Origin of the sequence: Microbacterium shimangi (genome assembly GCF_043556445.1) — a bacterium.
Classification (GTDB): Bacteria; Actinomycetota; Actinomycetes; order Actinomycetales; family Microbacteriaceae; genus Microbacterium.
In genome coordinates this window covers 740306-797656 of the sequence record NZ_JBIGII010000004.1, presented here as the reverse complement: position 1 = coordinate 797656, position 57351 = coordinate 740306, and the positions used below count along the sequence as shown (strand labels likewise).

At 68.9% G+C, this 57351-nt stretch carries 52 protein-coding genes, 1 tRNA gene and 1 pseudogene (2 of these 54 only partly in view); 6 read left to right on the top strand and 48 right to left on the bottom strand.

Annotated features, from left to right (window positions below):
* The 4 genes from ACFXQA_RS10750 to ACFXQA_RS10735 all read right to left on the bottom strand — a co-directional run.
* Positions 1-263, bottom strand: the 5' portion of a protein-coding gene (locus ACFXQA_RS10750) for a hypothetical protein (RefSeq protein ID WP_394519819.1). The gene continues 223 nt to the left of window position 1, outside the view; the window shows 263 of its 486 coding nt (coding positions 1-263); its start codon is at positions 261-263; the stop codon falls past the left edge of the window.
* A complete protein-coding gene (locus tag ACFXQA_RS10745) occupies positions 260-1435 on the bottom strand; it encodes a serine/threonine-protein kinase (RefSeq protein ID WP_394519818.1) in 1176 nt (391 codons plus the stop codon). The genes ACFXQA_RS10750 and ACFXQA_RS10745 overlap by 4 nt, the downstream gene beginning before the upstream one ends.
* A gap of 68 nt (positions 1436-1503) precedes the next feature.
* A complete protein-coding gene (locus ACFXQA_RS10740; RefSeq protein WP_394519817.1) occupies positions 1504-2205 on the bottom strand; it encodes a potassium channel family protein in 702 nt (233 codons plus the stop codon).
* Positions 2198-3580, bottom strand: coding sequence for a TrkH family potassium uptake protein (locus ACFXQA_RS10735; protein WP_394519815.1), 1383 nt, complete (start codon positions 3578-3580; stop codon positions 2198-2200). Before ACFXQA_RS10735 ends, ACFXQA_RS10740 begins: the two co-directional genes overlap by 8 nt.
* Positions 3581-3944: 364 nt before the next feature.
* Here ACFXQA_RS10735 and ACFXQA_RS10730 point away from each other — a divergent pair, with 364 nt between their 5' ends.
* Positions 3945-4865, top strand: coding sequence for an alpha/beta hydrolase (locus ACFXQA_RS10730; protein WP_394519814.1), 921 nt, complete (start codon positions 3945-3947; stop codon positions 4863-4865).
* A gap of 73 nt (positions 4866-4938) precedes the next feature.
* Positions 4939-5427 carry an ASCH domain-containing protein gene (locus ACFXQA_RS10725; RefSeq protein WP_394520226.1) on the top strand — a complete coding sequence of 163 codons (489 nt, stop codon included), beginning with the start codon at positions 4939-4941 and terminating at the stop codon, positions 5425-5427.
* On the opposite strand, the gene ACFXQA_RS10720 is transcribed toward ACFXQA_RS10725, so the two are convergent.
* The 7 genes from ACFXQA_RS10720 to polA form a co-directional block, all read right to left on the bottom strand.
* Entirely contained in the window at positions 5400-5606 is a 207-nt protein-coding gene (locus ACFXQA_RS10720) for a hypothetical protein (RefSeq protein ID WP_394519813.1), read from the bottom strand. The two genes, ACFXQA_RS10725 and ACFXQA_RS10720, sit on opposite strands and share 28 nt — an antisense overlap.
* A gap of 19 nt (positions 5607-5625) precedes the next feature.
* Positions 5626-5880, bottom strand: a complete 255-nt coding sequence (locus tag ACFXQA_RS10715; protein ID WP_394519811.1) for a DUF6458 family protein — start codon at positions 5878-5880, stop codon at positions 5626-5628.
* Between the two features lie 128 nt (positions 5881-6008).
* Complete coding sequence (locus tag ACFXQA_RS10710; RefSeq protein ID WP_394519809.1) at positions 6009-6770, bottom strand: SGNH/GDSL hydrolase family protein; 762 nt, start codon at positions 6768-6770, stop codon at positions 6009-6011.
* Positions 6771-6788: 18 nt separating this feature from the next.
* Positions 6789-8138 carry an MFS transporter gene (locus ACFXQA_RS10705; RefSeq protein ID WP_394519808.1) on the bottom strand — a complete coding sequence of 450 codons (1350 nt, stop codon included), beginning with the start codon at positions 8136-8138 and terminating at the stop codon, positions 6789-6791.
* A 25-nt stretch (positions 8139-8163) separates the two neighbouring features.
* Positions 8164-9198, bottom strand: coding sequence for an LLM class flavin-dependent oxidoreductase (locus ACFXQA_RS10700; RefSeq protein WP_394519807.1), 1035 nt, complete (start codon positions 9196-9198; stop codon positions 8164-8166).
* A gap of 62 nt (positions 9199-9260) precedes the next feature.
* The gene (locus ACFXQA_RS10695) at positions 9261-10934 is read right to left on the bottom strand and encodes a DUF885 domain-containing protein (RefSeq protein WP_394519806.1); all 1674 of its coding nucleotides are present in this window, start codon (positions 10932-10934) and stop codon (positions 9261-9263) included.
* 9 nt (positions 10935-10943) lie between these two features.
* The gene (polA, locus tag ACFXQA_RS10690; RefSeq protein ID WP_394519805.1) at positions 10944-13583 is read right to left on the bottom strand and encodes a DNA polymerase I; all 2640 of its coding nucleotides are present in this window, start codon (positions 13581-13583) and stop codon (positions 10944-10946) included.
* Between the two features lie 56 nt (positions 13584-13639).
* On the opposite strand from polA, the gene ACFXQA_RS10685 reads away from it, so the two are divergent.
* A complete protein-coding gene (locus tag ACFXQA_RS10685) occupies positions 13640-14071 on the top strand; it encodes a hotdog fold thioesterase (RefSeq protein WP_394519804.1) in 432 nt (143 codons plus the stop codon).
* 15 nt (positions 14072-14086) lie between these two features.
* Here ACFXQA_RS10685 and ACFXQA_RS10680 read toward each other — a convergent pair whose 3' ends face one another.
* The 34 genes and pseudogenes from ACFXQA_RS10680 to efp all read right to left on the bottom strand — a co-directional run bounded on the left by ACFXQA_RS10680 (position 14087) and on the right by efp (position 52350).
* Complete coding sequence (locus ACFXQA_RS10680) at positions 14087-14704, bottom strand: ANTAR domain-containing response regulator (protein WP_394519803.1); 618 nt, start codon at positions 14702-14704, stop codon at positions 14087-14089.
* Positions 14705-14806: 102 nt separating this feature from the next.
* Positions 14807-14889: transfer RNA gene (locus ACFXQA_RS10675), tRNA-Leu, on the bottom strand.
* Positions 14890-14950: 61 nt separating this feature from the next.
* The gene (pyk, locus tag ACFXQA_RS10670) at positions 14951-16399 is read right to left on the bottom strand and encodes a pyruvate kinase (RefSeq protein WP_394519802.1); all 1449 of its coding nucleotides are present in this window, start codon (positions 16397-16399) and stop codon (positions 14951-14953) included.
* A 48-nt stretch (positions 16400-16447) separates the two neighbouring features.
* Positions 16448-17914, bottom strand: coding sequence for a glutamate synthase subunit beta (locus tag ACFXQA_RS10665; RefSeq protein ID WP_394519801.1), 1467 nt, complete (start codon positions 17912-17914; stop codon positions 16448-16450).
* Complete coding sequence (gene gltB / locus ACFXQA_RS10660; RefSeq protein ID WP_394519799.1) at positions 17907-22484, bottom strand: glutamate synthase large subunit; 4578 nt, start codon at positions 22482-22484, stop codon at positions 17907-17909. Before gltB ends, ACFXQA_RS10665 begins: the two co-directional genes overlap by 8 nt.
* Before the next feature lie 53 nt (positions 22485-22537).
* Positions 22538-23539 carry a prolipoprotein diacylglyceryl transferase gene (lgt, locus tag ACFXQA_RS10655; RefSeq protein ID WP_394519798.1) on the bottom strand — a complete coding sequence of 334 codons (1002 nt, stop codon included), beginning with the start codon at positions 23537-23539 and terminating at the stop codon, positions 22538-22540.
* Between the two features lie 9 nt (positions 23540-23548).
* Positions 23549-24340: a tryptophan synthase subunit alpha gene (trpA, locus tag ACFXQA_RS10650; protein ID WP_394519797.1), complete on the bottom strand. Its 792-nt coding sequence runs from the start codon at positions 24338-24340 to the stop codon at positions 23549-23551.
* The gene (gene trpB / locus ACFXQA_RS10645) at positions 24337-25599 is read right to left on the bottom strand and encodes a tryptophan synthase subunit beta (protein WP_394519796.1); all 1263 of its coding nucleotides are present in this window, start codon (positions 25597-25599) and stop codon (positions 24337-24339) included. Before trpB ends, trpA begins: the two co-directional genes overlap by 4 nt.
* Complete coding sequence (gene trpC / locus ACFXQA_RS10640) at positions 25596-26390, bottom strand: indole-3-glycerol phosphate synthase TrpC (RefSeq protein WP_394519795.1); 795 nt, start codon at positions 26388-26390, stop codon at positions 25596-25598. Before trpC ends, trpB begins: the two co-directional genes overlap by 4 nt.
* Before the next feature lie 35 nt (positions 26391-26425).
* The gene (locus ACFXQA_RS10635) at positions 26426-26656 is read right to left on the bottom strand and encodes a DUF6704 family protein (protein ID WP_394519794.1); all 231 of its coding nucleotides are present in this window, start codon (positions 26654-26656) and stop codon (positions 26426-26428) included.
* Between the two features lie 46 nt (positions 26657-26702).
* Entirely contained in the window at positions 26703-27311 is a 609-nt protein-coding gene (locus ACFXQA_RS10630; RefSeq protein ID WP_394519793.1) for a Trp biosynthesis-associated membrane protein, read from the bottom strand.
* Entirely contained in the window at positions 27308-27688 is a 381-nt protein-coding gene (gene hisI / locus ACFXQA_RS10625) for a phosphoribosyl-AMP cyclohydrolase (RefSeq protein ID WP_394519792.1), read from the bottom strand. The genes ACFXQA_RS10630 and hisI overlap by 4 nt, the downstream gene beginning before the upstream one ends.
* Positions 27685-28449 carry an imidazole glycerol phosphate synthase subunit HisF gene (hisF, locus tag ACFXQA_RS10620; RefSeq protein ID WP_394519791.1) on the bottom strand — a complete coding sequence of 255 codons (765 nt, stop codon included), beginning with the start codon at positions 28447-28449 and terminating at the stop codon, positions 27685-27687. The genes hisI and hisF overlap by 4 nt, the downstream gene beginning before the upstream one ends.
* 1 nt (position 28450) lies before the next feature.
* Positions 28451-29293, bottom strand: coding sequence for an ATP phosphoribosyltransferase (hisG, locus tag ACFXQA_RS10615; protein WP_394519790.1), 843 nt, complete (start codon positions 29291-29293; stop codon positions 28451-28453).
* A 44-nt stretch (positions 29294-29337) separates the two neighbouring features.
* Positions 29338-29601, bottom strand: a complete 264-nt coding sequence (locus ACFXQA_RS10610; RefSeq protein WP_394519789.1) for a phosphoribosyl-ATP diphosphatase — start codon at positions 29599-29601, stop codon at positions 29338-29340.
* 62 nt (positions 29602-29663) lie between these two features.
* Positions 29664-30197, bottom strand: coding sequence for a hypothetical protein (locus ACFXQA_RS10605; protein ID WP_394519788.1), 534 nt, complete (start codon positions 30195-30197; stop codon positions 29664-29666).
* A gap of 20 nt (positions 30198-30217) precedes the next feature.
* Positions 30218-30895 carry a ribulose-phosphate 3-epimerase gene (gene rpe / locus ACFXQA_RS10600; RefSeq protein WP_394519787.1) on the bottom strand — a complete coding sequence of 226 codons (678 nt, stop codon included), beginning with the start codon at positions 30893-30895 and terminating at the stop codon, positions 30218-30220.
* A 100-nt stretch (positions 30896-30995) separates the two neighbouring features.
* Positions 30996-32363 (bottom strand): RsmB/NOP family class I SAM-dependent RNA methyltransferase, encoded by a 1368-nt coding sequence (locus tag ACFXQA_RS10595; RefSeq protein WP_394519786.1) that lies wholly within the window; start codon positions 32361-32363, stop codon positions 30996-30998.
* Positions 32360-33280: a methionyl-tRNA formyltransferase gene (fmt, locus tag ACFXQA_RS10590; RefSeq protein WP_394519785.1), complete on the bottom strand. Its 921-nt coding sequence runs from the start codon at positions 33278-33280 to the stop codon at positions 32360-32362. Before fmt ends, ACFXQA_RS10595 begins: the two co-directional genes overlap by 4 nt.
* 8 nt (positions 33281-33288) lie before the next feature.
* Positions 33289-35253, bottom strand: coding sequence for a primosomal protein N' family DNA-binding protein (locus ACFXQA_RS10585; RefSeq protein WP_394520225.1), 1965 nt, complete (start codon positions 35251-35253; stop codon positions 33289-33291).
* 67 nt (positions 35254-35320) lie between these two features.
* Entirely contained in the window at positions 35321-36514 is a 1194-nt protein-coding gene (gene metK / locus ACFXQA_RS10580) for a methionine adenosyltransferase (protein ID WP_394519784.1), read from the bottom strand.
* 122 nt (positions 36515-36636) lie between these two features.
* Positions 36637-36900 carry a DNA-directed RNA polymerase subunit omega gene (gene rpoZ, locus ACFXQA_RS10575; RefSeq protein ID WP_394519783.1) on the bottom strand — a complete coding sequence of 88 codons (264 nt, stop codon included), beginning with the start codon at positions 36898-36900 and terminating at the stop codon, positions 36637-36639.
* Positions 36901-37055: 155 nt separating this feature from the next.
* On the bottom strand, positions 37056-37955 hold the full coding sequence (gene gmk / locus ACFXQA_RS10570) for a guanylate kinase (protein WP_394519782.1): 900 nt from the start codon (positions 37953-37955) through the stop codon (positions 37056-37058).
* Positions 37948-38802, bottom strand: a complete 855-nt coding sequence (pyrF, locus tag ACFXQA_RS10565) for an orotidine-5'-phosphate decarboxylase (protein ID WP_394519781.1) — start codon at positions 38800-38802, stop codon at positions 37948-37950. The genes gmk and pyrF overlap by 8 nt, the downstream gene beginning before the upstream one ends.
* Entirely contained in the window at positions 38799-42086 is a 3288-nt protein-coding gene (gene carB / locus ACFXQA_RS10560) for a carbamoyl-phosphate synthase large subunit (RefSeq protein ID WP_394519780.1), read from the bottom strand. Before carB ends, pyrF begins: the two co-directional genes overlap by 4 nt.
* Positions 42086-43240 carry a glutamine-hydrolyzing carbamoyl-phosphate synthase small subunit gene (gene carA, locus ACFXQA_RS10555; protein WP_394519779.1) on the bottom strand — a complete coding sequence of 385 codons (1155 nt, stop codon included), beginning with the start codon at positions 43238-43240 and terminating at the stop codon, positions 42086-42088. Before carA ends, carB begins: the two co-directional genes overlap by 1 nt.
* Positions 43237-43734 (bottom strand): PH-like domain-containing protein, encoded by a 498-nt coding sequence (locus ACFXQA_RS10550; RefSeq protein WP_394519778.1) that lies wholly within the window; start codon positions 43732-43734, stop codon positions 43237-43239. Before ACFXQA_RS10550 ends, carA begins: the two co-directional genes overlap by 4 nt.
* On the bottom strand, positions 43731-45041 hold the full coding sequence (locus ACFXQA_RS10545) for a dihydroorotase (RefSeq protein ID WP_394519777.1): 1311 nt from the start codon (positions 45039-45041) through the stop codon (positions 43731-43733). The genes ACFXQA_RS10550 and ACFXQA_RS10545 overlap by 4 nt, the downstream gene beginning before the upstream one ends.
* Positions 45038-46030, bottom strand: a complete 993-nt coding sequence (locus tag ACFXQA_RS10540; RefSeq protein ID WP_394519776.1) for an aspartate carbamoyltransferase catalytic subunit — start codon at positions 46028-46030, stop codon at positions 45038-45040. Before ACFXQA_RS10540 ends, ACFXQA_RS10545 begins: the two co-directional genes overlap by 4 nt.
* Positions 46027-46563: pseudogene (pyrR, locus tag ACFXQA_RS10535) on the bottom strand (bifunctional pyr operon transcriptional regulator/uracil phosphoribosyltransferase PyrR); the annotation flags it as partial. The pseudogene pyrR and the gene ACFXQA_RS10540, both read right to left, overlap by 4 nt.
* 149 nt (positions 46564-46712) lie before the next feature.
* Positions 46713-48263, bottom strand: coding sequence for a Rieske 2Fe-2S domain-containing protein (locus tag ACFXQA_RS10530; RefSeq protein ID WP_394519774.1), 1551 nt, complete (start codon positions 48261-48263; stop codon positions 46713-46715).
* A gap of 76 nt (positions 48264-48339) precedes the next feature.
* Entirely contained in the window at positions 48340-51312 is a 2973-nt protein-coding gene (locus tag ACFXQA_RS10525; protein ID WP_394519773.1) for a DEAD/DEAH box helicase, read from the bottom strand.
* Positions 51313-51359: 47 nt separating this feature from the next.
* Positions 51360-51770 (bottom strand): transcription antitermination factor NusB, encoded by a 411-nt coding sequence (nusB, locus tag ACFXQA_RS10520; RefSeq protein ID WP_394519772.1) that lies wholly within the window; start codon positions 51768-51770, stop codon positions 51360-51362.
* A 19-nt stretch (positions 51771-51789) separates the two neighbouring features.
* Positions 51790-52350 (bottom strand): elongation factor P, encoded by a 561-nt coding sequence (gene efp / locus ACFXQA_RS10515; protein WP_394519771.1) that lies wholly within the window; start codon positions 52348-52350, stop codon positions 51790-51792.
* 182 nt (positions 52351-52532) lie between these two features.
* On the opposite strand from efp, the gene ACFXQA_RS10510 reads away from it, so the two are divergent.
* Positions 52533-53222 (top strand): HAD family hydrolase, encoded by a 690-nt coding sequence (locus ACFXQA_RS10510; RefSeq protein ID WP_394519770.1) that lies wholly within the window; start codon positions 52533-52535, stop codon positions 53220-53222.
* Here the strand turns inward: ACFXQA_RS10510 and aroQ are convergent.
* Both aroQ and fdhD read right to left on the bottom strand, forming a co-directional pair.
* Positions 53200-53658 carry a type II 3-dehydroquinate dehydratase gene (gene aroQ / locus ACFXQA_RS10505; protein WP_394519769.1) on the bottom strand — a complete coding sequence of 153 codons (459 nt, stop codon included), beginning with the start codon at positions 53656-53658 and terminating at the stop codon, positions 53200-53202. The two genes, ACFXQA_RS10510 and aroQ, sit on opposite strands and share 23 nt — an antisense overlap.
* A complete protein-coding gene (gene fdhD / locus ACFXQA_RS10500; RefSeq protein ID WP_394519768.1) occupies positions 53655-54539 on the bottom strand; it encodes a formate dehydrogenase accessory sulfurtransferase FdhD in 885 nt (294 codons plus the stop codon). The genes aroQ and fdhD overlap by 4 nt, the downstream gene beginning before the upstream one ends.
* A gap of 91 nt (positions 54540-54630) precedes the next feature.
* Here fdhD and ACFXQA_RS10495 point away from each other — a divergent pair, with 91 nt between their 5' ends.
* Complete coding sequence (locus ACFXQA_RS10495) at positions 54631-55863, top strand: molybdopterin molybdotransferase MoeA (protein WP_394520224.1); 1233 nt, start codon at positions 54631-54633, stop codon at positions 55861-55863.
* Positions 55860-56717 carry an NTP transferase domain-containing protein gene (locus ACFXQA_RS10490; protein WP_394519767.1) on the top strand — a complete coding sequence of 286 codons (858 nt, stop codon included), beginning with the start codon at positions 55860-55862 and terminating at the stop codon, positions 56715-56717. Before ACFXQA_RS10495 ends, ACFXQA_RS10490 begins: the two co-directional genes overlap by 4 nt.
* 4 nt (positions 56718-56721) lie before the next feature.
* Here ACFXQA_RS10490 and ACFXQA_RS10485 read toward each other — a convergent pair whose 3' ends face one another.
* Positions 56722-57351, bottom strand: partial view of an FdhF/YdeP family oxidoreductase gene (locus ACFXQA_RS10485; RefSeq protein WP_394519766.1) — the final stretch only. It continues 1692 nt past the right edge of the window; 630 of the gene's 2322 nt are visible here — the last part of the coding sequence; the start codon falls outside the window, past its right edge — the gene reads right to left on this strand; it ends in the stop codon at positions 56722-56724.

Sequence of the window (57351 nt, the reverse complement as noted above, 5' to 3'; positions counted from 1 at the left end):
CGCACGATCGCCGCGGCCGCGAGAATCTCGTCGGCGCGCGCACGGTCGATCAGGTTGCCGTCACGGGCCGCCGTGACGTCTTGCTCGACACTCAGGAGGGTTGCGGTGGCGCCGGGATAGTCGCCCGCAGAAGCCTGCATCGCCGCTTGGCTGACCTGATCGCGCCACGCCTCTTCTGGCGCGGGCGAGCAACCTGTCAGCGTCAGGACCGCGGCCAGCGCGAGGGTGGCCAGCGTTCCGATCGGGCGTGCGCGTCGGGTCACAGCGTCCTCCACAGGTCGTCGAAGTGCACGCCGAGCGGGTCGGGCAGCACGGGAAATGAGGGCTCTGGCAGGGGAGTCGCGCCCGAGGTGACCGCGATGCCGATCGCCGCCGCTCCACCCACGATCACCAGGACGCCGAGCAGGATCGCCACGATTCTGCCGACGGCGGGCTTCTTGTTCCGGCGGGGGCTCTTGCTCGGTTCAGACGACGCCGCATCCGGCTCCATCACCATCGTCGCTGCACCGGTCGCTGCCTCCGTCGCCGGGTCGAACACGGCGGTCGGGCCGGTCGGCGTTTTCGCAAGGGGCGCGCCTGTGGGCGCAGCATCCGGAATCTGCAGCCTGCGCGCCGCGCGCGTCACGGCTGCGGCATCGGGACGGTGGGCCGACTCGAGAGCGGTCATCGCGCTGAGGAGGCCCCGCCACCCGGCAGGCAGGTGGTCTGGAATCGCGGGCGGTCGGGCGAGCCGCGCCGCGAGCGCCTCGTGCGGCGTCTGCTGGGCGAAGGCCCGCTCGGACGTGAGTGCCTCGAGCAGGAGCAGCCCGAGGGAATAGACATCGGATGCTGCGGCGGCCCGCTCGCCGCGAGCCTGCTCCGGGCTGAGATAGGCGGCCGTCCCGACCAGGGTGCCGGTGGCGGTCACCTTCGTCGAATCGACGAGAGACGCGATGCCGAAGTCGGCCAGCATCGCGCGCGGGGCGCCGCCCTCGGTGCGTGAGACCCGCATCAGCACGTTGGACGGCTTGATGTCGCGGTGCACGACACCGGCGGCGTGGATGACCTGCAGGGCTTCGCCGAGCTCGACCGCGAGACGGGCGGTCTCGAGAGCGCCGAGCGGACCACCCGCGATCGTTTCACGCAGCGTCGGCCCGTCGACGAACTCCATCACGAGGTACGACGGATCGGCGTCGAGCCGCGCGTCGAAGAGGGTCACGAGCGACTCGTGGCTCAGTCCGGCGAGAAGGCGCGTCTCGGACGCCCGACGAAGCCGGTCGCGATCGTCCGGCGCGTCCACGGTGAAGAGCTTCACGGCGACGCGTCGTCCGAGCGATTGATCCACGGCCCGGTAGACCTTCGCGTAGCCGCCCTGACCGACGACGGCCTCGAGTCGGTAGCGCCCGTCCAGCACGTCGGTACCGTCTGGGAGGCGATCTGATGCCGGCGGTGTCACGACTCCTACTCTAGACAGCCGTGATTTCGCGCGGGTCCGCTGCAGCTGCCCACCGCGTCGGCATCACCTCACCGCAGCTGAGCGAAGCTCTCGGCGTCGGCCGTGCGGCCCACGACCAGGATCGTGTCGCCTTCGTGAAGCACGGTCGCGTTGTCGGCGTTCATCCACGGATCTTCGCCGTGCTGGAACGCGGCGACGGTGACGCCATGCGTCTTCCGCAGCCCGGTCTGCCCCAGGGGGATGCTCTGGACCGAAGATGGCACGGGCGCCTTGACCACGGCGTAGCCGGGGGCGACCTCGATGAAGTCGAGGGCGGCGCCACGAACGAGGTGCGCCACCCGGCGCCCCATGTCTTTCTCGGGGTACACCACGTGGTGGATTCCGAGCTGCTCGAGGATCAATCCGTGCTGGTCGTTGACGGCTTTCGCCCAGATGACCGGGACCTTCATGTTGAGGAGCACCGAGGCGGTGAGGATCGACGCCGACACGTTGCTTCCGATCGCGACCACGACCCGATCGAACTCGTCGAGCGCGAGCTGTTGCAACACCTCGCGCTTCGTCGAATCTGCTCGGACGACCTGCGTGAGTCGGCCGTTCATCGACTGCACGAGTTCTTCGTCCAGATCGATGCCGAGAACCTCGGTGCCCCCAGTCATGAGTTCGAGGGCGAGCGAGCTGCCGAACCGCCCGAGACCGATGACGGCCACCGAATCTGCTTCGGCGATGCGACGCGAGGTGGACGATGCGGTGAAGAAGGGCAACTTAACCAATTGCCGGCCTTTCTTTCGGGAATTCGTAGAGGATGCGTCGATCGCGCAGCGCGATGGCCGATCCGAGGGTGAGCGGACCGAGCCTGCCGAGGAACATCAAGACGACCAGCACGATCTGCGCGGGAGGGGAGAGGGTCGCGGTGATGCCCGTGGAGAGCCCGACGGTCGCGAACGCCGAGACCGCCTCGAACAGAGCGCGGTCGAGATTCTCGTTCGACAGCGCCATGAGCACGCCGGTCGCGGCGATGACGGCTGCCACGGCGATCAGGACGACCGTGATCGCCTGCCGGTGCACGGCGCGGGAGAGGCGCTTGCCGAAGATGTTGACCGCGCCTTCGCCGCGCAGCTCCGTCGCCATGATGAAGAACAGCACCGCGAACGTCGTGACTTTGATGCCACCGGCCGTACCGGCCGGGCCGCCTCCGATGAACATCAAGACGTCCATTCCGAGCCAGGTCTCGTCGTACATGGCCCCGATATCCACGGAGTTGAACCCGGCGGTGCGGGTCTGCACGGAGTGGAAGAAGCCCGTCAGCAGCCGTGCCCACGGGTCGAGGCGCCCCAACGTGGCGGGGTTGTTCCACTCGACGATCGTGATGAAAGCGGTCCCGAGCACCAGGAGGGCGCCGGTCGCCCAGAGAACGATCTTCGTGTTCATCGACCAGTGCAACGGGCGGCGGAACTCCTTGCGCAACTGCATGATCACCGGGAAGCCCAAACCGCCGAGGATGATGGCCGCGCACAGCGGAAGGCAGATGAAGGGGTCGGAGGCGAACCCGATCATGTTGTCGGTGTACAGCGCGAATCCCGCGTTGTTGAACGCCGACACGGAGTGGAACAGCGCGTGCCACGCCGCTTCGCCGGGGGAGTACCCGTATCCCCAGATGAACCGCGGGAACAGGAGCACGAAGGTCACGGCCTCGATGATCAACGAGATCAGCACGATCCCGCGAACGAGCCCTCGCACGTCATCGAAACCGATCGCCTTCGCCTCAGCGATGGTGTTGAGGCGTGACCTCACCGTCATCTTGCGGGCGAGGACCAGCCCGACCAGTGCGGCGAAGATCATGATCCCCAGCCCACCGAGCTGAATGAGCAGCATGATCGCGACCTGACCGAAGGGCGTCCAGAAGGTCGCGGTGTCGACGACGGTCAAGCCGGTGACGCACACGGCGCTCGTCGCAGTGAACAGCGCCTCGACGAAGGACGCACCGCCCGGACCGACCTTGGCCACCGGCAACATGAGCGCGATCGTGCCGACGGCGACGGCCAGTGCGAATCCGACCACGACGGCCTGCGCCGGGTGCAGCCGGACGCGCAGAACGCGTTCGCGCCGGCGATCGCCGCGCGAGACAGAGGATCGCCCGGTTGTCATCCCGAGAACACTAACGCGCTCGCTCGGCGTTGATCGTCCCCGCGGGTGTGATGCAACGATTCACGAGGAATGCGCGTCCCCTCACCGACGAACACCGTTTGCCGATAATGCACATTATGTCAGTGTGACCGGGAAGCCTCTCCCCGAGCACGCCGCCCGGCACCGCCCATCCCGGCAAAATACCGCGGGGTACCTGTCATTGCGTTATCTCTGAGGCCCAACCCGGAGCGTTGGAAGTCGAAGCCTGCAGCCGGTAGCACGCGAGCACCCCCCCGAGGCCGCGACTCGAATTCGACGAGCTTGCGTCGAACAGCTATCGCTGTACTAATGAGTTCGTGCTCACTCTCATGACACGGCTGACGTCATGAACCGGCTGATCGTTCCCGAAGCGATGGTCGCACCGGCGCTGCGGCTGATGCGGGCGAACCGCACGTTCGTCACGGCCGACGGTGCGCGTCGGCGCGTGCGCGAACGCGAGCTGCGTCCACAGCCGTACGGTCCCCCGCGCCGATTGCGCTCCGACCTGCGCGTCTCGGTGACCCATGAGCGGTGGCCGGTGTACACGCTGACGCCTCGGAATACTGACGCGACCGGGGCGGTCGTCTACGTGCACGGTGGTGGGTGGGTCAATGAGATCGCCCCGCAGCACTGGCAGCTCGCGGCGCAGATCGCCGTCGAGGCGCGCACCACGGTCGTGCTGCCCATCTATTCCCTCGTGCCGTTCGGAGACGCGGACGAGGCCAATCGGGGCGTGGTCGACCTGGTCCGTCGCCAGCGTGACCGTGCCGGTCGCACCGTGATCGCGGGCGACTCGGCGGGCGGGCAGATCGCCCTTTCTGCCGCGCTCACCCTCCGCGACGCCGACGGCACGGCGCCCTCGTCGACCGTGCTCATCTCCCCCGCCCTCGACCTGACGTGGAGCAACCCGCGTATTCCCGAGGTGCAGCCGCGCGATCCCTGGCTCGCCACACCCGGCGGCCGGGTGCTCGCCGAGCTGTGGCGCGGCGAGCTCGACATCCTCGACCCCGTCGTGAGTCCCCTCGCGGGAGACATGACCGGGCTCGGGCCGATCACGGTCTTCAGCGGAACGCGCGACGTCCTGAACCCCGACTCCCACCTCCTGGTCCAGAAAGCCCGCGCGGCGGGTGTGTCCGTCGAGTTCCACGAGGGCGAAGGCCAGGTGCACGTCTTCCCCCTGCTTCCGACGCGCGTCGGTCGGCAGGCGCGCGCAACGGTGGTCCGCAGCATCCGTCGCGACCTTCGGGGTGATGCCGACATCGGCTGACTCGCCCGTGTGCGAGCATCGAAAGGTGCCCGCCGACCCCGTGAGCCCCGTCGATGTCGTCGCCGGCGAGAAGATGTGGGCCGCGTACTCCCACGCCCGCCCCGACGCCGTCGCGGCCTCCCCCGAATACACGATCGAGCATTTCGGCGACTCGCGCCGACTCGCTGATGAGCTGCTCGCGCACGTCATCGAAGGCACGAAACGAGCGACGTCCGAACTCGTCGCCGATTTTCTGGCCCGCGGCGACGCCGTTCCGCGAATCGGGTCGCATTGGATGGCGTGCGACGGGCTCGGCGTCCCCCGGATCATCATCCGGAGCATCGAACTCCGTATCGGAACCTTCGCGACGGCCGATGCGGCATTCGCCGCCGATGAGGGTGAAGACGACCTGTCGCTCGACAGCTGGCGCCGTGAGCACCGCATCTACTGGACCCGCGTGGCGGCTGCCCAGGGTCGCGTGTGGTCAGAGACCGAGGAGATCGTCTTCGAGCGCTTCTCCGTGGTGTGGCCGCCCGAGCACGCGGACGCCGCGCCTCAGGAAATCGCGACGACAGCGGCGTAAGCGAAGCACACGCCGATCACGCCGAGGCTCCCGAGGAACCACGGCACGGCAGGAGGTGCCCACTTCTGCTGGCCCCACCCGTGGTAGCGCACGGTCTTCACCATCGCCACGATGACAAGCGCGGTACTGATGAGCGCTCCGACGATCACCACCTGCAGGAAGACCGGAAGGTCGGCCATAGGAGTGAGTGGCGGAGGCTCAGAGAGTGTTGTCGCGGCGCGTGGTCTGGCGGGTGACCTGCTCGCCCGCGACGGGATCGACGGCCGTGCGGGTGACGGTGTCGGTCTGGCGGCGGCGCACCATCAGCACGAGACCGATGATGAAGACCAGGGCGCCCGCGGCCATCAAGATGTAGCCGATCATGTCGAGGTTGATCCCCGGTACGTCCACCTGGATGGCGAACGCGAGGATGGCGCCAATGACGAACAGCGCGATTCCGGCTCCGATGCTCATGACTGCATTCCTCTCAGGGCGGCGACGCGCCGCACCTGCAAACAATGGCAGGGCCACGTGGCCGGGAGTGAGGGGTTGACAGGGAGCGGATGCTGGCGGGTCTGCAGGTGACGACCGGTTCTGCCTCCTCAGCCACCCGGGGTGAGTGTGATCCACTCCGCGAACTTCGCCGACCGACCGTCGCCGGAAGAGCGACCGGTGAGACGGCGTCGCACCCAGGGCGTGACGTGTTCGCGGTAATAGGCTGCCCCGCGGGGAGCGACGGCGCCACCGACCTCGGGCAGCGACCACCAGGAAGACGGCGGAACGTGACCGAGCGCATCGAGCACCCGAGCGGCGACGCGGTGGTGGCCTCGCTCGTTCATGTGGAGCCGGTCGGGCGACCAATACCGCGTATGCGACAGCTCGGCGTCCGGCCAGTTCAGTGCGCGCACGATGTCGCTGCGGTCGGAGATGCGAGCGAGGACGGCTTTGGAGAGCAGATCACCGCGACGTTGGACGACACGACCGAGCGGAAGGTGGAATGCGGGGTTGGCCCCGGACAGGAAGATGAGCTGCACGCCGGCCTCGTCGCACCGGTCTTTCACCCGGGTGAACAAATCTGCGATGCGCTCCATGTCGGCCCGCGGGCGCAGCATGTCATTGCCCCCACCGTTGAAAGACAGGTGGGTCGGACCCAGCGCCAATGCGGGCTCGAGCTGCTCGTCCACGATCGGGCCGGCCAGCTTTCCCCGGATGGCGAGATTGGCGTACGAGAGGGGCTCCCCCGCAGCATCCGCCCACCCCTGAGCCGTCAGATCAGCCCAGCCCCTGACCGTACCGTCGGGAAGCTCATCGCCGACACCTTCGGTGAAGGAATCGCCGATGGCGACGAATCGAACGGATGGCACGCACTCAGCCTAGGCGCGTCACCGGTCGTCGAGCGCGCGCCCGCGTCTGTCGGCGACACCGAACGAGGCGACGACGGCGACAGCGAAGAAGGCGGCGAAGATGACGAACAACAAGGGTGCTCCGCCCCATGCGAGGAGCGGCGGCACGGACAGCGGCGCGAGGATCGACGCGATGCGCCCGACCCCGGCCGCCCACCCTGACCCCGTTGCGCGTAGAGACGTGGGGTACGTCTCGGGCGAGACCGCATACAGGGCACCCCACGCGCCGAGGTTGAAGAACGACAGCGCCATGCCCGCAGCGATGACGCCCACTTCGCCCGTCGCCGTGCCGAACAACACCGCGGCGACCGCCGAACCCGCGAGGAAAGTTGCGAGAGTGGCGCGTCTCCCCCACGCCTCGATCAGCCACGCCGCGACCGCGTATCCCGGCAGCTGGGCGAGCGTGATGACGAGGGTGAACCCGAACGACCGCACGAGGTCGTAGCCCTGCGACACGAGGATCGTCGGAATCCAGATGAATGCGCCGTAATAGGAGAAATTGACGCAGAACCACAGCACCCAGAGGCTCGCCGTGCGCAGCCGGAACTCAGGGGTCCAGAGGGCGGCGAGGCGCCCGCCCGCGTCTTTCGCGATCGCCGGCTCGGTGTCGACGAGCGGGGGTGCAGAAGGGAGCATTCCCGCCGACCGCTGCAGGTCGGCGACGATCGCCGCCGCCTCCTTCGAGCGGCCCCGGCGTGCCAACCAGCGGGCAGACTCCGGAAGCCCCCACCGGACGGCGAGGGCATAGGCGGCGGGGATCGCCCCGAGGGCGAACGCCCACCGCCACCCGTCGGGTGAGGTCGGGATGACGAAGTAGCCGATCAACGCCGCGGCGGTCCAGCCGATGGCCCAGAACGCCTCGAGGAAGACGATCACCCTGCCGCGGATCCGCGCGGGTGCGAACTCGCTGACATAGGTCGACGCCACCGGAAGCTCGGCCCCGAGTCCGAGACCGACGAAGAAACGGAGGATCAAGAGGGCGACCAGGCCGCCGACGAGCGCGCTCGCGCCGGTCGCGACGCCGTAGACCACGAGGGTCAGGGCGAAGACCTGTCGTCTTCCGAATCGGTCGGCGAGGAGTCCGCCGAGGCTGGCGCCGATCGCCATGCCGACGAAACCGATCGACGCGATCCACGCCGTCTCGGTGGGCTGCAGATTCCACTGCACGGCGAGGGTCGCGATGATGAACGAGATCAGCCCGACATCCATCGCGTCGAGCGCCCAGCCGAGCCCCGATCCGCCGAGGATCTTGAGGTGCCGGCGCGTGAATGGAAGATCGTCGAGCTGCTCCGAGATGGTCGGTGCTGTCGAGCGGACCGCGTCTGTCATGAGGAAAGCGTAGAAGCTCCCGCGGTCAGTCGGATGCGATCATGTCGTGGACCAGCGGCAGCACACGCGTTCCGTACAGCTCGATGCTCGAAAGCAGCTTGCTGTGCGCGAGCGAACCACTGGCGAACTTCATCTCGAATCGCGACGCACCGACGGTGCGCACCGTATCGGCGATCTTTCGCGCGACGGTTTCGGGCGAACCGACGTACAGGGCCCCCTCGGGTCCGACGTCGTGCTGGAACCGCAGCCGGTTGTAGTGCGGCCAGCCGCGTTCGGCGCCGATGACATTGTTGAGCTCGGCCACCCCCTCGTAGGCCTCATCCCACGCCTGCTGGTCGGTCTCGGCGACGTGGCCGGGCGAGTGCACCGAGATGGGAAGCGTCGGGCGCTCGAATTTCTCGAGGGAGCGTCGGTACAGGTCGGCGAAAGGCGCGAATCGGTGCGACGGTCCGCCGATGATCGCGAGGACGAGACCGAAGCCGTATCGGGCGGCGCGGACGACCGACTCAGGAGAACCGCCGACCCCGACCCAGGCTGTGAGCCCGTTCTCGGTCTTCGGATACACGTCGGCCGCGTCGAGCGGTGCACGCGTGGACCCCGACCAGGTGAGCGGCTTCTCACGGAGGAGCTGCGAGAAGAGGTCGAGCTTCTCTTCGAAGAGCACTTCGTAGTCACGCAGGTCGTAGCCGAAGAGCGGGAACGATTCGATGAACGAACCGCGCCCGAGAATGACCTCGGCCCGCCCGTTCGACACGGCGTCGAGCGTGGCGAACCGCTCGTAGACCCGAACCGGATCGTCGGAGGAGAGCACGGTGACGGCCGTGCCCAGATGGATCGACGACGTTCGTGAGGCCGCCGCGGCGAGTACGATCTCGGGGCTGGTCACCGCGAAGTCTTTGCGGTGGTGCTCCCCCACGCCGAAGAACGAAAGGCCGACTTGATCGGCCAGCACCGCTTGGTCGACGACGTTGCGGATCGTCTGCGCGTCGCTCTGCAGTGCGCCGTCGTCTCCGCGTGAGATGTCGCCGAAGGTATCGAGTCCGAGTTCCACAGTTTCCATGACGCCCCTCATTTCCATTCGGTTGAATGAACCTCGCGGCAGGCGAGGCTATTCCCGACGGGTCACTCCTTCAGGGCGCTGCGAAGCGTGTCGAGTCCGACGCCACCGATGTCGAGCGCACGCTTGTGGAAGTCCTTGATGTCGAACGCGTCGCCGCGGCGCTCACGATCTTCGTCGCGGGCCTGCTCCCAGATGCGCTGGCCCACCTTGTAGGCCGGGGCCTGCCCGGGCCACCCCAGGTAGCGGTTGACCTCGAACTGCACGAACTCATCCGACATGTTGACGTTGCGTCGCATGAACTCGAGCGCGTAGTCGTGGTCCCACACGCCGTCGCCCGAAAGGCGTGGCTTCTGGAGGTGCACGCCGATGTCGAGGACGACCCGAGCGGCGCGCATGCGTTGTCCGTCGAGCATTCCCAGACGGTCTGCGGGGTCATCGAGGAACCCCAGCTGCTCCATCAGCCGCTCGGCGTACAGCGCCCATCCCTCGGCGTGTCCGGACGTGCCGGCGAGCAGGCGCCGCCACGAGTTCAGCTGTGCACGGTTGTAGACCGCCTGCGCGATCTGGAGGTGATGGCCGGGCACGCCCTCGTGGTAGACCGTCGTGAGCTCACGCCAGGTGTCGAACTCGTCCACGCCCTCGGGCACCGACCACCACATGCGCCCCGGGCGGGAGAAATCGTCGGTCGGGCCCGTGTAGTAGATGCCGCCCTCGCGCGTCGGAGCGATCATGCACTCGAGACGGCGGATGGGTTCGGGAATGTCGAAGTGCGTCGCCCCCAGCTCGGCGACGGCGCGGTCGCTCGTCGCCTGCATCCACTTCTGCAGCTGGTCGGTACCGCGGAGCTTTCGCGCGGGGTCGCTCTCGAGAAAGGCGACGGCCTCTTCGACGGTGGCGCCGGGGAGGATCTCGTTCGCGATGGCCTCTTGTTCCGCGACCATGCGCGCGAGTTCTTGCACGCCCCACTCGTAGGTCTCATCGAGGTCGATCGTCGCGCCGAGGAATCGACGGGAGTGGAGCGCGTACACCTCGCGACCGACGGCGTCGCTCTCGGGTGCGGCGGGCGCCAGTTCGTGGGTGAGGAAGCGAGCCAGCGAGTCGTACGCGAGGCGGGCGGCATTCGAGCTGTTCGCCAGGTCGCGCGCGAGCGACGCGGGCAGCTGACCGTCGTCGGGGGCCGCGTCACCGGTGAACTCGGCGAAGAATCCGGAGTCGGACGTGTAGCGCGCGATCTGCGCGGCGACCTCGGTCACCTGACGGCGGGCCGGGACAACGCCGCGCGCCTTGCCCTCTCGCAACGTTTCGACGTAGCCGTCGATGGCCACGGGAAGTGCCTTCAACCGCGTGGCGATCACCGACCAGTCGTCGACGGTGGCTGCGGGCATGAGGTCGAAGACCTGCCGGATGTCTTGGGCGGGCGACGCGATGACGTTCAGGTCACGCAGGTGCCACTGCGTCGCGTCGAGTTCGAGCTCGAGGTGCAGCTCGCGGAGCAGGTCTTCTTTAGTCACGGCGTCGACGGCGTCGACGGGCTCGGCGGCCTCGAGCGCCGCGACCGTGCTGCGCACCGCATCGATGAGCCGAGCGTGGCCCGTCGGCGAGTAATCGCCGAATCGATCGTTGTACTCCGACCGCCCGATGTAGGTCGCGGTCGTCGGCGAGATCTCAGCGAGGGAGTCGACCCAGGAATCGGCGATCGCGTCTATCGGCGTGGGGGTACGAGCAGCGTCGGTCATCATTCGAGCCTAGTGACCCGCCTCGTCCCAATCACCCCCACGACCGATCTGCACGTCGAGGGGAACCGAGAGCGTCGCCGCGTCACCCATTCGTGCGCGGACGATCCGTTCGGTCTCGTCCCACTCCCCCGCGGCGACCTCGACGACCAACTCGTCATGGATCTGCAGCAGAACGCGCGAACGCATCTCGGCGGCCACGAGATCGTCGTGGATGTGGAACAGCGCGATCTTCATGATGTCGGCCGCGCTCCCCTGGATGGGGGCGTTGAGGGCCGCTCGCTCGGCGTTCTCGCGCAGCACGCGGTTGGGGCTCGTCAGGTCGGGGAAGGGGCGGCGCCGACCGAAGATCGTCTCGGTGTAGCCGTCGATGCGTGCCTGTTCGACCGAGGACCGGAGGTAGTCGCGCACGGCACCGAAGCGCGAGAAGTACTCCATCATGAGCTGCTTCGCCTCGCTCTGCTCGATGCGCAGCTGCTTCGAGAGGCCGAACGCCGACAGGCCGTAGACGAGGCCGTACGACATGGCCTTGACCTTGCTGCGCATGGGTGAGGTGACCTCTGCGGGGGTGACACCGAACACCCGCGCACCCACGAACCTGTGGAGGTCTTCGCCGGAGTTGAAGGCCTCGATCAAGCCGGGGTCGCCCGAGAGGTGCGCCATGATGCGCATCTCGATCTGCGAATAGTCGGCGGTGAGGAGGGTCTCGTATCCCTCGCCGACCTCGAAGGCGGCGCGGATGCGGCGGCTCTCTTCGCTGCGGATCGGGATGTTCTGCAGATTGGGGTCTGTGCTGGAGAGTCGCCCGGTCTGGCTTCCCGTCTGCACGTAGGTGGTGTGGACACGGCCTCCGCCGTCGATCGCCAGGTCGAGAGCGTCGATGATCTGACGGAGCTTCGTCGCCTCGCGGTGTCGCAGAAGCAGGTCGAGGAAGGTGTGCGGGTGCGAATCCTGAAGATCGGCGAGCCCGGCGGCGTCGGTCGAATATCCTGTCTTCGTCTTGCGGGTCTTGGGCAGCTGAAGTTCGTCGAACAACACCTCTTGCAGCTGCTTCGGTGAACCGAGATTCACTTCGTGGCCGATGGCGGCGTATGCCTCGAGCGCGAGCGCGTCGGCTCGTGAGCCGAGTTCGCTCGAGAACGACGAGAGCTTCTCGTGCGAGACGGCCACTCCCGCCAGCTCCATCGCCGCGAGCGTGCGGAGCGTGGGCAGTTCGATGGAGTCGAACACTTCGCGGACGCTCTCGGGAAGTTCGGCGCGCAGGGCTTCGGCGACGCGGAGCACGAACCATGAGACCTGGCCGGGGGTGGCCCCCTCGGTCTCGGGGACGAGCTGCGTGGGGTCGGCCTCGGGAAGCTTCTCGTTCAGATAGCGGTCGACGAGATCGGCGAGCGTCTTGTCGGGAAAGCTCGGACGACGCAGCCACCCTGCCAGGATGACGTCGAAGACCAGCCCGTCGACGATGATCCCGTCGCGCGCGAGTGCCTTGATCTGCGACTTCGCGTCGGCGAAGACCTTCGGTGCCTTCGACGCGAGCCACGGTGCGATGGCGGTGGCCAGCTCGGGTGACCAGGCGCCCTCGGCCGCGGCATCGGCCGTCGCGAGCCCGAGTCGGGAGGCCCGCTCGCCGTTGACGACGACGGTGACGGCGACCTGACCCTGGGCAGCCTCGGCCCATGCGGCCAGCGCGCCCGCGTCGAGTTCGGGCGACGCCGGAGCCTCGGCCGTCGGGGTGTCGGCACTGCTGCCCGACGACTGGTCGACTCCCGCCGCCTCGAAGACGCGCGGCAGGAGGGTGCGGAACTCGAGGCGCGCGAAGATGTCGCGAACGGCTTGCGCGTCTATCGGCTGCACCGCGAGGTCGGCCGGGGCCAGGGGCAGCTCGACATCGGTCAGCAGCCGGTTCAAAAGCCGGTTGCGGCGGACGTCATCGAGGTGCTCGCGCAGGTTGTTGCCGACGACGCCCGTGATCTTGTCGGCGTTGTCGAGCAGCGCGTCGAGCGAGCCGAACTGCGTGAGCCACTTGACCGCGGTCTTCTCCCCCACCTTCGGAACACCGGGGAGATTGTCGCTCGTCTCGCCGACGAGGGCGGCGATCTCGGGGTACTGCGCCGGCGGCAGCCCGTACTTCTCGATGACGGCCGCCGGGTCGTAGCGCTTGAGCTGCGAGACGCCCTGCACGTTCGGGTAGAGCAGGGTCACGTCGTCGGTGACGAGTTGGATGGTGTCACGGTCGCCCGAACACACGAGCACGTGGAAGCCCGCCTCGGCGCCCTGCGTCGCGAGGGTGGCGAGGATGTCGTCGGCCTCGAAGTCTTCTTTCTGGATGACCGGGATGCTCATCGCCGCCAGGCAGTCTTGGAGGATGGGGATCTGCCCCTTGAACTCCGCCGGCGACTCCGAACGGTTCGCCTTGTACTCGGCGTATTCGCGCGTGCGGAACGACTGCCGCGAGGTGTCGAACGCCACGGCGAGGTGGGTCGGCTTCTCGGCCTTGATGAGGTTCACGAGCATCGACAAGAAACCGTAGATGCCGTTCGTGTGCTGCCCGTCTTTCGTCGAGAAGTTGTCGACGGGTAGAGCGTAGAACGCCCGGTAGGCCAGCGAATGGCCGTCGACGACGAGAAGGGTAGGCTTTCCGGAGTCCGTCACCCGTCAATGCTAACGACGCCCGACGACACCGCATCCGTCCTCGAGCGAAGGCGACCATGAGCCAGGCGATTCCCGATTCCTCCTCCGGTCTCGACTGGGTCCACGAACGCGGAATGGGTCCCCTCGCCGAGAAGATGGGCATCGAGTGGGTCGAGTTCACGGTGGAACGCGCCGTCGCGACGATGCCTGTGTCCGGCAACACCCAGCCCGTCGGCCTGCTGCACGGCGGTGCCTACGTGGTGCTCGGCGAGTCGCTCGGCTCGATGGCCGCCAACCTCTATGCGGGGCCCGGGCGCCTCGCCGTCGGTGTCGACATCAATGCGACCCACACGCGGTCGGCGACATCGGGCATCGTCACGGGCGTCTGCACGCCGCTGCACCTCGGCCGTTCGTTGACCGTGCACGAGATCGTCGTCACGGATGAGGAGGGCCGACGGTGCTCGACCGTCCGCATCACGAACCACCTCAAGGACGCGGTTCGTCGCTGAACCGCCCGCTCGGGTCTACTTCTTCGGGGCGAGCTGCTCGATGATCGCCTTGGCGACGTCTTGCATGGTGAGACGGCGGTCCATGGAAGCCTTCTGGATCCAACGGAACGCCTCGGGCTCGGTGAGCCCCATCTTCTCGTTGAGCAGTCCCTTGGCGCGGTCGACGAGCTTGCGGGTCTCGAAGCGCTCAACCATGTCGGCGACCTCGGCCTCGAGCGTGATGATCTGCTCGTACCGGGCCAGGGCGATCTCGATCGCCGGCAGCAGGTCGTTGGGAGTGAAGGGCTTGACGACGTAGGCGAGGGCACCGGCTTCGCTGGCGCGCTCGACGAGCTCCTTCTGGCTGAAGGCGGTGAGGAGCACGACCGGGGCGATGTGGTTCTTGCTGAGACGCTCGGCCGCGCTGATGCCGTCGAGCTGAGGCATCTTCACGTCCATGATCACGAGGTCGGGACGCAGCTCGGTCGCGAGCTGAACCGCGGTCTCACCGTCGCCCGCTTCGCCGACCACGTCGAAACCGTTGTCGCGGAGGATCTCGACGATGTCGAGGCGGATGAGCGATTCATCCTCGGCGACCACGACACGACGGGGGGCGGATGCCACGGGCGCGGCGCCCGGATCTAGGTCAGTCACGTATTCATCCTAAGACAGAGGGGTCGGCGTACCGCCGGTACCCGGGGGTGGGGGGAACTGTCATCGAAGCGAAACGGCCTGGGACAGTTCACTTCGCTGGAGTGCCGGTGGTGGGATTCGAACCCACACGCCCTTTCGGGCAGAGCATTTTGAGTGCCCCGCGTCTGCCGTTCCGCCACACCGGCGAGCACACCAGCATCCGACCTTATCGCACGGGCGCCCGAAATCGGGCGCCCGTGCGACCGGTCAGGCTTCGCGCTGGTAGATCGGAGCTGCGCCGTGAACGGCGTCGCCGATCTTGTGGACACGCAGGTCGTTCGTCGACCCGGCGATTCCGGGAGGGGAACCGGAGATGACGATGACCTTGTCGCCGACCTCCGCGAGGCCGTTCGAGATGAAGTAGTCGTCGACCTGCATGAACATCATGTCGGTGTGCTCGACGTGCTCGACGAGGGTCGAACGTACGCCCCAGGTCAGCGCGAGGCGACGACGAATGCCGGGCTCAGGCGTGAACGCGATCATCGGGATGGGCGAACGCAGGCGCGACATGCGACGTGCAGAGTCGCCGGACTCGGTGAAGATGCAGAGGAACTTGGCGTCGACGAACTCCGCCACCTCGATGGCGGCGAGGGTGATCGCGCCGCCCTGCGTGCGGGGCTTGGTCGTCAGGCGCGCGATGCGCTCGAGGCCGTGCTCCTCGGTCGACTGGACGATGCGGGCCATCGTCTCGACCACGACGACCGGGTACTGTCCGACGCTCGTCTCGCCCGAGAGCATGACCGCGTCCGCGCCGTCGAGGACGGCGTTCGCGACGTCGCTCGTCTCGGCGCGCGTGGGGACCGGGTTCGTGATCATCGACTCGAGCATCTGAGTGGCCACGATGACGGGCTTGGCCATACGGCGGGCGAGTTCGACCGCGCGCTTCTGGACGATCGGGACGGCTTCGAGCGGAAGCTCGACGCCGAGGTCGCCGCGCGCGACCATGATGCCGTCGAACGCGTCGATGATCGCCTCGAGGTTGTCGACGGCCTGCGGCTTCTCGATCTTGGCGATGACCGGAACCGTGCGGTTCTCTTCTGCCATGATCTCGTGCACGCGCACGATGTCGGACGCGTCGCGGACGAACGACAGGGCGATCAGATCGGCGCCGGTGCGAAGGCCCCAACGCAGGTCGTCTTCGTCTTTCTCCGACAGCGCCGGCACGTTGACGGCGACGCCGGGGAGGTTGATTCCCTTGTTATTCGAGACCGGACCACCGACGATGACCTCGGTGGTCACGGTGATGCCGTCGGTCTCGACGACCTGCACGCGCACCTTGCCGTCATCGATCAGCAGCTGGTCGCCGGCCTTGACGTCTTGCGGGAGTCCCTTGAAGGTCGTGGAGACGATCTCTTTGGTGCCGGGGATGTCTTCGACGGTGATCTTGAAGATGTCGCCCGGAGCGAGCTCGTGCGGACCATCGGTGAAGCGGCCGAGGCGGATCTTGGGGCCCTGCAGATCGACGAGGATCGCAACGGGGCGACCGGCGTCATCTGCGGCCCGCCGGACGTTCGCGTAGTTGCCCTCGTGCACGGAATAGTCCCCGTGGCTGAGGTTCAAACGGGCGACGTCGACACCCGCGTCGATGATGGCGCGAACCATCTCGTACGACGACGTTGCGGGGCCTAGCGTTGCGACGATCTTGGCGCGTCTCATCGGTATATTCTCCGAAAAATGGGGGTCGGGTGGAAAGCCGTGGCCAGCCTACGCGGGCAGCAGGCCGATCGCGACATCAGACGGACGCACCGGCGCGGGCAGGTCGGTGGACCCCATCAAGAAGCGGTCGACCTCGGCCGCGGCCGCGCGTCCTTCGGCGATGGCCCAGACGATCAGGGACTGCCCGCGACCGGCGTCACCGGCCGCGAACACACCCGGCGTGGTGGTCGCGTACGACCCGTCGCGCTCGACGGCACCTCGCCCGGTGAACTGCGTGCCCAACTGGTCTTCCAGCTGGTCGCGTTCGGGTCCGGTGAACCCTAGAGCCAGCAGGATGAGGTCGGCCGGGATCTCGCGCTCGGTGCCGCTCTTCGGAATGCGACGGCCGTCGACGTACTCGGTCTCGGCCACGCGGAGGGCGCGCACCTCTCCCGAGCCGTTGGAGAGGAACTCCACGGTCGAGGCGAGGAACATCCGCTCGCCGCCCTCTTCGTGCGCGGACGCCATCTCGAACAGGGTCGGGGTCATGGGCCAGGGCTGCGTCTGCGGGCGCTCCCCCGGCGGCTGCTTGCCGATGGCGAGGTTGGTCACGCTGAGCGCACCTTGACGGTGCGCGGTGCCGATGCAGTCGGCGCCGGTGTCGCCGCCGCCGATGACGACGACGTGCTTGCCCTCCGCCGAGATCTGGTGGGGAACCTGGTCGCCGGCGACGGCCTTGTTCGACTCGATGAGGTACTCCATCGCGAAGTGCACGCCGTCGAGGTCACGGCCGGGGATGGGCATGTCGCGGGGCACCGTCGCGCCGGTCGCGACGACGACCGCGTCGTACCGGGCGCGCAGGGCGTCCCACGTGATGTCTTTGCCGATCTCCACGCCCGCGCGGAAGCGCGTGCCCTCGTCTTGCATCTGACGCAGTCGCGCCTCGAGGTGACGCTTCTCCATCTTGAAGTCGGGGATGCCGTACCGCAGCAGGCCGCCGATCCGGTCGTCGCGCTCGTAGACGGCGACCGTGTGTCCGGCGCGGGTCAGCTGCTGGGCCGCCGCGAGACCCGCGGGTCCCGATCCGACGACGGCCACGGTCTTGCCCGTCAGCCGCCCGGGCGGTTCAGCATCGACCCAGCCGTTCGCGAAGGCCTCGTCGATGATCGAGACCTCGATCTGCTTGATCGTGACAGCCGGCTGATTGATGCCGAGCACGCATGAGCTCTCGCAGGGGGCAGGACACAGGCGCCCGGTGAACTCGGGGAAGTTGTTCGTCGCGTGCAGACGCTCGATCGCCGAGCGACCCTCGCCGCGCCACGTCAGATCGTTCCACTCCGGAATGAGGTTGCCGAGCGGGCAACCCTTGTGACAGAAGGGGATGCCGCAGTCCATGCAGCGTCCGGCCTGGCGTCGGAGGACGGCCGAGTCTCCGGGCTCGTACACCTCTTTCCAGTCCATGATGCGCACGGGAATGGGGCGCCGCGCGGGCACCTCACGGTCCGTGACCTTCAGAAAACCTTTCGGGTCAGCCACCCGTCACCTCCAGAATGCGGCTCCAGACCACGTCGCCGTCGGGGTCGAGACCCTCGTCGACGGCGTTCTGACGGGTCTGCAGCACCGCGGCATAGTCGCGCGGAACGACACGGACGAAGTTGGCCAGCTCGGCGTCGAAGTCGTCGAGCAGCTGCCCAGCGACGACGGAGCCGGTCTCGGCCTTGTGCTGCTCGAGCAGGTCGCGCAGGATCTCGGCGTCGCCGGAGCCCAGCGGTCCCAATTCGAGCTCACCGGAGGCGAGGGCCTCGCGGTTCACGAGCGCCTCGTCGAGACGATGGATGTACGCGGTTCCCCCCGACATCCCCGCACCGAGGTTCCGGCCGGTCGCGCCCAGGATGACGGCGAGACCGCCCGTCATGTACTCGAGCGCATGATCGCCGACGCCCTCGACGACAGCCGTCGCCCCCGAGTTGCGGACGAAGAACCGCTCGCCGACCACGCCGTTCAGGAACATCGATCCCTGCGTCGCGCCGTAGCCGATCACGTTGCCCGCGATCACGTTCTCGGATGCGGCGAACACCGAATCGCGAGGAGGTCGGATGACGATGCGGCCTCCTGAAAGACCCTTGCCGACGTAGTCGTTGGAGTCGCCCTCCAACCGCAGGGTGATTCCCGCGGGCATGAAAGCACCGAACGACTGACCCGCGGAGCCGGTGAGGCGCACCTCGATCGAGTCGGACGGGAGCCCGTTCTCGCCGTGTGCGCGCGTGACGCGGTGACCCAGCATGGTTCCCACGGCGCGTTCGGTGTTGCGGATGGGCATATCGATCTCGACATGACCGCCGTGAGCGATGACGTCTTGCGCGCGCTCGATGAGCTGCACGTCGAAGTGCTCGTGAAGCTCGTGGTTCTGCGCGCGGCCGTGGCGACGGGGAACATCCTCGGCGAAGCGCGGACCGTCGAGGATGGGAGCGAGGTTGAGGCCGCTCGCCTTCCAGTGCTCGACTGCACCGTTCACGTCGAGGAGCTCGGCGTGACCGACGGCCTCGTCGAGTGTCCGGAAGCCGAGCTCGGCGAGGTACTCGCGCACCTCTTCGGCGATGAACTCCATGAAGTTGACGACGAACTCCGGCTTGCCGGTGAACCGTGCGCGCAAGACCGGGTTCTGCGTGGCGACGCCCACGGGGCAGGTGTCGAGATGGCAGACCCGCATCATGATGCACCCGGAGACGACGAGCGGCGCCGTGGCGAAGCCGAACTCCTCCGCGCCGAGCAGCGCGCCGACGATCACGTCTCGACCCGTCTTCAGCTGGCCGTCGACCTGCACCACGACCCGGTCGCGCATGCCGTTCAGCATCAGCGTCTGCTGCGTCTCGGCGAGGCCCAGCTCCCACGGGGTGCCCGCGTGCTTCAACGAGTTCAGCGGGCTGGCGCCCGTGCCTCCGTCTTGTCCGGAGACGAGGATGACGTCGCTGAGCGCTTTGGCGACGCCCGCCGCGACGGCTCCGATGCCCGACTGGCTGACGAGCTTGGTGTGGATGCGGGCCTGCGGATTCGCCCGCTTGAGGTCGAAGATCAGCTGCTTGAGGTCTTCGATCGAGTAGATGTCGTGGTGCGGAGGCGGAGAGATGAGGCCGACACCGGCCGTGGCGTGGCGCGTACGTGCCACCCACGGGTAGACCTTCGTCGGTGGCAATTGCCCGCCCTCGCCGGGCTTGGCGCCCTGCGCGAGTTTGATCTGGATGTCTTCGGCCTGGGTGAGGTAGAGGCTCGTGACACCGAACCGGCCGGAGGCGACCTGCTTGATCGCGCTGCGGCGCTCCGGGTCGAGAAGGCGATCGACGTCTTCGCCGCCCTCGCCGGTGTTGGACTTCGCCCCGATGCTGTTCATCGCCACCGCGAGGGTCTCGTGCGCCTCTTGCGAGATGGAGCCGTAGCTCATGGCGCCGGTGGAGAACCGCTTGACGATGGCCGAGACCGGCTCGACCTCGTCGAGCGGGATCGGCGCGCGAACTCCGCCGCGAAGACTGAACATGCCGCGGAGCGTCTTGAGCTCGTGGGCCTGGTCGTCGACCAGCTTCGTGTACTCGCGGAAGATGTCGTACCGACGCTCACGCGTGGCGTGCTGCAGCCGGAAGACGGTGTCGGGGTTGAAGAGGTGCGGCTCGCCGTCGCGGCGCCACTGATACTCTCCGCCGGTCCACAGGCGCTCGTGGGCGCGGACCGCGGCGTCTTCGGGGTAGGCGTAGGCGTGTCGTGCGGCGTTCTCTGCGGCCAGCACGTCGATGCCGATGCCGCCGAGCTTCGTCTCGGTGCCGGTGAAGTACGCGTCCACCAGCTCTTGCGACAGACCGATCGCCTCGAAGACCTGTGCGCCGGCGTAGGAGGAGACCGTCGAGATGCCCATCTTCGACATGATCTTCAGCACACCCTTGCCGAGGCTGTAGATGAGGTTCTTCACCGCCTTCTGCGGCGTGGTGTCGGTGATGCGCCCGGCACGGACCAGGTACTCCACCGTCTCCATCGCGAGATACGGGTTGACCGCCGATGCGCCGTAGCCGATCAGGGTTGCGACGTGGTGCACCTCGCGCACGTCGCCCGCCTCGACGACGAGGCCGACCTTCATGCGGGTCTCGTTGCGGATGAGGTGGTGGTGCACCGCAGCGAGCATGAGCAGCGAAGGGATCGGTGCGAGGTCCTTGTTCGAATCGCGGTCGCTGAGCACGATGAGCTCGGCGCCGTCTTCGATGGCCTGGTCGACCTCGTGGCACATCTGCGTCAGACGCTTCTGCATGCCCTTGTGTCCGGCTTCGACGCGGTAGAGGCCGCGGATCGTCACCGACGAACGCCCGGGGACGGCCGTGTCGATGTGCTGGATCTTCGCGAGCTCGTCGTTGTCGATCACGGGGAAGTCGAGGGTCACGGTGTGCGTGTGGTCGGGCCCCCAGTCGAGCAGGTTGCGCTCGGGGCCGAGCCCGAGCGCGAGCGACGTGACGACTTCTTCGCGGATCGAGTCGAGCGGCGGGTTCGTGACCTGCGCGAACTGCTGCGTGAAGTAGTCGAAGAGCAGGCGCGGACGATCGCTGAGAACGGCGACCGGGGTGTCGCTGCCCATCGCGCCGAGCGGCTCGGCGCCCTTCTGCCCCATCGGGGTCAGGAGGATGCGCACCTCTTCTTCGGTGTAGCCGAACGTGCGCTGTCGACGGGTGATCGATGCGATCGGGTGCACGATGTGCTCGCGCTCGGGGAGCTCGGACAGGCGCACCCGCCCGGCGTCCAGCCACTCCTGCCACGGTTGCATCGCGGCCAGGTCGGCCTTGATCTCGTGGTCGGGCACGATGCGACCCTGCGCGGTGTCGACGAGGAACATGCGGCCGGGACGAAGTCGGCCACGGCGCTTGATGCGCTCGGGGGCGAAGTCGAGGACGCCGGTCTCGCTGCCGATCACGACGAGGCCGTCGGTCGTCTCGGTCCAGCGCCCGGGGCGGAGCCCGTTGCGGTCGAGCGTCGCTCCGACCAGCGTGCCGTCGGTGAAGATGAGCGCGGCGGGGCCGTCCCACGGTTCCATCTGCATGGAGTGGTAGTCGTAGAACGCCCGGAGGTCGGGGGCGATCGTCGCCTGCTTCTCGTACGCCTCGGGCACCATCATCATGACCGCGTGCGGCAGGCTCCGGCCGGTCAGCGTCAGCAGTTCCAACACCTCGTCGAACGACGCGGAGTCGCTCGCGCCATCGGTGCAGATGGGCAGCAGCGGACGGATGTCGCCGATGAGCTCGGACTCCAGCTGCGACTGGCGGGCACGCATCCAGTTGCGGTTGCCCTTGACGGTGTTGATCTCGCCGTTGTGGGCCAGCATGCGCAGCGGCTGCGCAAGCGGCCACGACGGGAAGGTGTTCGTGGAGTAGCGGGAGTGGACCACCGCGAGCTCGGAGGCGAACCGCTCGTCTTGCAGGTCGGGGTAGAACGGCTCGAGCTGGAGGGTGGTGACCATGCCCTTGTAACCGAGAGTCCGGCTCGACAGCGAGACGAAGTACGCGCCCAGCTCGGTGCGGGAGCGCTTGCGCAGACGGTAGACGCGTCGGTCGAGGGCGATCCCCGACAGGGCGGCGGTGTCGCCGACGGCGGGCCGCGAGACGAACAGCTGCTCGAACGCGGGCCGCGCTTCGTAGGCGAGCTTTCCCAGGTTTTCGTCGTCGGTCGGCACTTCGCGCCAGCCGAGCACCACGAGGTTCTCGGACGCCGCGATGCGCTCGATTCCGGCCTTGAGTTCGGCGCGGCCTTCGTGATCCAGCGGCAGGAAGATCATGCCCGCCGCGTACTCGCCCATGGGCGGAAGGTCGAAGTCGACGACGGCGCGCAGGAACGCGTCGGGCATCTGCGTCAGGATGCCTGCTCCGTCGCCGGTGCCGGCGTCCGATCCGATCGCGCCGCGGTGCTCGAGGTTGCGCAGCGCGGTCAACGCCAGCTCGACGATGTCGTGACCGGCGACGCCGCGCAGGGTCGCGACCATCGCCAGCCCGCACGCGTCTTTCTCGAAGGCCGGGTTGTACATCCCCTGGCGAGGGGGGAAGGCGCCGCCTGCGGCGCCTGAACGGGGGCTCGAAGGCATTCCTGCCGTCCTCACGTTGATGCTCAGGATGGGACGACGTCGGCCCTGGATAGTTACTTCGTGACGGAGCTGCTTGTGGCGCTGCCGACCGGATCTTTCGTCGCGGGCGGTTCGCTCACGTCGACGAAGTCGTGGGGGTCAGGCGAGTGTACCGCTCCTACCCCCTGCGGCTCGCGACCGGGCATGTACGCCGACGGTTCGTAACCGGTGTGGCGTCGCTTCTGCACGATCATGATGACGAGGCCGAGGATGACCCCGGCGATCGCGGCCCACACGTTCGTGCGCAGCCCGAAGAAGACCTCGCTCGGATCGATGCGGATCGTCTCCCAGATGATGCGACCGGCGCTGTACCAGACGAGGTACAGACCGAACGTGCGGCCCCACTGCAGCGTGAAGGCCCTCGCCGCGAGGATGATGACCGCGGCACCGAACAGGTTCCACAAGACCTCGTAGAGGAACGTGGGGTGGAAGAGCGTTCCCGGTTCGAGGCCGGGAGGGAAGGCCGAGTTCTCGCTGTCGATCTCGAGTCCCCACGGCAGGTCGGTGGGAAGGCCGAAGAGCTCCTGGTTGAACCAGTTGCCGAAGCGACCCATCGCCTGGGCGATGATGAGGCCGGGGGCGAGGGCGTCGGCGAAGGTCCAGAAGCGGATGCCGGTCCAGCGGCAGCCGAGGTAGGCCCCCACGGCACCGCCGAGCAGCGCCCCGTAGATGGCGATGCCGCCCTCCCAGATCGCCCAGACCGAACCGGGCTCGAACGGGTTCCAGGGGTTCGAGCCCTCGCCGAAGTAGAAGCCCGGGTGTGTGACGACGTGGAAGATGCGTGCGCCGACGATGGCGATCGGAATGGCCAGGAGGCAGATATCGATCACGACCCACTGCTCACCGCCGCGCTTCGTCAGGCGGTGGTTGGTGAGCAGAGTCGCGACGATGATCCCGGCGATGATGCACAGCGCATAGAAGTGGATCGGCACCGGTCCGATGAAGAATCGGCTGATCTCAGGGCTCGGGATGCTGGCGAGCACACCTGTGGGCGCGCTCGTAGGGGCGAACGTCATGATCGAAGTCTAGAGTCGTTCGCCGGTGCCCGCAGACAGGGCACGAGCGACCTCCGCGAGACCGTCGACGCCGCCGTCGCGCAGAGCGCGGACGAGGGCCGTGCCCACGATCGCCCCGTCGGCGTATTCCAGGACGCCCGAGATCTGGTCGGCCGTCGAGATGCCGATGCCGACGCACGCGCGCTCGGCACCGTGCGCGCGCAGTCGACCCACGAGTGTGCGGGCCGCCGCATCCAGTTCGGTGCGTTCGCCCGTGATCCCCATCGTCGAGACGGTGTAGACGAAACCCGTCGACGATCGGGCGATGAGTTCGAGACGTTCTTCGCTCGATGTCGGGGCGGCGAGGAAGACGCGGTCGAGGCCGGTGCGTTCGCTCGCGGCGATCCACTCCTGCGCCATGTCGGGGGTGATGTCGGGGGTGATGAGTCCGGCGCCGCCCGCGGCGAGCAACTCGTCCGCGAAACGGTCGACGCCGAACTGCAGCACCGGGTTCCAATAGGTCATCACGAGCACCGGCACGTCGACGCGGCGCGTGACCTCGCGGATGACGGTGAAGAGGTCGCGCAGCCGGAATCCGGCGGCGAGAGCGACCTGCGTCGCCTCCTGGATGATCGGCCCGTCCATCACGGGGTCGCTGTAGGGCGGCCCGATCTCGAGGATGTCGGCGCCGTTCTCGGCCAGTGCGACCGCCGCCTCGATGCTCGTCTCGATGTCGGGGAACCCGGCCGGAAGATATCCGACGAAGACGCCGCGGCCGTTGGCGTGGGCGGCGTCGATCGCGGCGGCGACCCGGGAGGTCACAGTTCCGTGCCCTCGCCCTTGGCCGCGTCCTCGGCGGGCGCGGTGGTGACGACGGGCACATTCTCGGCGTCGTACAGCTCGAAGTAGCGGGCAGCGGTGTCCATGTCTTTGTCGCCGCGGCCGGACAGGCAGATCGCGATGACACCGTCTGGGCCGAATTCGCGACCGACGCGCAGAACGCCCGCGAGCGCGTGCGCCGACTCGATCGCCGGAATGATCCCCTCGGTCTTCGACAGCAGACGCAACGCCTGCATGGCCTCGTCGTCGGTGGCCGGAATGTACTCGGCGCGTCCGATCGATGACAGCCACGCGTGCTCCGGCCCGACGCCCGGGTAGTCGAGCCCCGCCGAGATCGAGTGGGACTCGACCGTCTGGCCGTCTTCGTCCTGCAGCACGAATGTCTTCGCACCGTGCAGCACACCGGGGCGCCCGCGCTCGATGGACGCGGCGTGGCGCGGCGTGTCGACTCCGTCGCCGGCGGCTTCGACGCCGAACAGGCGCACGGACTCGTCGTCGAGGAAGGCGTCGAACATGCCGATCGCGTTCGATCCGCCGCCGACGCACGCGAAGACGGCGTCGGGGAGGCGTCCGAGTTCGTCGAGCATCTGGGCGCGCGCCTCTTCGCCGATGACCTTCTGGAAGTCGCGCACCATCGCGGGGAACGGGTGGGGGCCCGCGGCGGTGCCGAAGATGTAGTTGGTCGTCTCGACGCTCGCGACCCAGTCGCGGTAGGCCTCGTTGATCGCATCTTTCAAGGTGCGCGAGCCCGTCGTGACGGGGATGACTTCGGCGCCGAGCAGACGCATCCGTGCCACGTTCAGCGCCTGGCGCTCGGTGTCGACCTCGCCCATGTAGATCGTGCACTCGAACCCGAACAGCGCCGCCGCCGTCGCCGTGGCGACGCCGTGCTGACCGGCGCCGGTCTCGGCGATGACCCGGGTCTTGCCGAGCCGCTTGGTCAGGAGAGCTTGCCCGAGGACGTTGTTGATCTTGTGCGAACCGGTGTGGTTCAGGTCTTCTCGCTTGAGGAAGACGCGTGGTCCGCCGACGTGCTCGGCGAACCGGGGAACCTCGGTGAGAACCGAGGGGCGCCCGGCGTAGGTGTGCAGGAGCCCGCGAAGCTCGTCGAGGAAGACCGGGTCGACGATGGCCGTCTCGTAGACGGCGGTGAGCTCGTCGATCGCCGCGATGAGCGACTCGGGCATGAAGCGCCCGCCGAACTCTCCGAAGAAGGGACCGTTCTCGGTGCGCAGACTCATGATGATGCTCCTTGCAGATCGCCGTCGTGGAGAAAACGGCGGAGGGTGGCGACGGGGTCGCCGGTGACCAGCGCCTCGCCGACGAGGACGGCGTCGGCGCCGGCTGAACGATAGTGCGCGACGTCGGCGGGGGTCAGCACCGCCGACTCGGCGATCTTGACGGCGTCGGCGGGGATGCCCTCGACGAGGCGACCGAAGAGGTCGCGGTCGAGTTCGAAGGTCGAGAGATCGCGGGCGTTGACCCCGATGAGCCGCGCACCGAGATCGGCGGCGCGAGCCACCTCGTCGGCGGAGTGCGCCTCGACCAGAGCGGTCATCCCGAGCTGGCCGGTGAGTTCGAACAGTTCACTGAGGGTCTTCTGATCGAGCGCAGCGACGATGAGGAGCACGAGATCGGCGCCGGCCGCGCGGGCTTCGACCACCTGGTAGGGCGTCGCGAGGAAATCTTTGCGCAGCACGGGGATTCCCACGGCTGCCTTCACCGCCTCGAGGTCTGCGAGGGAGCCCTTGAACCGGCGCCCCTCGGTCAGCACCGAGATCGCCGATGCACCACCGGTCTGGTAGAGACCGGCCTGGTGTGCGGGGTCGGGGATGTCGGCGAGATCACCGCGCGAGGGGCTTGCCCGCTTGACCTCGGCGATGATCTTCACCCGATCGGCCGGGGCGAGAGCGGTGACGACGTCGAGAGCGGGAGCACGATCGAGCGCTGCACGCTCGACAGAGGCGAGCGGTCGCTCCACGGCGCGAGCCTGGGAATCTTCGACTGCGCCGTCCGTCAGGTCGGCGAGCATGCTTCGTCGCGCTGGCTCGTGCTCAGCACGGGCGCTCAATGCTCTTTGACCGTGGTCTTGGAGCCGCCGACCCCGTAGCCGGCCTTCTTCATCGCTGCGCCGACGACCAGACCGACCAGGATGAGTCCGACGGAGGCCCAGACGAGCCAGGGCACGTCGAAGTAGAACGCCGCGGTGCCGATGGAGAAGCCGACGAGCATGATCGTGATGGCCGTCCACGCGGCCGGCGAGTGTCCGTGGCCGGGGTCGCCGAGGGGGTTGCTCATGGGTCTCCTTGTGGTGTCGGCGCGATCGTGCGCGCACGGGGAAAGTCTACCGGTGCTGTTCTTCTGCGGTGGGATCGTCACCGCGCGAGAGGTCGTCCCACGAATCGATGGCGTCGTGCGGCCTCGACCCCTCGGCCCCTGCCGTCGCAGCGGCCGCCTGGTAGCGGCGGTCGGCGCTCCCCCGCCACCGACGGGCGGTGATGAGCGTGAAGAGACCGGCGGCGATGAGGACGACCTGAGCGATCGCGGTGAGGGCCGGCCACGGTGTCGATGTCGTCGAAGCGACGAGGTCGGCGACAGCATCCGCCCCTCCGATTCCCGTGGCGGAGGTCACGGTCGCCGCCACCGCGGAGACGGGGGGCGCGACGGCCACCTGCGCGCTCAGCACGCCGAGGATCGCCCCAATGGCGATGCTGAGCACACCGAAGACGTAGCGGAGCACGAGCCCGGTGATCGACAGCGCGGCGCCGAGGGCGAGCGTGGCGAGGCTGAGAGGCGTCAGCACGGGCACGGCAGCCGCGCCCGCGACCACCAGCTCCTCGCCGGCGCCGTCGGCGAGGATCACCGTGATCCACGTCTGGGTGGAGCCGATCACGCCGATGGCTCCGGCGAGCAGCGTGCCCAGAACGGTCAGAAGACGCGCACGTCGGATCATGGCGCGGTGCCGGTCACCGGCGTCAAGTCGTCGGCATCGAAGCAGGTGTGGTCGCCGGTGTGGCAGGCCGCGCCGATCTGCTCGACCTCGATCAGAAGGGCGTCGCCGTCGCAGTCCAGTCGCGCACCGCGCACGAGCTGGATGTGGCCGGACGTATCGCCCTTGCGCCAGTATTCCGCCCGCGACCGCGACCAGTACGTCACGCGTCCCTCGGTGAGGGTGCGTCGCAGCGCCTCGGCGTCCATCCACGCGAGCATGAGCACCTCGCGGGTGTCCCACTGCTGGATGACAGCCGGAGTGAGCCCGTCGGCATTGAAGACCACGCGGGCGATGCGCTCCTCGACCGACGGTCCGTGAGGCTCTCGAAGGGCGGTCATCGGCGCACCTCGATCCCGTCGGCGATCAGCGCGGCTTTGACGTCTCCGACGGTCAGCGCGCCGGAGTGGAAGACGGATGCGGCGAGCACCGCGTCGGCGCCCGCGCGGATCGCGGGCGCGAAGTCGTCGACCGCGCCCGCTCCTCCGGAGGCGATGACCGGCACGCTCGCGAGCTCGCGCATCAATCCCACGAGTTCGAGGTCGAACCCGGCCTTGGTTCCGTCGGCGTCGATCGAGTTCACCAGCAACTCCCCCGCGCCCCGTTCGATGGCCTCGCGAGCCCAATCGAGCGCGTCGAGGGTCGTTTCGGTGCGTCCGCCGTGGGTCGTCACGACGAAGCCCGAGTCGACGGACGGGGAGCGCTTGACGTCGAGGGAGAGCACGAGCACCTGCGAGCCGAAGCGGTCGGCGATCTCGTCGAGAACGCCGGGGCGGGCGATTGCCGCCGAGTTGACGCCGATCTTGTCGGCTCCCACCGCGAGGAGACGCGCGACGTCTTCGGAGGAGCGGACGCCGCCGCCGACGGTGAGCGGGATGAAGACCTCTTCAGCCGTGCGCCGCACGACGTCGTAGGTGGTCGCCCGCTCGTCCACCGTGGCGGTCACGTCGAGGAATGTGATCTCGTCGGCACCCTGCGCGAAGTACAGCCGGGCGAGTTCCACGGGGTCGCCCATGTCGCGCAGATCGACGAAGTTCACGCCCTTCACCACCCGGCCCGCGGCGACGTCGAGGCAGGGGATCACGCGGCGCGCGAGAGACACGTCAGAGCCTCGCGGCGTGGATCTCGGTGACGAGGATCGCGCGAGCACCCATCGCGTACAGCGCATCCATGACCTGGTTCACGCCCTTGCGGGGGCTCATGACGCGCACGGCCACCCACTCGGGGTCGCGCAGCGGCGAGATCGTCGGCGATTCGATTCCCGGAGCGATTGCGACGGCTTCGTCGATCAGTCGAACGGGGAGGTCGTAGTCGATCAGCACGTAGCGGCGCGCGACCATGACGCCCTTCAGGCGACGGAGCAGGGTCTGCGTGCCGCCGGCCTCGGTGGGTCCGCTGATGAGCACGGCGTCGGATTCGAGGATCACCGGGCCGAAGATCTCGAGGCCGGCCTGGCGAAGGGTGGTGCCGGTCGACACGACGTCGGCGACAGCATCCGCCACCCCCAACTGCACGGCCGACTCGACCGCGCCGTCGAGCGGCACCAGATCGACGGCGATGCCCCGCTCGTCGAGGAACCCGTCGACGAGGCCCGGATAGGCCGTCGCGACGCGGAGGCCCTCGAGTTCGGCGATGTCGGAGAACCGCCCGGGGCGTGCGGCGAAGCGGAACGTCGAGCCCCCGAAGCCGAGGGCTTCGATCTCACGGGCGCCGGGCATGCGGGCGTCGAGCAGCAGGTCGCGTCCGGTGATGCCGACGTCGAGTGCGCCGGAGCCGACGTACGTGGCGATGTCTTTCGGGCGCAGGTAGAAGAACTCGACGTCGTTCGTCGGGTCGATGGTGTGCAGGTCTTTCGGATCGCGGCGGCCGGTGTAACCGGCCTCGGCGAGCATCGCGGCGGAGGTCTCGGAGAGCGAGCCCTTGTTCGGCACGGCGATTCGCAGCATGGCGGAGGCTTTCGGGTCGAAGGGGTGGGGCGAGTGCGGAACGCTCAGAGATGTCGGTAGACGTCTTCGAGCGTCAGCCCCTTCGCGACCATCATCACCTGAAGGTGGTAGAGCAGCTGCGAGATCTCTTCGGCGGCGGCATCGGACGATTCGTACTCGGCCGCCATCCACACCTCAGCCGCCTCTTCGACGATCTTCTTGCCGATGGCGTGGACTCCGGCGTCCAATTGCGCGACCGTGCCCGAGCCCGTGGGGCGTTCGACCGCCTTCGCACTGAGCTCGGCGAACAGGGCGTCGAACGTCTTCACTCGTCCAGGGTATCTGGCCCGAAGGGCGGTCGGCGTCGCGAGGGTGTCGGGGAAACCACGGTTCAGTGCGCGGCGATGCTGAGCAGGATGATCACGATGCCCAGCAGCGTCGTCGTCACGACACCCGCGACCCGCCACGGCCAGGTGCTGCCGTTGCGGCGGGCATTGAGGTAACCGATGACGCCGAGGAGCACGATCCCGCTGAACAACGCGGCGAAATAGGCCGACCATTCGTCGACCCCGAGCGCCGACGTCGCCAGAAGCGCGACAGGGATCAGCATCGCCAACGCCATTCCCGACGAGTGGCGGACGCCGTCGAGGATCGCGCGGCCGAGCGGCGGAGCGGGGCGTCGACCGCGGCTCGCGACCACCGCGGCGTAGATGTGGGCCAGCCAGAACACGGCGACCGTGCCCAGGACGAAGACGATCACATCGTCGTCGGTGTCGGCGTCGATCTCGCCGGCGATGAGCGCGGTGACCAGCACGATGCCGTAGACGCCGTGCTCGCCGCTGTACGCGCTGAGCAGTCGACGGGCGTGGTGAGCGGCGCCTTTCGGGTGCGGCCGGGAGCCCGTCGTGTCGTCGATGTCGCTCATCGCTGTTGCCGCGCTCTCGGTCAGTGGCGGTGCGCCCGCGACGCGGTCGCGCGAAGCGAGCGGATCGCGGCGTCGGGGTCGCCGGCGCCGAAGACGGCGGAGCCGGCGACGAACGTGTCGGCCCCCGACTCTGCCGCCTGAGCGATCGTGGACTCGGAGACGCCGCCGTCGACCTGCAGCCACACGGCCGAGCCGCGCCGACGGGCTTCGTCGGCCAAGGAGCGCAGTTTCGGCATGGTCTCGGGCATGAACGACTGGCCGCCGAAGCCGGGCTCGACGGTCATGACGAGGATCTGGTCGAATTCGTCGAGCACGTCGAAGAGTCCTTCGATGGGCGTCGCCGGTTTGACGGCGACACCCGCGCGCGCCCCGATCGCGCGCAGCCGGCGCGCCAGCGCGACCGGCTCGGCGGCTGCCTCGAGGTGGAAGGTGACGGATGCCGCTCCCAGCTCCGCGTACTCGGGAGCCCATCGTTCGGGCGCGTCGATCATGAGGTGCACGTCGAGCGGTACCGGACTCGTCTCCTGGATGCGACCCACCATCTGCGGCCCGAACGTGAGGTTCGGCACGAAGTGGTTGTCCATGACGTCGACGTGCACGTAGTCGGCACCGGCGATGCGGGCGAGCTCGGCCTGCATGTTGACGAAGTCAGCGGCCAGGATGCTGGGATTGATGCGGAATTCCGTGGGGTCGGGCACGGCACCCATTATCGCCCGCTCGGCGCGCGCGCCGTCGCTCCCCCGCAGCGGGCTGCGCGTGGCGCGTCGCGGTGCGGGCGAGCAGCGGTTGTACAGCGGGTCAGCGCTTGCGCAGGAGCGCGATCGACATCGCGTCGGTGCCGTGGCGATGGGGCCAGAGCTGGGCGCGACCCGACCCGTCTTCCTGCTCGGGCAGGTCGATGGGGTTCCGCGACACACGACGCACGACCTCGCGCGCGTCGAGCTCCTCGACGGCGCCCCCGAGCTTTCGGCGCACTTCGGCCACGACCCCGGCCGTCTCGGCCAGGTGCGGCGAGCACGTGACGTAGGCCACGATGCCGCCGGGCTTCACGGCGGTGAATGCGGCGAGTACGAGGTCTCGCTGCAGGTCGGCGAGGGCGGGAACGTCGGTCGGGGCCTTGCGCCACCGTGCTTCGGGGCGTCGCCGCAGGGCTCCGATGCCCGTGCAGGGGGCGTCGACCAGCACTCGGTCGTAGGCACCGGGAGTGCGCGCGGCCCGCGCGCGGCCGTCTTCTTCGCTCACCTCGACGACGAGCGGCACCTCGGCGACGGCACGACGAACGAGCCCCGCGCGTGCGGGGATGATCTCGTTCGCATCGAGCGTGGCACCCGCGGCGAGGGCCTCGGCGGCGAGGAGGGCGGTCTTGCCCCCGGGCCCCGCACAGAGATCGAGCCAGCGCTCACCGGGGGCGACGGGCACCGCGCGCGATAGGGCGAGAGCCGCCAATTGCGAACCCTCGTCCTGCACTCGCAGACGGCCGTCCGATTCCCGCACGAGCCGCTCGGGGTCTCCCCCGCCCAAGACGAAGCCGTCGGGGGCGTACGGGGTGACGCGGGCGTCGGAGGGGCGCTCAGCGAGACCGGGAAGAGCCAGCATGCCCACCCGGGGGGCATCGTTGTCGGCGTCGAGCAACGCGTCGAGTTCGTCCGCGCGTCCTTCGGCACCGAGAGCACGGCGAAAGGCGCGCAGAATCCACACGGGATGCGAGGTCGTGATCCCGCGGCGCTCGTCGTCGGAACGGGCGGAGCGTTCGAGCTCCGCGTACCAGTGCCCGGGGGTCTCCCGCGAGATGCGACGCAGCACCGCATTGACGAAGCCCGGGGCCCCGCGTGAACCGGTCTCGCGGGCGAGCTCGACGGATTCGTTGACGGCTGCGTGCGAGGCGACGCGTGTCGACAGCAGTTGGTGGGTGCCCAGACGCAGTGCATCGAGCACCGCGGGGTCGATCTCATCGACGGGCCGCTCCGCGACGAGGTTGATGAGGGCGTCGTACGTGCCGCGCCGGCGCAGCGTGCCGTAGGTCAACTCGGTCGCCAGAGCCGCGTCTTGCGTGTCGAGTCGTGCGCGGACGATCGAATGCGGAAGCAGGAGGTTCGCGTAGGCGTCGTCGGTGGACACCGCGTGCAGCACGTCGAACGCGACGCGCCGTGCGCCCTGGACCTTCACGAACCGGCCACCGGGTTCTCGGTGCGCAGGCCCCGCCACCAGTCCCCCGCCGCCATCGCCGGCTTTCCGGCGGGTTGCACCGTGACGAGTTCGACCGGCGCGGTGCCAGTGCCCACGAGCACGGCGCGACCGGATGCGGCGAGCACCCCCGGTGCGAGAGTCTCGGTGGTCTCCGCGTCGCGCGCCGCGAGGATCTTCACCCGGGCTCCGTCGACGGTCGTGTGGGCTCCCGGTTCGGGAGTGACGCCGCGCACCCGATCGAGGATCGTCGCTGCATCCGCCGTCCAGTCCAGGGCCCCGTCGGCGAGGGTCAGCTTCGCCGCGAACGTGGGCTCGCCGACCTGGTCGACGGAACGCGCCGAGCCGTCGGCGATCGCATCGACGACGCGGGCGAGAAGGGGGCCACCCCGCTCGGCCAGGGCGGCCAGCACGTCGCCGGCCGTCGCGCCCTCGGGAACCTCGTAGCGTTCCTCGGCGAAGACCGGCCCGGCATCGAGCTCGGCGACGAGCTGGAAGACGCTCGACCCGGTGACGCGATCACCCGCGATGAGCGAACGCTGCACGGGAGCCGCGCCGCGCCAGGCGGGAAGCAGCGAGAAATGCAGGTTGATCCAGCCGTGCGTCGGAAGCGACAGAAGCGGCTCCCGAACGAGCCCGCCGTAGGCGACGATCACGCCGAGGTCGGGGGCCTCCCCGGCGATGTGCGCGGTGACCTCGTCGTCGAGACGCGAGGCCTTGTGGACGACGAGCCCGAGCTCGTCGGCCGCGACGGCGACCGGCGACGGCGTCATCACGCGGCGGCGCCCCTGGGGGGCGTCGGTGCGGGTGATCACCGACGACACCTCGTGCTCGCCGGCGGCGAGTGCGCGAAGCGCGGGCACGGCGACCTCGGGGGTCCCGGCGAAGACGAGGCGCATGAGTCTCCTCAGAGGTCGGGTTCGGCGACGTCGAGCCGAACTTTCAGTGTATTCCGCGGGCGTGGGCCGCGCTCACGGGGCAGGCGGCGGGCTCGGAGCGCATCGGCGATGACCGAGGCCCGCAGGCTCTCGGCGACCGCCCGGCCGTGGGGGTAGTCGAAGCGCACCAGCGCGCGGGACTCGGGGGCGCTTCCTGCCTCGGTCGCGACGACCGGGCCGAGGATGGCGGCGGCGTCGAGCGTCGGCACATCGGTGCGCAGCGTCGCCAGAGCGGTGTCGACCGACTTCGCCGCGCCCTCCACCGTGGCCAGCCGCACCGCGGGGGGCATGTGCAGCGGTGCCCGGTCGGCGAGCTCGGCTCGCGCGTACGCGGGCTGCGTCCAGGTGGCGAGAGCGCGGGCCACGGGCCCCGCCACACCGACCAGATGCACGGGAGCGCCGGGCGCGGCGAGGGCGGCCGCGTTCGACCACCAGCGCAGGCAGTGCTCGCCGATCCGCAGCGCCTCGGCCTGCAGCATCCGCTCGCCGTCGAGCAGGATCACGGCACGGTAGCCGCCGGGTGCGACGGGTTCGGCACCGCGGGTCGCGATGACCAGGGCAGGACGACCGTCGACCTCACTGAGCGGATGCGCCCCGTCGGAGACGATCACGCGGGTGTTCGCGAATGCGCGCCCGAGCTCGTCGGCGGTGCGCTCGCTTCCCGACGAAGACATGCGCACCTTCGTGGACTGGCAGTGCGGGCAGGTCCAAGAGTGGGCGGAGCGACCGCACCACGCACAGACGGGCACGGCGCCCGGTCGAGCGGCGCGCAGCGGGCCCGTGCAGTGCAGGCACCGCGCGGGCCGTCGGCACTCGCCGCACGTGAGCGAGGGGGCATAACCGGGGCGGGCCACCTGCACGAGGACCGGCCCGTGCTGAAGGGCTTCGCGCGCCGCGGCGAACGCGGCCGACGGCACGCGCGAGCCGCGGTTCTCGCCCTCACGCGTCGCGCTGAGCACGATGCGCGGCGAGGGGCGCCGCGCGGCGGGCGCCTCATGGACGAACCCGATCTCGACGAGCCGCTGCACCTCGGTGGTCCGCGTGTGTCCGGCGAACAGTAGAGCGGAGCCCTCGAGTTCTTGACGCACGAGAGCGGCGTCGCGGGCGTGGACCCCCGGCGACAGTTGCTCGGACAGGAGCGAATCGCCGTCGTCCCAGATCGCGACGAGCCCCACATCGTGCGCCGCGGCGTAGACCGCGGAGCGCCGACCGACCACGATGCACGGTGCATCCGACAGCGTGCGCAAGAACTGCCCGTAGCGCGCAGGGCCCGATTGATCGGCGTCGTGACGGACGACCGCAGCGGCGTCGACGAAAGTGGCGAGCGCTGCGGTCAGCTGTGCTTGATCGCGGTAGTCGGGGACGACGAGGATCGCGCTCCGCCCCCGCGCCAGGGTGCGCGCAGCGGCCGCGGCGAGCACGATCGCCCACTCCCCGACCGCCAGATCGGTCGCGGGCCGCGGCGGTGCGTCGAGGGCGATGCGCCCGCCGGCATCGAGGAGTCCGCGTAGGGCGGGGAATCCCCCGACGAGAGCTTCCGCCCGGGCGAGCGACGGCGCCGACACCTGCGGCGCGTCGGGGGCGGGGGAAGCCGCCCAGGTCTTCTCGGCGCGCACCATGCGCTTGGGGATCGCCAGGCGCAGGATGTCGGCGGCCGAACCCGCGGCCCGGTCGGCGACCCGTCGCGCCAGCGCGTACAGACCGGGGGTGAGCACCGGGACGGGCGAGACCACCGCCTCGACCTCCGACAGCGGCCTCTCCCCCGCATCGTCGTCGACCTCGACGATGTAGGCGTCGACGAGGCGCCCGGCGGTGCGCAGCGGCACGCGCACGCGCACGCCGGGGTTCGCTTCGTGGGCCAGCTGCGACGGAATCGCGTAGTCGAACAGCCGATCGAGCTGCGGCAGGGGCGACTCGAACAGCACCCGAGCCACGCGCCGCGGTGTCGCTTCGGTCGAACCCGACTCCGCAGCATCCGATCCGGACGCCGGCGAAGTCACGTCAGAGTCCTGCGGCCGCGCGCAGCTCCTCCACACGGTCGGTGCGTTCCCAGGTGAAATCGGGGAGCTCGCGGCCGAAGTGCCCGTACGAGGCGGTCTGCGCGTAGATCGGACGGAGGAGGTCGAGCTGGTCGATGATCGCTTTCGGGCGCAGATCGAAGACGGCGAGGATCGCGCGGGTGATGGCGTCGTCGTCGATGTGCCCCGTGCCGAAGCTCTCGACGTACAGGCCGACGGGCTGGGCCTTGCCGATCGCGTAGGCGATCTGCACCTCGAGCCGGTCGGCGAGACCCGCCGCAACCGCGTTCTTCGCCACCCAGCGCATGGCGTAGGCCGCCGAGCGGTCGACCTTCGAGGGGTCTTTGCCGCTGAACGCCCCGCCGCCGTGGCGCGCAGCGCCGCCGTAGGTGTCGATGATGATCTTGCGACCGGTGAGGCCGGCGTCGCCCTTCGGGCCGCCGACGACGAAGGGCCCTGCCGGGTTGATGTAGAACTTCACGTCGGGCAGATCGAGCCCGGTCTGGGCGAGCACCGGGTCGATGATCTCGGCGCGAACCCGCTCGCGCAATTCTTCTTGCGACACGTCGGGGTGGTGCTGGGTCGACAGAACGACCGACTCGACGGTCTTCGGCGTCTGTCCGTCGTAGCCGAGCGTCACCTGCGTCTTGCCGTCGGGGCGGAGGAACGGCAGCGTGCCGTCGCGGCGCACCGCGGCGAGGCGCTCGGCCATGCGGTGGGCGGTCCAGCTCGCCATGGGCATGAGCTGGGGAGTCTCGGTGGTCGCGTAGCCGAACATGATGCCCTGGTCGCCCGCGCCCTGCTCGTCGCGGGGGTCGACCGAACCGCGCTCGCGCTGCTCAAAGGCCTTGTTGACCCCCGAGGCGATGTCGGACGACTGCGCGCCGATCGAGATGCTGACGCCGCACGAGTCGCCGTCGAAACCCGTGTCGCTCGAGGTGTACCCGATGCGGTTGACGACCTCGCGGACGATTGCCGGGATCTCGACGTAGGCACTCGTCGACACCTCACCGGCGACGTGTACGAGTCCCGTCGTGACGAGCGTCTCGACGGCGACGCGACCGATCGGGTCTTCGCGGAGGATCGCGTCGAGGATGCTGTCGGAGATCTGGTCGCAGATCTTGTCGGGGTGCCCCTCGGTGACGGACTCGGATGTGAACAGCCGCAGCTCGGTCATGATGCTCCTGATGGGCGGGTCGGGGATGGCACAAGTATGCCCCGGGTGGCCGACAGCCGGCCCGGGGCCCTTGTTCGTTCTTTACGCACGCCGCCGAGGGCGGCATGGGGAGGAGCGCTCGCTCAGACGGCCTCTTCGACAGCGCGCAGGCGCAGCTTGTCTTCGTGGATCTCGTGCAGCGCGATCGTCAGCGGCTTGTCTTCGACCGTCGAGTCGACGAGCGGGCCGACGTTGTCGAAGAGGTTGCCTTCGTGGAGGTCGGAGTAGTAGTCGTTGATCTGTCGCGCGCGCTTCGACGCGAAGATGACGAGCTGATACTTCGAATCGACCTTCGTGAGAAGGCTGTCGATGGGCGGATCGATGATGCCCTGGTTGCGAGTCGGCATAGCAGACCTCCTGGTCTCGGGGAACGGATGCGGCGCGCCAGGCGCCGAAGCATCCGTTCAGTCTACCGCGTCCCCACCCGGACAGCCGAGAGCGCCCCTCTCGGCCAGTCGTGCTCGAAGATCGGGCGGAAACCGGCGCTCTCGGCTCGAAGGAGTCAGCGTGCGGCGACCGCGACGACGGCCTCGGCGGCGGCATCCACCTCGTCGTTCACCACGCGGTAGTCGAACTCCCCCTGAGCCGCCAGCTCGGTCTTCGCGGTGCGCAGGCGCCGGGCGCGTTCTTCCGAATCCTCGGTGCCTCGGCCGACGAGTCGCTGGACGAGTTCGTCCCAACTGGGCGGCAGCAGGAACACCAGCGTCGCAGACGGATCGGCGGCGCGCACCTGGCGCGCGCCCTGCAGGTCGATCTCGAGCAGGGCGGTGCCTCCCTCGTCGAGCACGCGCTCGAGGGGGGCCCGCGGTGTGCCGTAGCGGTACTTGTTGTGCACCGTCGCGTGCTCGAGGAGGGCGTCGGTGGCGATGAGGCGGTCGAACTCGGCGTCGTCGACGAAGTAGTAGTGCTCGCCGTCGACCTCGCCGGGCCGGGGCGGTCGGGTGGTCGCGGAGACCGAGAGGTGGATCTCGGGGTGGTGCTCTTTGATGTGCGCGGCCACGGTTCCCTTGCCCACCGCGGTCGGGCCGGCGAGTACCACGAGGCGGCTGCGCCCCGCGCGGGGGCCGGGTTCGGGCCAGCGTCCGTCGAGGAACGTCGTCAGGGCGCGCCGTTGACGGGCACCGAGTCCGCCGAGGCGTTTCACCGGCGAGATCGCGAGGTCGACCAGGATGCGATCGCGCTTTCCTTCGCCGATCGCGGGGATGGCGGTCAGGAAGTCGGTCACGCGCATCGCGCCCGCCGGCGATTCGGGGTCGGCGAGGGCCCGGCGCAGCAGCTCCTGCGGGCTGATCACCCGGGTGGCGACGTCGCGTTTGAGCGACGCCCTGGCTCGGCGTGCGGCGACGGCGCGACGGGATGCGGCGACGCGGTCGACCTCGGGGGGGCGTGGGGCGTCAGCCACGGTCGACTCCTCGGTACAGCGCGGCGCGTTCGGCGATCCGATCGGCGAGACGGTCGCGACCCACGGAAAGGATGCTGCGGCTCTCGTTCGCGATGACGTTGCCCGCGACATACCCGAACAGGCGAGCGACGTCAGCGGGCTCGGCACCCTGTGCGCCGAAACCGGGGGCGAGGATGGGCGTACCGGCGAGCACCATGTCGGTCAGCCCGTATGCCTTGCGGTCGACGGTGGCGCCGATGACGACACCGAGAGAGCCGAGGGCTCCGGGGAGGCCCATGTTCATCCACCCGATGTCGCGGGCGACCCGCTCCGCTACGCGCTGGCCCTCGAGGGCGGCGTCGTCGACGACGATCGCGGTCTGCACGGGCAGCGCCTCGGGGTTGCTCGTCGCGGCGAGGACGAACGCGCCCTTGCGGTGCCGGAGCGCCGTCTTCAACGTCTGGTCGAGCGAATCCGGACCCAGGTAGGGGCTGAGCGTCACGGCGTCGGCCTCGAGCGGCGAGCCCGGCGCCAGCCACGCTGTCGCGTACCCCGCCATCGTCGAACCGATATCGCCGCGCTTCGCGTCGGCGATGACGATCAGCCCGGCGGCGCGGGCTTCCGCCATGACATCTTCGAGAGCCGCGAAGCCGCGCGAGCCGTACTGCTCGAAGAACGCCACCTGCGGCTTCACGATGCCGACCCGGCCGACGGCGGCCTCGACCACGCGCAGGCCGAACTCGCGGACGCCGTCTGCCGAAGCATCCAGCCCCCAGATCGAGAGCAGGCTCTCGTGCGGGTCGATGCCGACGCACAGCGCGCCGTGCGCGTCGAGCGCTCCGGTGAGTCGTTGACCGAAAGTGGTCACAGTCGCGCGGCCCGGTCGGCGGCGTACTCCTGGAGGCTCCGCACTTCGAAGCCCTGACGGAGGACGCCGAGGGCGCTCACCGCGGCGCCGAGGACCGCCATCGTGGTGAAGAGCGCCTTGTCGGCCGCCACAGCGGCCGCACGGATCTCGTACCCGTCGGCGCGCGCGAGCCCGCCGCTCGGCGTGTTCACGATCATGTCGATCTCGCCGGCGTTGATGAGGTCGACGATGTTCGTCTCGCCCGATGCCTGGGTGGCGGAGTACTTGTTGACGACCCGCACGCGGATGCCGTTCCGCGCGAGGATCTCGGCCGTGCCCTCGGTGGCGACGAGGGTGAAGCCCAACTCTTGCAGGCGGTGCGCGGGCAGGATCACGGCGCGCTTGTCGGCGTCGGCGACCGAGATGAACACGGTGCCCGAAAGCGGCATGCCGCCGTAGGCCGCCTCTTGGCTCTTCGCGAACGCCGTCGGGAAGTCGCGGTCGATGCCCATGACCTCGCCGGTCGAGCGCATCTCGGGGCCGAGCACGGAGTCGACGATCTGGCCGTCCTTGGTGCGGAACCGCTTGAACGGCAGCACGGCCTCTTTCACGGCGACCGGTGCGTCGAGCGGAACGCGCGATCCGTCCGAGACGGGCAGGAGCCCCTCGGTCTTCAGGTCGGCGATCGAGGTGCCGGCCATGACGCGGGCGGCAGCCTTGGCGAGCGGAATCCCCAGCGCCTTCGAGACGAACGGCACGGTGCGGCTCGCGCGGGGGTTCGCTTCGATGACGTAGAGAACGCCGGCCGAGATCGCGAACTGCACGTTGAGGAGCCCGCGGACCCCCACGCCCCGGGCGATGGCGAGAGTGGCCTCGCGAACCCGATCGATGTCGGTGCGGCCGAGCGAGATGGGCGGCAACGTGCAGCTCGAGTCGCCGGAGTGGATGCCGGCCTCTTCGAGGTGCTCCATCACGCCGCCGATGTACAGCTCGGTGCCGTCGTAGAGCGCGTCGACGTCGAGCTCGATCGCGTCATCGAGGAACCGGTCGACCAGCAGCGGAAGGCCGGGGCCGATGATCGCCTGATCGGCGACGCGCACGAAGTAGTCGCGCAGGCTGGCGGTGTCGTACACGATCTCCATGCCGCGGCCGCCGAGCACGAAGCTGGGGCGGACGAGCACCGGGTACCCGATCTCTTCGGCGATGACCACGGCGCCGTCGACGTCGATCGCCGTGCCACTGCGCGGGGCCAGAAGCCCGGCCTCGTCGAGGAGCCGCGAGAACAGTTCGCGCTCTTCGGCGAGATCGATCGCCTCGGGCGAGGTTCCCAGAATGTTGTAGCCCGCGTCTTCGATGCCCTTGGCGAGCCCGAGCGGCGTCTGGCCGCCCAGCTGGCAGATCACGCCGAGGATCTCACCCGACGCCGATTCGGCGTGGAGGATCTCGAGCACGTCCTCGAGGGTCAGCGGCTCGAAGTACAGGCGGTCGGACGTGTCGTAGTCGGTCGAGACTGTCTCGGGGTTGCAGTTGATCATGATCGTCTCGTACCCCGCGTCCGACAGCGCGAACGACGCGTGCACGCACGAGTAGTCGAACTCGACGCCCTGGCCGATGCGGTTCGGGCCGGATCCGATGATGACGACCTTCGTGCGGTCGGATGCTGCGACCTCCGTCTCGAAGTCGTAGCTCGAGTAGTGGTACGGCGTGAGCGCGGGGAATTCCCCCGCGCACGTGTCGACCGTCTTGTACACGGGGCGGATGCCGAGACCGTGACGGACGCCGCGTACCTCGGTCTCGTCGGACGCGCGCAGTTGAGCGATCTGCGCGTCGCTGAATCCGTGGTCCTTCGCCAGGCGCAGAGTCGCAGCATCCAACTCCGCCGCCGTCCGCACCGTCTCGGCGACTTCGTTGATCAGCACGATCTGATCGAGGAACCAGGGGTCGATCGCGGTGGCGTCGAACGCCTGCTCGATCGTCGCGCCCTTTCGGAGCGCTTGCTGAAGCACCACGATCCGACCGTCGGTGGGGGTCCGCGCCACCTCGAGCAGCTCGTCGAGGCTGCGGGGCTCGTCGCCCCAGTGGAAGCTCGACCCTCGCTTCTCGAGCGAGCGCAACGCCTTCTGCAGGGCTGTGGTGTAGTTGCGACCGATCGCCATGGCCTCACCGACCGACTTCATGGTCGTCGTGAGCGTCACATCGGCGGCGGGGAACTTCTCGAAGTTGAACCGGGGCACCTTCACCACGACGTAGTCGAGTGTCGGCTCGAAGCTCGCCGGGGTGACCTTCGTGATGTCGTTCGGGATCTCGTCGAGGCGGTAGCCGATCGCGAGCTTCGCGGCGATCTTCGCGATCGGGAAGCCGGTCGCTTTCGACGCCAGGGCCGAGGAGCGCGACACGCGGGGGTTCATCTCGATGACGATGATGCGTCCGGTCGCGGGGTCGACCGCGAACTGGATGTTGCACCCGCCGGTGTCCACGCCGACGGCACGGATGATGTCGATGCTGATGTCGCGAAGTCTCTGGTACTCGCGGTCGGTCAGGGTCAGGGCGGGGGCGACGGTGATCGAGTCCCCCGTGTGGACGCCGACCGGGTCGACGTTCTCGATGGAGCAGACGACGACGGTGTTGTCGGCCGTGTCGCGCATCATCTCGAGTTCGTACTCCTTCCAGCCGAGGATCGACTCCTCCAGGAGTACCTCGCTCGTGGGCGAGTCGTGCAGACCCGCGCCGCCGATGCGACGCAAGTCGCGCTCGTCGTAGGCGAAGCCCGAACCGAGCCCGCCCATCGTGAACGACGGCCGGACGACCAGCGGGTAGCCGAGCTTCTCGGCCCCGGCGAGCAGGTCTTCCATCGAGTGGCAGATGACGGATGCGGCGACGTCGGCGCCGCAGGCGAGAACGAGCTCCTTGAAGACCTGCCGGTCTTCGCCCTTGCGGATCGCGTCGACCCGCGCACCGATGAGCTCGACGCCGTACTTCTCGAGGATGCCGCGATCGTGGAGCGCCATCGCCGCGTTGAGCGCCGTCTGACCACCGAGGGTCGGGAGGATCGCGTCGGGCTTCTCCTTGAGCAGGATCGTCTCGATCACCTCGGGGGTGATGGGCTCGATGTAGGTGGCGTCGGCGAAGTCGGGATCGGTCATGATCGTGGCCGGGTTCGGGTTCACGAGGATGACCCGCACTCCCTCCTCGCGGAGGACGCGGCAGGCCTGGGTGCCCGAGTAGTCGAACTCGGCGGCCTGGCCGATGACGATCGGCCCGGAGCCGATGACGAGAACGGAGCGGATGTCGTCGCGCTTGGGCATCAGTTGTTGTCCTTCGTGTTCGCGGCGATGACCATGTCACGGAACCGGTCGAAGAGGTAGTTGGCATCGTGAGGCCCGGCGGCGGCCTCGGGGTGGTACTGCACGCTGAAAGCGGGGATGTCGAGCGCGCGGAGCCCCTCGACGACCTGATCGTTCAGACCGACGTGGCTCACCTCGACGCGGCCATAACCGTGGGGGCTCTCGAAATCGCCCTCGATCGGGGCGTCCACGGCGAACCCGTGGTTGTGGGCGGTGATCTCGACCCGCCCGGTGGTCTTGTCGAGCACTGGCTGGTTGATCCCCCGGTGTCCGAACGGGAGCTTGTAGGTGCCCAGGCCGAGCGCGCGACCGAGCAGCTGATTGCCGAAGCAGATCCCGAAGAAGGGCAGCCGGTCATCGAGAACGGCGCGCAGCAACTCGACATGATCGTCGGATGCTGCCGGGTCACCGGGCCCGTTGGAGTAGAAGACGGCCACCGGGTCGATGGCCCGGATGTCGTCGATCGTGGCGTCCTGCGGAAGCACGTGCACGTCGAAGCCGCGTGCCGCGAGGTTCACGATCGTCGCCTGCTTGACACCCAGGTCGAGAACGGCGAGAGCGCCGATGCGCTCCCCCGTCGACTCCGTCACCTCGGTCACCGCGACCGAGACATCGGCCGAGAGGTTGCGACCGGCCATCGCGGGCGCTTCACGCACGATGCGCACCTGCTCGTCGGCGTCGATGCCCGCGGCATCGCCCGAGAAGATACCGCCCCGCATCGAGCCCGCCGAGCGGATGCGGCGTGTCACCGCGCGGGTGTCGATCCCGCTGATGCCCACCACGCTGTCGACGACGAGCGCGTCGTCGAGCGACTCGTCGGCGCGCCAGTTCGACACGACGCGGGAGGGGTCGCGCACGATGTAGCCGGAGACCCAGATGCGCCGCGATTCCTGGTCTTCGGCGTTCATTCCGGTGTTGCCGATGTGCGGCGCGGTCTGCAGCACGATCTGACCGGCGTACGAGGGATCGGTCAATGTCTCCTGGTAGCCGGTCATTCCGGTGGCGAAGACGACCTCGCCCAGGGTGGTGCCGACCGCGCCGTAGGCGTGGCCGACATGGCGGGTGCCGTCTTCGAGAACGAGGACGGCGGGCTCCGTGGGGATCAGGGCGGTCATACGTTTCCTGTCGGGAGAAGCGGGCGGATGGCTTCGGCGAGTTCGCGTGCCGAGGCATCCTGCGGGCGGAAATAGGAGTCCACGATGGTCGCACCGTCGGCGCGCCAGGTGAGACGGGTGAGGCCGTCGCGCTCGACCACACGGTCGATCGCGACGGTGGCCTGAGCGGCGTCGACCAGTCGGTCGAGACCGAACACCATGCGCGGCTGACCGGCCAGGTCGACGGCCACGCCCTTGTCGGTCACCGTCACGTCGGCGCGGGCGCGGAAGCCGAGGCCCCGGATCGCCAGGCGCTCCAGCGGCTCGCCGTGGCGGGTGGTCGCGACGTAGAGCGTGGTGAAGGTCGCCGTCGTCTTCGCGCCGTCGGGCAGCTCGGCGACAGGTGCGGGGTACGCGGCATCGCGGCGCGTGCGCCGCCACCACGACCACGCCAGCAGGCCGAGGACCAGCAGCGCGATCGCGATGATGATGGTGAGAAGGGTTTCGCGGGTCACAGTGCGGCCGCCGGATCTTCGCGAAGTTCGCCGTCGGCGACGGTGACCCGGCCGCCGTACAGCGTCCACCGCACCTCGCCCGGGAGCTCGCGACCGACGTAGGGCGAGTTCGTGCTGCGGCCCTGCAGGTCGGAGACCGCGAACGGCCGGGCCGGTCGAGGGTCGTAGAGCGCGAGGCTCGCGGGGTTCCCGACCGTGAGGGGCGTGCCGTGACCGGCGAGGCGTCCGATGCGTGCGGGGGTCCGCGACATCACCCGCGCGACGTCTCCCCAGGTCAACATCCCCGTGTCGACGCAGGCCTGCTGCACGACGCGGAGGGCGCTCTCGAGCCCGACCATGCCGTTCGCGGCCGCCTGCCACTCGCACGCCTTGGCCTCGGTGGGGTGCGGGGCGTGGTCGGTCGCCACGATGTCGATCGTGCCGTCGGCGAGACCCTCGCGAACGGCGATGACGTCTTCTTCTCGGCGGAGCGGCGGGTTCACCTTGAACCGGGCGTCGTACCCGCGCACGAGTTCTTCGGTGAGGAGCAGATGGTGCGGGGTCACCTCGGCGGTCACCGCGACCCCGCGCTTCTTGGCCCACCGGATGATGTCGACCGACCCGGCGGTCGAGAGGTGGCAGACGTGTAGACGCGATCCCACGTGCTCGGCGAGGAGCACATCGCGGGCGATGATCGACTCTTCTGCCACCGCGGGCCAACCGGCGAGGCCGAGGTCGGCCGAAACGGCGCCCTCGTTCATCTGCGCACCTTCGGTCAGGCGCGGATCCTGGGCGTGCTGGGCGATCACCCCGTCGAAGGCCTTCACGTACTCGAGCGCCCGTCGCATGATCAGCGGATCCCACACGCAGAAGCCGTCGTCGCTGAAGACGCGGACGCGGGCACGGGAGTCGGCCATCGCGCCGAGTTCGGCGAGACGCTCGCCCTTCTGCCCGACGGTGACGGCGCCGATGGGCTGCACGGTGACGTAACCGGCGGCCTCACCGAGCGCGAGCTCCTGTTCGACGACCCCGGCCGTATCGGCGACCGGCGAGGTGTTCGGCATGGCGAAGACAGCGGTGAACCCGCCCGCGGCGGCGGCACGGGAGCCGGTGAGGATCGTCTCGGATGCTTCGAAGCCGGGCTCGCGGAGGTGCGTGTGCAGATCGACCAGGCCCGGCAGTGCGACCAGCCCATCGGCGTCGATCACCCGGGCACCCGCGCGAGAGACGTGGGTGCCGGACTCGGCGATGATGCCGTTCTCGACGAGGAGGTCGGTGGGGTTCCCACCTTCGATGCGGGCTCCGCGAACGATCAGGACGTCGGTCATCGTCCGTCCTCTCTTTCGGTACGCGCGGGTGCAGCGCTCTCTGACTCGGCGCGCTCCCCCGCCAGCAGCAGGTACAGCACGGCCATCCGCACCGACACGCCGTTCGCTACCTGCTCGAGCACCGTCGAGCGAGGCGAATCGGCGGCTTCGGCGGAGATCTCCATGCCCCGGTTCATCGGCCCCGGGTGCATCACAATGCTACCTTCCGGCAGCGCGGCCGCGCGCCGCGCATCGAGGCCCCACCGCCGGGAATACTCCCGTTCAGTGGGGAAATACGCGGCGCTCATGCGCTCGAGTTGGATGCGCAGCATCATGAGCGCGTCAGGGCCGCGATCGATGGCTTCGTCGAGGTCGTAGAGCACCTCCGCCGGCCACGCCGACACATCCTGCGGTACGAGCGTCGGCGGCGCGACGAGTGTGACCGAGGCGCCGAGCGTGTGCAGAAGCCAGACGTTCGACCGTGCGACGCGCGAGTGCAGCAGATCACCGACGATGGTGACGGCGATCCCCGCCAGATCGCGCCCGCGACTGTCATCGCCGAACGTGCGCTTGCGGATCGTGAAGGCGTCGAGAAGCGCCTGCGTGGGGTGCTCGTGGGTGCCGTCACCCGCGTTGACCACGCCGGCGGTGATCCATCCGCTCGCGGCGAGGGTCTGCGGCGCACCCGATGCCCCGTGGCGGATCACGACAGCATCCGCCCCCATGGCCTGCAGGGTCTGCGCCGTGTCTTGCAGCGATTCGCCCTTCGAGACGCTCGACCCCTTGGCCGAGAAGTTGATCACGTCGGCGGAAAGGCGCTTCGCCGCGGCCTCGAACGAGATGCGGGTGCGCGTGGAGTCTTCGAAGAAGAGGTTGACCACGGTCTTGCCGCGGAGGGTCGGCAACTTCTTGACCTCGCGACGCTGGGTGTCGGCCATGTCTTCGGCGACGTCGAGGATGCGCAGCGCGTCGTCGCGGCCGAGCGTTCGGGTATCGAGCAGGTTTCTCATGCGCCGATCGTCACCTCCTCGACACCGTCGTCTTCGGCGAGGCGCACGTTGACGCGTTCGTCGCGCGAGCTCGGGAGGTTCTTGCCCACGAAGTCGGGGCGGATCGGCAGTTCCCGGTGCCCGCGATCGACGAGGATCGCGAGACGCACGGCCGCCGGGCGTCCGATGTCCTGCAGGGCGTCGAGAGCGGCGCGGATGCTGCGGCCCGAGAAGAGCACATCGTCGACGAGCACGACCACCTTGCCGTCGATACCGCCGGGCGGAATCTGCGTGGGCCGCGGCGAACGCGTCGGATTGCGGTGCAGATCGTCGCGGTACATCGTCACGTCGAGAGCGCCGACGGGAATGCTCGCGTTCGTGAACTCGCCGACGAGGGCGGCGATGCGATGGGCGAGGGTGACGCCGCGAGTGGGAATGCCGAGGACGACGAGATCATCGGGGCCCTTGTTCGACTCGAGGATCTCGTGCGAGATCCGAGTCAATGCCCGGGCGATGTCGGCCTGGTGCAGCACGGTACGCGTGCTCATCCGCCGCTCCCTTCTCCGCCTCTCAGGACGGTGTTAAAGGTTGCTGTGTTCCCTCCGAGCTTACCCGACGCACCAGCTCACCCACGCGACCACCCGCTCGATGATGCGCACGCGGAGCCGGTTCCTGAGCTCGTCGAAGCGCCCGGCGGGCGGGGTCAGGCGGCGGGGACGGGTGCGGGGCTCGACCGGATCTCGTGACCCTGCGTGGTCAGGCACTTGCCGCTCGTGAGATCCCACTTCCAGTCGTGCAGACTGCAGGTGAGGACACCGTTCTCGATCTTGCCGGTCTTGGTGAGATCGGCGCGCAGGTGCGGGCACCGCCGCTGCACCGTCCACCCGTCGATCTCGGCGTCTTCGGTCTGGTCGGACTGCTCGGCGTACCAGTTCTCGACGTACTCGATGCGATCACGCGACAGGCACTTCAGGAACGTCGTGAGGAATTCGTTGAACTTGCCGCTGCGCCCCACCTCGAACTGCATCGACAGGAAGATCGAGTTCGACCAGTCGATCTCGTGGTCGCGGAGGTTCGTCGAGACCAGGTCGGCGGGGATCGTGTACCAGTACACGCACTCCTCCCCCGCGTACTCGCGCACCTTGGCCTTCGGGAAGTCGACCACCATGTCGAGGTCGCCGATGCGGAATCGCACGTTTCCTCCGACCCCGTTGCGGATGGTGCGCGCCCGGCGCAGCAGCGGTTCCCACCATTCCTTGATCGCGGCGAGCATCTCCGCCGGCGGCACGACCTCGGCGCGCGACTCCTCTTCGGCACGGATCTCGGCCTGGCGGCTGTCGCGCTGTTCGGCGAGATAGCTCCACTTGTCGCCGAAGATGCGGCCGATCTCGTCGTCGGAGAACAGGGTCTGGGTGACCTCGACATCGCGGTGGTGCACGTCGACCTGCGTTCCGGGCACGAAGAGATAGCCCTTCTGCTCGGGCCGCAGCGTCGACATGTGGGCGAGGAATTGGCTCTGGTCGGTGAAGATCGAGTCGTCCTCGAGTCCGCGGTCGTTGTAGCGGAACAGTTCTTCGCGCAAGAACATCGGCGGGCCGGCCATCGGGAAGACGTGCTCGGCATCGACCTTCTCGATGTAGTACATCGCCCGCTTGTTCTGCGAGTCGCGCTTCAGTTGCGCGAAGTTCTGCTTCGCGTCCTGCGGCAGGTCGTAGACCATCGGCCACCAGATCGCGCCCGAGACCTGGGTGAAGTACGCGTCGGGCTTGCTGAACGAGAGCAGCTTCTCGAGGTCGAGGGGGTGGGAATCGTTCTGGTTCAGGATGCTGGCGGTTCCGTCGTCGACGCTCAACGACGAGTCTCCGATCGGGCCGTCGCTTGGAGCGCGCAGCGGGGTGACCATGAGGGTCAGCTCGCCATAGGTGAGCGGCTCCCCCGCGTGCGTGTAGACGATGTTTTCGTAGCCGAGGGCGCGCAGATCGTTCTCGAGGTCATCGGTCGGATAGTCGGGCAGGAGCACCTTGATGTCCTGCGGCACGTAGCGTCGCAGCAGCGCGGGGTCGAAGTGGTCGCGGTGGCGATGCGAGATGTAGAGGAAGTCGGCTTTGCCGAACCGTTCCCAGTCGAGGCCCCGGTTATCGGGAAAAGGAAACCACGATCCGAAGAAACTCGGACCGATCACCGGGTCGCACAGGATGCTGCCGCCGGCTGTTTCGATGAACATTCCGGCGTGGCCGAGACCCGTGATCCGCATGTGTCGCCCTTCGTTCGAACCTCAACGATCCTACGCGCCGCGGTATGTGCACCCGCAGGGAGCGTCGACCTGATCCTCAGGGGTCGAGCAGGGCGCGGATGTCGTCGGCCGTCAGCGACGCCGAGAACAGGTCGCCGTCGTCGACCACCGAGCGGAAGAGTTCCGCTTTGCGCTGCTGCAGCATCCGCACCTTCTGCTCGATGGTGCCGGCAGCCAGCAGGCGGTACACGAAGACGCTGCGCTCCTGCCCGATGCGGTGGGCCCGATCGATCGCCTGCGCTTCTGCCGTGGGATTCCACCACGGGTCGAGCACGAAGACGTAGTCGGCCTCGGTGAGCGTGAGACCGAAACCGCCCGCCTTGAGGCTGATCAAGAAGACGGGTGCGTCGCCCGTGCGGAACCCGTCGACGACTTCTCCCCGACGCGACGTCGACCCGTCGAGGTGCGCGTAGGCGATCCCCGCGGCGTCCAGCCGGTCGGCGGCGAGCGAGAGGAACGAGGTGAACTGGCTGAACACCAGAGCGCGGTGGCTCTCGGCGATCACTTCGGTGAGGCGCGCGAGAAGAGCGTCGAGCTTGCTGGAACCGATGTGGGCGTGTCTTTCATCGACGAGCACGGGGTCCAGGCTCAGCATCCGCAGCAGCGTGAGCGAACGGAACACGGTGAACCGGTTGCGATCGAGGTCGTCGATCAGGCCCAACACCTTCTGCCGCTCGCGCTGGAGCACGACGTCGTAGAGCGCGCGGTGTTCCGCCGAGAGCTCGATGTGGAGGTCTTGCTCCTGCTTCGGAGGAAGTTCGGGAGCGACGAGCTCTTTGGTGCGTCGCAACATGAACGGGCGGATGCGGCGACGCAGCCGCTCGAGTCGTGCCGCGCCGTGGGCTCTGCCCTTCTCGTCGTCGTTCCGGCTCTTCTCGATGGGGGTGACGTACTCGTCGCGGAAGCGGCGCCCCGAGGGGAAGAGACCCGGCGCGGTGAGCGAGAACAGCGCCCAGAGATCGGCGAGGCCGTTCTCGAGGGGCGTTCCGGTGAGGGCGATCACGGTGTCTGCGCGCAGGTTCTTCGCGGCGCGGTGCACTCTCGTCTGGGGGTTCTTGACGAACTGCGCTTCGTCGAACACCACCCCCGCCCATGTCTGGGCGGTGAACTGCGCCTCGTCCAGCCTCAGCAGCGCGTAAGACGTGACGACGACGTGGGCTCCGGCCGCAGCATCCGCCACCGCCGTCCCCGACTTCGCCGCCGTCGACTCGACCGCCCGCACGACGAGATCCGGAACGAACTGGGCCGACTCGGAGAGCCAGGTGGCCAGCACCGACGTCGGCGCGACCACCAGGAACGGCCGCTGTTCGCCGTCTTCTCGCGCATGTTGGATGAGAGCGAGCATCTGCACGGTCTTCCCGAGCCCCATATCGTCGGCGAGGATTCCACCCAGCTTCTGACGGTGGAGGAAGACGAGCCAGTCGAACCCGCGTTTCTGGTACTCACGAAGCTCGGCACGCAGCCCGCGCGGCACCGGTGTCGCATCGAGGTCGGCGGGTTCCAGCGCGCGGACGGCCTCCCGCCACGTCTGCGCGGGCGCGGCTTCGTCGGCGAGATCTTCGAAGTCGGACCACAGGGCGCTCTGATGCCGGCTGATGCGGGCACCCGTCTCCCACTCGTCGAGAGCCGCCGCCTCGTCGAGCAGTTCCTTCAGCCGTGCCAGCGACGGGTGGGCGAGCGAGAAGTACGCCCCGTCGGCCAGCTTCAGACGACGCTTTCCGCGCGAGAGAGCCGTCAGCAGCGGCGCGAGCGGCACCCACCGGCCCTCGATCGTCACGATGACCCCGAGATCGAACCAGTCGGGGTCGTCGGTGGCCACGGTGGACACCGAAACCTCGGGTGCCCCCGTCAGCTCGCGGTACGGGGGGCGCGCGCCCGTGATCTCGACGCGAACGCCGTTGACGAGCTGCAGAGCGGCGAGCACCCGCACCGAGAACTCCCCCGCGTCGGCGTCGCGGAGCGTGCCCGCGGCGGTGAACGGCAGGTCGGTCGCTTCGGCCCACGCCTCCTGCGCACGGGAGAGCAGCGCAGCCTCGGCGGCGGCGTCACGATCGGGCCCCTCGGCTGCGGACACGGCGACCGGTGCGAGCCCCGGGTAGCTCCATTCGAAACGGAACCCGACCGACTCCGCAACGAACGCCGCCGTCAGCCTGAGCGCGGGGCGGAGGACGGTCGGCGGGTCGAGACCTGCCGCCGCCGTCATCGTGGTGCGCCGGTGGAGGCGGGGGTATGCCTCACGGAGGAACTCCGCCGCCTCGTGAGGGGGGACGACGACTCCTCCGGGCGACGCGAGCAGTGAGCCGACCGTGTCGTCCAGCGCCGCGGGGGCGAGCGTGATCCGGATGGGGTCGGTGTGAACGGAATAGGTGAAGAGCATCGAACGACCGACGGCGCGAACGCGCGCGACGTCGGTGTCGGCGCCGTCGAGGGTGACGCGGGCGGTGACGCTCAGAGCGCCGTCGCCCGTCGGCGCGACCAGAACGCCGACCTCTGCCGCGGCAGCGGAGAGCTCGACCTCTTGCTGCGGGTGCGGCGCGACGAGGGGTATGCCCAGGCGCCCCCCGGCCTCGAGGTGCGACCACAGCAGAGACGAGGCGTCGGAGTCGAGGGTCAGCCATTCCGACACCGACGAGAACGACCCGACGCCCGCCGAGGGGCGTGCGATGCCGAACAACTCCGCGAACCACCGGGCCGCAGCCGGGTCGAAACGCGAGGGCGTCCGCCGAACGTCGTCCCACGCGGCGTCTTTCTTGACCCACGAACCTCGCGCGCTGCGGGCCAGCGGTCTCACCGCGAGTTGCAGGCCGTCTTTCTGCCGTGACAGCGAACGCGGCGTGGCGGCCTCGATCTTGCGGGGATCCCACCGATGCGGATCGTGGGGCTCACGCTGGCGTAGCTCGACGCCGAGGGCCAATTCCGGGTAGCCCGGCGACCCGTCGGCGGGGAGCAGCGATCGCCACGAGGGCCTCCCGCGGTCGTCCGAGTCGGATCCACCGGCGAGCGGGGTCACCGATCGGCTTTCATCGGAACCGCCCGCACGACGATCGGCGTGGCGTGTCAGCCCGCGCGGGAGATGCGGCCGAGCACCCCGTGGACGAACGAGCCGGACTCCTCGGTCGAGAACTCCTTGGCCATCTCGACCGCCTCATCGATGGCGACCGCAGCGGGCACGTCGGCGTTGAAGAGGACCTCCCACGTCGCGATCCGCAGAAGAGCCCGGTCGACCGCGGGCATGCGGGCCAGCGACCAGTCCTTGGCGAACGTCACGATCTGCTCGTCGATCTCGTCACCGTGGTCGATGATGCCGTCGACGATGTCGCGCGCGTAGAGCCAGGACGACTCGCGAGCGGGCTCGCTCGCCGCACGCTTGGCCTCGGCGGCGAGGGTCACCGGAAGGTCTTCGCCGCGGACGTCGGCTTGGAAAAGGATGTCGAGGGCGCGCTTACGGGCCTTCGTACGTGCACTCATGTGGCGTGGACCCGGCGCGTCAGCTGATGCGGCCGAGGTAGTCGCCCGTGCGGGTGTCGACCTTGACCTTGGTGTTGTTCTCAACGAACAGCGGAACCTGGATCTCGTACCCGGTCTCGAGCGTGGCCGGCTTCGTTCCCGCCGACGAACGGTCGCCCTGCAGGCCGGGCTCGGTGTAGGTGATCTCGAGCACGACCGACGCGGGCAGTTCGACGTAGAGCGGGTTGCCGTTGTTGACGGCGAGGGTGACGAGCTGGTTGTCGAGGAGGTAGTTGGCCGAGTCGCCGACGATCACGGCGGGAACGGTGATCTGGTCGTAGTCGTCCATGTCCATGAACACGAAGCTGTCGCCGTCCTTGTACAGGAACGTGAAATCGCGTCGGTCGACGTTCTCGATCTCGATCTTCGCGCCGGCGTTGTAGGTGCGGTCGACGACCTTGCCGGTCATGATGCTCTTCATCTTCGTGCGGACGAAAGCGCCGCCCTTGCCCGGCTTGACGTGCTGGAACTCCACGACGCTCCAGAGCTGTCCGTCGATGTTCAGGACGACGCCGTTCTTGATATCTGCGGTGGAAGCCATGGCTGGAGGGAGTCCGTTCGTAGTGGGTGTGCGGGGGTGCGCGCCCCGAAGAGTGCGACCCGATGCTCGATTCTACGCCGATGGTGGGGCTTCGCCCCGGACGGGCGCGGTCAGCACTGCACAGGCGAGCGGTGTTCACCACCCCCTCTCGCCTCGACGACGCTTCGCGATTGTCTTCTCGGATGACTTCCGACTCCTCCCCCGACCTCGTCACCGTTCTCTTCGACATCGACGGCACGCTCGTCGATTCGAACTACCTGCACGTCGAGGCGTGGGACCGTGCCTTCGTCGCCATCGGGCACCCCGTCGATGTCTGGCGCATCCACCGCTCGATCGGCATGGACTCGGCACAGCTGCTCGAGAACGCTCTCGGCGACGAGGCCGAGACGCTCGGCGACGAGGCGAAAGAGCACCACAACCGCATCTACCTCGACATGACCGAGCGGTTGCGTCCCATCCACGGCGCGCGCGAAGTCCTGGCCGCGCTGTCGGAGCGGGGTCACCGGGTGGTTCTCGCGACGTCGGCCCCGCAGCAGGAGCTCGACGCGCTGCTCGACGTCCTCGACGTCGACGACTCGGTCGACGCGGTGACCTCGTCCGAAGACGTCGAGGCGGCCAAGCCCGCGCCCGACATCATCGAGACGGCTCTCGCACGCGCGTCGACGCCCGCCGACCGCGCGGTCATGGTGGGCGACTCGACTTGGGACGTCATCGCCGCGGGTCGCGCGGGGGTTACGAGCGTCGGGCTGCTGAGCGGGGGCTACGGACGCGAAGAGCTGCTCGCGGCGGGCGCGGCCGCCGTCTACGAAGACGCCGCCGAGCTTCTGTCGAAACTCGCCGAGAGCCCGATCAGCCTTCGGCCTGCCCGGTGAGGATGTCGCAGAGCAGGGTGACCGCGCGCGCGTAGCCGGCGACACCCTCGCCGATCACGTGCACGACGGCCACGTCGGCGACGTACGAGTGCTGGCGGAATGCTTCGCGGGCGCGGACGTCGGAGATGTGCACCTCGGCGACCGGCAGCTCGACCGCTGACAGGGCGTCGCGCAGCACGACCGAGGTGTGGGTCAGGCCCGCGGGATTGATCACGATGCCCGCGCAGTCGTGCCGCGCCTCGTGGATCGCGTCGACGAGGACACCCTCGTGGTTGCTCTGCACGGCGCGAACCTCGAAACCGCGGGCCGCGGCCGTCTCGGCCACGAGCCTCTCGACGTCGGCCAACGTCTCGTTGCCGTAGATCCCGGGCTCGCGTGTGCCCAGCAGGTTGAGGTTGGGTCCGTTCACCAGCAGGAGTCGCCGTGGGGTGGTCACCGGGGCAACATATCAGCGACCGCGCCGGCCGCAGCGCCCTGCGATTCGGAGGAGCGGATGCGGTCGGCCCGGCTGTATACGTTCAACGACTGACCTCGGGAGAAGCCGATGAGAGTGATGCCGCGAGCGGCGGCGAGGTCGACGGCCAGCGACGAGGGCGCCGACACCGCGGCGAGGATCGGGATTCCCGCCATCGCGGCCTTCTGCACGAGTTCGAAGCTCGCGCGCCCCGACACCTGCAGCACCGTGCCGCGCAGCGGCAGTCGGTCGTGCAGGGTGGCCCACCCCACGACCTTGTCGACCGCGTTGTGGCGCCCGACGTCTTCTCGGAGGACGAGCAACTCGCCGGTCTCGGCGTCGAAGAGCCCCGCCGCGTGCAGGCCGCCGGTCTTGTCGAACACTGCTTGCTGGGCGCGCAGCAGGTCGGGCAGCGCGGCCAGCCGCTCGAAGGTCACCGTCACCTCGTCGATGGCGACGTCGTACTCCGACACCGTCTCGACAGCGTCGATCGACGCCTTGCCGCAGACGCCGCACGAGCTCGTCGTGTAGAACGAGCGCGCAATATCGGGCGAGGGGGGCTGCACCCCCGGGGCCAGCGTGACATCGAGCACGTTGTAGGTGTTCTCCACTCCGCCGGTGCCCGGCCCGCCGCAGTGGATGGCGCCGAAGAACTGCGAGCCGCGCGCGATCACCGCCTCGGACACGAGAAAGCCGGCCGCCAGCTCGACATCGTGGCCCGGAGTCCGCATGGTGACGGCGAGCGGCGTGCCGCCCACGCGGATCTCCAGGGGCTCCTCCACGGCGAGCGTGTCGGGCCGTCGTCGTTCCTCGCCGCCGGCCCGCAGCGTGAGGATCGGTTTGCGCACGGTGATGCGTCCCATTTCAGCCTCCGATGGCCATCGTCCCCAGCCTAGAACTCCGAGGCCGCGCGGGCCGCGTCGGTCGTCCGGTCGTTACGCTGGCCCGATGGTCATGCGCACGGTTGCGGAGCATCGGGCAGAGATTCTCGGTGCGGTGACCCCTGTCGACGCTGTCGAGGTGCCGCTCCGCGAGGCCGGCGGACGCACCCTCGCCGCCGATGTCACCGCTGCGATGGACCTTCCGCTCTGGGACAACTCGGCGATGGACGGCTTCGCGGTGCGATTCGCCGACGTCGACGGCGCCTCGAGTGACAGTCCGGTGTCTCTGCGGGTCGTGGGCGACGTTCCCGCCGGGTCGCCGCTCGACCCTCGGTTCGGGTCGGGAGAGGCGGTGCGGATCATGACCGGCGCCCCGCTCCCCGCCGCCGCAGACACCGTCGTGCCCTTCGAAGCGACGACCGGCGGTCTCGCCGACTCACTGGGGGTCGCGACGATCGCGCGCGGCCCTCGTGCGCGCGGCGCCCACGTGCGGCGCCGGGCCGACGACGCGTCTACGGGTGACGTCGTGATCGCCGCCGGCGAGCGTCTGGGCGCATGGCAACTGGCCGCGGCATCCGCGGTCGGGGTGCCCGCGGTGCGGGTCACGCGCGCACCACGGGTGGCCGTGTTCTCCACCGGTGACGAACTCCGGCCACCCGGCACCCCGCTCCTGCGTGGCCAGATCCCCGAATCCAACGCGACGCTGCTCGCCGGTCTCGTCGCCGAAGCCGACGCGGAGGTCGTCATCCGCGCGAGCGTCGGCGACGATCCCGCCGCCTTCCTCTCGGCACTGGAAGAGGCGCGGGCGGCAGACGTCGACGTGGTCATCAGTTCGGGCGGTGTCAGCGCGGGGGCCTTCGAGGTCGTGAAGATCGCTTTGAGCGATACCGCAGCCGTGCACTTCCGCTCCGTCGCGATGCAGCCGGGCAGACCCCAGGCTTTCGGCGTCCTCGCCGGTGGCGCCCTCTTCTTCGGTCTCCCGGGCAACCCGGTAGGCGTCGCGGTCTCGTTCGAGGTGTTCGTCCGGCCCGCGCTGCTGCACCTTCAGGGTCGTCGTGTGCTGGATCGTCCGGTGATGCGGTTGGCGGCAGCATCCGGATGGCGTACTCCTCCCGCGCGCCGCCAGTACGTGCCGGTGCGGGTCATCCGAGACGACCCGCAGCGCTGGACGGTGCGCCCGGTCGGGGCCGGCCCGGGCGCCCACCTCGCGGGCGCTCTCGGCCGCGCCGACGCCTTCGCGGTCATCGAGGCGGGGTCTGCCGACGTCGATCCCGGCGACGTCCTCGACGTCATGCTGCTGCCGTGACCCTCTCGGCGGTCATCCTCGCGGGCGGGCGGGGCAGTCGTATGGGGGGCATCGTGAAACCGATGCTCGAGATCGACGGGGAAACACTGCTGATGCGGACGATGGATGCTGTGCGCGACATCGGTGCTGTCGAGATCGTCGTCGCCGGGCCGCGACTCGGCACGAAGCGTGGCGTGAAATGGGTGCAGGAAGACCCGCCCTTCGGGGGCCCTGTCGCCGGTGTGGCGGCCGCTCTCCCCCTCGTCTCGGCGGCGTGGGTGCTCGTCCTCCCCGCCGACCTCGTCTCACCGGATGTCGCCGTTCGTGCATTGACGCGGGCAACGCGCGGGCGCGACGGGCTCTGCCTGGTGGACCACGACGAACGGGCGCAGTGGTTGACGGGGCTTTATCGAGCCGACACCCTCCGGGCGCGCCTGAAGGCCTTCCCCGACGGTGTGCGGGGGCTGTCGGCTCGCCGCTTCCTCGAGGGCTTCGACATCGATCTCGTGTCGGCGGGTGCCGATGCCGCGGCCGACGTCGATACGTGGGAGCATCTCCGCGAGGCGCGACGTCGAACAGGCGCCCGAACGGAGACCGCCATGGCCGACTCTTCTGCCCGCTCGCTGCCCCCGGAGGCCCTCGACGCTTGGGCGACCGCGCTGAGAGAGCGTTTCGGCCTCGCTGACGACGACCTGCCGATCGCCCTCATCCTCGACCTCGCGCGCGACGTCGCCACCTCCGTCGCCCGCCCCGCGGCACCGTTCAGCGCCTATGCGGCAGGACTCGTCGCCGGCCGAGCCGGGGGAACCCCCGAGCAGGTGCGCGAGGCGGTGGCCGAGATCAGCCGGCTCGCGGCGGAATGGGAAACCCGCTGATCCGTCACCCCGCGCGACGAGCGAGGCGCACGATGACCGACTTCGAGGTCGGGGTGCCGCTGGTGTCGGCGACCGAGTCGAGTGGAACGAGCACGTTCGTCTCGGGGTAGTAGGCCGCGGCGTTACCGCGCGGCGTGTCGTACGCGATCACCCGGAACGCCTCGGCGCGACGCTCTTCGACTCTGCCGTCCCGCGCCGTCCACTCCGACACGAGGTCGACGATCTCGCCGTCGACGAGTCCCTGATCGGCGATGTCGTCCCGGTTGACGAAGACGACTCGGCGGCCGCCGTGCACGCCGCGGTAACGGTCGTCTTTGCCGTAGATCGTGGTGTTGTACTGGTCGTGAGACCGAAGCGTCTGGAGGAGCACCCGCCCTTCGGGGATGACGGGATATTCCAGCGGGTTGGCGGTGAAATGCGCGAGCCCGTCGGGCGTCGCGAACGTGCGGTCGTCTCGCGGGCCGTTCGGCAAGACGAAAGTGCGGCCCCGGGCGATGCGCTCCTCGTAGTCGTCGAACCCCGGGACGACCCGCGAGATGTGGCCCCGGATGAGGGTGTAGTCGCTCTCGAGGCGTTTCCAGTCGGCTCGGGGCACGCTCGGCGAGTCGGCTCGGTCTCCGAAGACCAGATCGCA

What these genes read in the sequence shown, in the direction of transcription:
- efp (WP_394519771.1), bottom strand. Translation starts at nt 52,350, where the DNA reads ATGGCTTCCACCGCAGATATCAAGAACGGCGTCGTCCTGAACATCGAC.
- ACFXQA_RS10720 (WP_394519813.1), bottom strand. Translation starts at nt 5,606, where the DNA reads ATGGCCGACCTTCCGGTCTTCCTGCAGGTGGTGATCGTCGGAGCGCTC.
- fdhD (WP_394519768.1), bottom strand. Translation starts at nt 54,539, where the DNA reads ATGGGACGCATCACCGTGCGCAAACCGATCCTCACGCTGCGGGCCGGC.
- carB (WP_394519780.1), bottom strand. Translation starts at nt 42,086, where the DNA reads ATGCCCAAGCGCGACGACATCCGCTCCGTTCTCGTCATCGGCTCCGGG.
- ACFXQA_RS10635 (WP_394519794.1), bottom strand. Translation starts at nt 26,656, where the DNA reads ATGAGCAACCCCCTCGGCGACCCCGGCCACGGACACTCGCCGGCCGCG.
- ACFXQA_RS10605 (WP_394519788.1), bottom strand. Translation starts at nt 30,197, where the DNA reads ATGAGCGACATCGACGACACGACGGGCTCCCGGCCGCACCCGAAAGGC.
- ACFXQA_RS10685 (WP_394519804.1), top strand. Translation starts at nt 13,640, where the DNA reads ATGAGCCAGGCGATTCCCGATTCCTCCTCCGGTCTCGACTGGGTCCAC.
- ACFXQA_RS10725 (WP_394520226.1), top strand. Translation starts at nt 4,939, where the DNA reads ATGTGGGCCGCGTACTCCCACGCCCGCCCCGACGCCGTCGCGGCCTCC.
- fmt (WP_394519785.1), bottom strand. Translation starts at nt 33,280, where the DNA reads ATGCGCCTCGTCTTCGCCGGGACCCCCGAGGTCGCCGTGCCCGCGCTT.
- hisG (WP_394519790.1), bottom strand. Translation starts at nt 29,293, where the DNA reads ATGCTGCGAATCGCCGTGCCGAACAAGGGCTCGCTCTCCGAGACCTCC.
- nusB (WP_394519772.1), bottom strand. Translation starts at nt 51,770, where the DNA reads ATGAGTGCACGTACGAAGGCCCGTAAGCGCGCCCTCGACATCCTTTTC.
- ACFXQA_RS10630 (WP_394519793.1), bottom strand. Translation starts at nt 27,311, where the DNA reads ATGATCCGACGTGCGCGTCTTCTGACCGTTCTGGGCACGCTGCTCGCC.
- ACFXQA_RS10700 (WP_394519807.1), bottom strand. Translation starts at nt 9,198, where the DNA reads ATGGAAACTGTGGAACTCGGACTCGATACCTTCGGCGACATCTCACGC.
- carA (WP_394519779.1), bottom strand. Translation starts at nt 43,240, where the DNA reads ATGACCGCCCTGATCCCCACGGAGCCCGCCGTCCTCGTTCTCGAAGAC.
- ACFXQA_RS10510 (WP_394519770.1), top strand. Translation starts at nt 52,533, where the DNA reads ATGACTTCCGACTCCTCCCCCGACCTCGTCACCGTTCTCTTCGACATC.
- ACFXQA_RS10730 (WP_394519814.1), top strand. Translation starts at nt 3,945, where the DNA reads ATGAACCGGCTGATCGTTCCCGAAGCGATGGTCGCACCGGCGCTGCGG.
- trpC (WP_394519795.1), bottom strand. Translation starts at nt 26,390, where the DNA reads ATGCTCGCCGACCTGACGGACGGCGCAGTCGAAGATTCCCAGGCTCGC.
- trpB (WP_394519796.1), bottom strand. Translation starts at nt 25,599, where the DNA reads ATGAGTCTGCGCACCGAGAACGGTCCCTTCTTCGGAGAGTTCGGCGGG.
- lgt (WP_394519798.1), bottom strand. Translation starts at nt 23,539, where the DNA reads ATGACGTTCGCCCCTACGAGCGCGCCCACAGGTGTGCTCGCCAGCATC.
- metK (WP_394519784.1), bottom strand. Translation starts at nt 36,514, where the DNA reads ATGACCGAGCTGCGGCTGTTCACATCCGAGTCCGTCACCGAGGGGCAC.
- ACFXQA_RS10495 (WP_394520224.1), top strand. Translation starts at nt 54,631, where the DNA reads ATGCGCACGGTTGCGGAGCATCGGGCAGAGATTCTCGGTGCGGTGACC.
- ACFXQA_RS10715 (WP_394519811.1), bottom strand. Translation starts at nt 5,880, where the DNA reads ATGAGCATCGGAGCCGGAATCGCGCTGTTCGTCATTGGCGCCATCCTC.
- ACFXQA_RS10540 (WP_394519776.1), bottom strand. Translation starts at nt 46,030, where the DNA reads ATGAGAAACCTGCTCGATACCCGAACGCTCGGCCGCGACGACGCGCTG.
- ACFXQA_RS10695 (WP_394519806.1), bottom strand. Translation starts at nt 10,934, where the DNA reads ATGACCGACGCTGCTCGTACCCCCACGCCGATAGACGCGATCGCCGAT.
- ACFXQA_RS10735 (WP_394519815.1), bottom strand. Translation starts at nt 3,580, where the DNA reads ATGACAACCGGGCGATCCTCTGTCTCGCGCGGCGATCGCCGGCGCGAA.
- ACFXQA_RS10530 (WP_394519774.1), bottom strand. Translation starts at nt 48,263, where the DNA reads ATGCGGATCACGGGTCTCGGCCACGCCGGAATGTTCATCGAAACAGCC.
- rpoZ (WP_394519783.1), bottom strand. Translation starts at nt 36,900, where the DNA reads ATGCCGACTCGCAACCAGGGCATCATCGATCCGCCCATCGACAGCCTT.
- gltB (WP_394519799.1), bottom strand. Translation starts at nt 22,484, where the DNA reads ATGCCTTCGAGCCCCCGTTCAGGCGCCGCAGGCGGCGCCTTCCCCCCT.
- pyk (WP_394519802.1), bottom strand. Translation starts at nt 16,399, where the DNA reads ATGAGACGCGCCAAGATCGTCGCAACGCTAGGCCCCGCAACGTCGTCG.
- ACFXQA_RS10705 (WP_394519808.1), bottom strand. Translation starts at nt 8,138, where the DNA reads ATGACAGACGCGGTCCGCTCGACAGCACCGACCATCTCGGAGCAGCTC.
- ACFXQA_RS10545 (WP_394519777.1), bottom strand. Translation starts at nt 45,041, where the DNA reads ATGACCGACGTCCTGATCGTTCGCGGAGCCCGCATCGAAGGTGGGAAC.
- hisI (WP_394519792.1), bottom strand. Translation starts at nt 27,688, where the DNA reads ATGACCGCCCTTCGAGAGCCTCACGGACCGTCGGTCGAGGAGCGCATC.